Raw genomic sequence first — 57,671 nt, forward strand, 5'->3', positions numbered from 1 at the left:
GGATGGATTGACCGTTCAAAAAATCCGGCATTATATCGACAGATGCTGTTTTCTCCTGTAAGTCACCATGTGAATGCGATTGATGAGATTCTTCATTTTTAGTACCACAAGCGGACAGAATCAATGCCGTAATGATTAATAGGAATAAACTTTTTGTTCGCACTGCTTCACCTCATTGAATTAGTTTTGACTAATATATCATATTCTCTAAATAGAAATAGCGTTATTCTGTAATGTTCAAAAAATCGTTGAAATAAATACAATCCATTCATCCAGCAGCAGGAGGTGTCCAGAAGCTTTTTTAACCTTTTTTATTTGTCATTCATATTAGTAAATGTTAATATGATTGCATATCATATTAGAGAGTACTGATATGAAATTGGAGGGCAATAACATGACACAAACTAATCTCGATGTAAAAGCAAAATTCATACGCGGCTTCAGTGATAAAACGCGGCTTCAGATATTGGAAAGTATTAAAGATAAAGAGAAAACAGTATCACAAATTGTTGAAGAACTAAGTGGAAACCAGTCTAACATCTCTCAGCATCTGGCCTGTTTAAAAGGCTGCGGGATCATTGTGGGAAGACAAGAGGGGAAATTTATTTTTTACAGCCTTCGCAGTGATCAAATTAAGTCGCTCCTTACGCTGATGGACGTTGTGTTTAATGATGTGGAAGAAGAGGTTGCCGCATGCGAGCGAAATGAAAAGTTGGATTGCTGTTCCAATGAAAAGGCGGTAAATAAATCATGAATAAAAAAAACGATGGCGGCCCTTCTAGCGAACCCCCTAAGTTTAAGAAGACTCTAACTATAATAGAAAACTCGAACGATCAAGACACATGCCAAGATGATTGCTGCCGCATTGAAGGCAATGCTAAATCGCCTGAGCTGGACCAACTTAATACGACAGCAGATCGAAAAAGTGAATTTGCAATTCATGGGATGGATTGCAGTTCTTGTGCGTTAACGATTGAAAATCATTTGAAAAATGTAGCATTTGTGAAAAGCGTTAACGTGAATTTTTCTACGGGTACTGCAAAAATAGATCATGAGGGTAATCCGGAGGAAATTATCAAAGAGATTCGTAATGCAGGATTCAAAGCTGCCTTGTTGATGAATAAGAGAAAGGTTCAGGAAACAAAACCAGACAGATCAGAATACAATTTAATCGTATTTTCTGGTGTGTTACTGTTTATGGGATTCCTAGGTTCATTAACAGATGTTTCCCTTTTGGTTTTGAATGTACTTTACGCTGTTACCATTGTGTTCGGCGGTTATAAGCCAGCCAAAAGTGCTTTTTATGCTATTAAGAGCCGATCGCTGGACATGAACGTTTTGATGACTGCAGCCGTTATCGGTGCCGTTTCGATCGGCGAATGGATGGAGGGGGCGACAGTAGTTTGGTTATTCGCGCTGGGGAACGCGCTTCAAAACAGAACCTTAGAGAAGACGCGGAACTCCATTCGTAACCTGYTTGATCTTGCTCCACCTGAAGCGTTGGTAATGGAAGCTAATGAATTAATCAAAAAACCAGTTGAAGACATCGTGATTGACSAAATCATTTATGTCAAACCAGGCGATAAAATCCCGCTGGACGGCGAAGTTATTAAAGGCGAATCAAGCGTTAACCAAGCACCCATTACCGGTGAATCAATCCCCATAGATAAACACATCGGCGATACCGTCTACGCAGGAACGATCAATGAACATGGTTTGCTTGAGATTAAAATCACAAAACTTGTTGAAGATACGACCATTTCTAAAATTATTCACCTTGTTGAAGAAGCACAAGAACAAAAAGCGCCAACACAAGCATTTGTCGACAGATTTGCTCGTGTCTATACGCCGTTGGTTTTTATATTTGCACTTACGGTCATGATTTTCCCTCCACTTCTGGGATTCGGAGAATGGAGAGAATGGTTGTATAAAGGATTGGAACTGTTGGTGGTAGCTTGTCCTTGCGCTCTTGTTATCTCAACTCCCGTGGCTATCGTTTCAGCAATCGGCAACGCAGCCAAAAACGGAATTTTAATTAAAGGAGGTGCTTTTCTTGAGATAGCTGGAGGCGTTACGGCTATCGCATTTGATAAAACAGGTACGTTAACAGAAGGAAAACCTAAGGTTACCCAAGTGATGCCTTTGGAGATTTCCGAAAATGAACTTTTAGCGGTCGCACGTACACTGGAGGAATTTTCAACTCATCCCATCGCAAGAACTATAGTTGAATATGCTAAACAAAATGATGTCGCTTCTTTAAAGGGAGAACATTTCAGAAACATCGTAGGAAAAGGCATAAATGCCACCATCGCTGGCACAGAGTATTTTGCTGGAAATCTAAAATTGTTTCAGGATATCAAATCGCCAATCAGTGACTTAGAAAAGCTCATCTTCTCGTTGCAGCAAGAAGGAAATACGATTATTGTAGTTGGGACCACAGAGCGAGTCATGGGGATCATTGCCGTATCTGACACGGTTCGTGAGAGTGCGGTTAACGCTCTTGAGGAGCTGAAATTAGTTGGAATACATGAAGTGGTTATGCTCACAGGTGACAATAAGGGAACGGCTCATAAGGTTGCGGCACAAGCAGGTGTAACGAGATTCTTTTCGGAACTCTTGCCTGAAGACAAAGTAGAAGCTATTAAGAGGCTTCAGCAAGAAGGAAACATCGTAGCAATGGTCGGTGATGGGATTAATGATGCTCCTGCCTTGGCAACCGCTGACCTTGGTATCGCAATGGGTGGAGCCGGAACAGATACGGCTTTGGAAACAGCTGATATTGTGCTTATGGCTGACAATTTGGAGAAGTTGCCACATACTGCAAAACTCAGCCGAAAAGCCCTTCGAATTATTAAGCAGAATATTTGGTTCTCCATAATCATAAAACTGCTTGCCTTGATATTGATTTTCCCTAACATCTTAACTTTATGGATCGCTGTGCTCAGCGATTCAGGAGCTGCTTTGATTGTAGTATTGAATAGCATGAGATTGTTAAAAATAAAGTAGAAACCATTAGAATATGAATAACAACTTATGGTAAAATAATGAAGGAATTAACTAGTTGGTAATATTCTTATACTTTGGAAAAGTTAAGAGTGCCAAACTTAAAAGGAGGAATAACAATGTCAAAATTAAATATCGGTATTATTTTAGGGAGTACCCGTCAAGGCCGTTTAAGTCCACAAGTAGGAGAATGGGTAAAAAGTGTAGCTGATAAACGGGGTGATGCTAATTATGAAATTGTAGATATCGCTGATTTCAAACTTCCTCTATTAGGTGAAGTTGATGCTACGGAACAAGCAACAGCATGGAATACAAAACTTACTACACTGGATGGTTTCGTTTTTATTGTCCAAGAATATAACCATAGCATATCTGCTTCCTTGAAAAATGCTTTGGATTATGCACGTGACGCATGGAACAATAAAGCTGCGGGCATTGTTAGCTATGGTTCTGTGGGTGGCGCTCGTGCTGCTGAGCATCTAAGAGGAATCCTAGGAGAATTGTCCGTAGCGGACGTTCGTGTACACCCGGCTTTGTCTTTATTCACTGATTTCGAGAATGGGACGGTATTCAAACCAGCTGATTTGCATCTAACGAATGTTAATGGAATGCTTGATCAAGTGTTAGCATGGAGCGGCGCTTTGAAATCTTTACGATAAAATAGCTGTAAAACAAACATAAACACATTTAAGTGATACTTATTGCAATTAAAAAATGGGTATGCTAAAATGCTTTTAATTTAGTGATTGGAGTTGAAAAGAATAATGTAATATTTCTTGCAGATGATATAAAACAATAAAACGACAAAAGCGATATTTTTTTTCGCGTGTTTTATTATTTATATGCAAGAAAGTTACTAAATCTTTTCACTCAAACATATATCCTAATCTAACTCTATACCGAGTTGGATTAACTGTATTTATTTGAGCTACAAGAAAAGTAACTTTCTTGTAGCTTTTATTTTTTTCATACAGGAGGATAATTTCATGTCATTAATAAATGTAACAAACCTGACGTTTGCCTATGACGGCAGTTACGATAACATTTTCGAAAACGTAAGTTTTCAAATCGATACCGATTGGAAATTAGGCTTTACGGGAAGAAACGGTAGGGGAAAGACAACATTTATGAGCTTATTGCTTGGTAAATATGAATACAGCGGAAATATTTCTGCTAATGTCAGCTTTGAATATTTCCCTTTCCATGTCGAGAACAAGGAGAATAATACATTAGATGTGATCAACGAAATATTTCCGGATTATACTCACTGGAAATTATTGCGTGAACTTTCGTTGCTCAAGGTGTCTGAAGATGTTTTATATCGACCCTTTGATTCATTGTCTAACGGAGAGCAAACCAAAGTGCTGCTGGCTACCTTATTTATTAGGGAGAATAGTTTCCTATTAATTGATGAACCAACCAATCATCTTGATATGAATGCAAGAAAGCTTGTCAGTGATTATCTCAATACCAAAAGCGGATTTATTCTGGTGTCTCACGACAGATCTTTTCTTGATAACTGTGTAGACCACATCCTTTCAATCAATAAGACCAACATAGAAATTCAAAAAGGTAATTTTTCTAGTTGGTGGGAAAATAAAATGAGACAAGATAACTTTGAGCTTGCAGAGAATGAAAAACTTAGAAAAGACATTAAACGCTTGTCGGATTCATCTAAGCGAACGGGCAACTGGTCCAACGAGGTGGAAAAAACAAAAAACGGAACAAGAAACTCCGGTTCCAAGGTCGATAAAGGATATATTGGCCACAAGGCTGCTAAAATGATGAAACGCTCAAAAGCTATTGAGCAAAGACAGCAATCTGCGGTAGTTGAAAAGTCTAAGCTCCTTAAAAATATCGAAAGCTCTGACAGCTTAGAGATTTCACAGCTTGCTTTTCACAAAAACCAACTTGCTGCACTTGATAATGTTTCGATTTTTTACAGTGAGAAGATGATTTGTGATGATATAAGTTTTACTATTGAGCAGGGTGAGCGAATTGCGCTTTCTGGTAAGAACGGCTCCGGTAAATCAAGTATCATCAAACTAATTTGCGGTGAGGAAATAAACTATACAGGTACCTTCAGGAAAGACAGCCAGTTAGAAATATCCTACGTATCACAGGACACCTCTCATCTTCAAGGCAATTTATCTGACTTTGCGGCCAGCAACGGGATTGATGAAAGCCTATTTAAATCGATTTTAAGAAAGCTTGATTTTTCCAGAGTTCAATTCGAAAAGGACATTTCAGCATTTAGCGGAGGGCAAAAGAAGAAAGTGCTAATTGCAAAAAGTCTTAGTGAGAAAGTACATTTGCATATTTGGGATGAACCGCTTAATTTTATTGATATCATTTCTAGGATGCAAATTGAAGAATTACTGCTTGAATACTCACCAACCATTCTTTTCGTGGAGCATGATAGGGAATTTTGCAAAAATATTGCTACAAAGATCATTGATCTTTAATTGAAAATTCAATAATATTGTTACAAAAAATGTCCGGCAGATTAAATCTGCCGGACATTTTTTTATAATAAAATCGAAAATTCAAAAAAAACATGAATGAATCACATCATTAGAGGCGTTGCAATGCCTGAAATATATGTATGAATCATGAAACCAATGTTGTCTGCTTTCCGTATCACATTTTAATAGACGCTTTACGCAAGAGAAATTGAATAGTTTACTCAAACACAAAAGGGGAATATCTGCACAGTAAAGTCGTGATTACGAGAAAGACATTCTCCGACTTTAGTGGCATTGCCGATAGAGGCACTGTTAGTGAGAATTTTTCCTAACAGGTCGAGGTCTTTTGGGGTTTGGGGCACTAGAAGCGTATCATTTTAATTTAGGAGGATATAGGATGGATTTCGGAATGTTAATGGAGTATGGCTGGGTGCTGCTTGTATTGATTGCGCTGGAGGGCTTGCTCGCAGCCGACAACGCGCTTGTACTGGCGATTATGGTTAAGCATTTGCCTGAAGCAGAGCGTAAAAAGGCTTTGTTCTACGGTTTGGCAGGAGCATTTGTTTTCCGCTTTGGTTCGTTGTTCGCGATTTCGTTTTTGGTGGATGTTTGGCAGGTTCAAGCCATCGGAGCGCTCTATCTTCTGTTTATTGCACTCAATCACATATTCCGTAAGGTCATCGTGAAGAAAGGCGAAGATTCCGCAGCTCAGAAATCGGGTAAGGAACCTAAGAAAAGCGGATTCTGGATGACCGTTCTCAAAGTTGAAGTGGCGGATATCGCTTTCGCGATAGACTCGATTCTGGCAGCCGTTGCGCTTGCTGTTGCATTGCCGGCAACGAACCTGCCAAAAATCGGGGGTATGGATGGCGGTCACTTTATCGTAATTTTCCTTGGTGGATTTATCGGCCTTATCATCATGCGCTTTGCAGCGAATATGTTCGTTAAGCTTTTAGAGAGCAGACCTGCTCTGGAAGTCGCTGCTTTTTGTATCGTCGGCTGGGTCGGTGTTAAGCTAGCGGTTCATACGCTTGCACATCCATCGCTGCATGTTATTCCTCATGATTTCGCGGAATCGACAGCTTGGAAAGTAACATTCTACGTGGTGCTCCTGCTCATCGCCGTTAGCGGTTGGATTATTTCAGGCAGCAAAGAGAAGCAAGATCAGGTGTCGAAAGCAGCTTAAGCGGACAGAAACAGGTTGCTAGATGCATGAATTAACGAAATGGCCTGATCTAGTTGGCAGTAATTAAATGAAATAATACGGGTTACATGAAACCGAGCGCCTCGTAGCGCTCGGTTTTTTTTATAGGCAATGGAAGGGGAGCGGCTTGATGAGAGGATGTTTGGTGATCAATTCTGATGAGATTGGATTACGAAAAGGCAGGGAAGAATTTTTCCCGACATAGGCCATGTAAGCCCCCATAGAACCATCTATTTCTGTCGGATACTAAATATCTTTGACGAAGAATGTCTCATTTGCACGAGAGGAGTTGACAACTGAAAGCGTATTCAAGTACGATATCTTCGCGAATAGCTGAAAAAATACTTAATCATTACAGTACGAAATGGAGGGGATTATTTACACGTTAATGAAACCGGTTTCACTATTCTTCTACGCGTATATTTGCTCCATAATGTTAAAATATTGGACCATTAACGCCTTTTATGTAACCGGTTACAAAAATATTCGATCAGTTGTTATGTAATTTAAAAAGGAGATGAATTCGTAATGCGAAAGGTTTTGTCGGCTACTCTTATTGGAGCAATCCTTTTCGGAAATGCCTTTGGGAATATTCAACCGGTGAACGCGGCAGATGCAACGAATGTGATCTTGGATGCTAATACTCGCTATCAAACGATTCATAACTTTGGCGCATCTGATGCTTGGTCGATTGATCCGATTGGCAAGGAGTGGAGTGAGGATAATAAAAACCAAATCGCTGATCTATTATTTTCGGTAGATAAGGGGATTGGTCTTTCTGGTTGGCGATTTAATATTGGCGCTGGCAGCAATATTACGGATCAAGATATTGTTCAGACTAAATGGAGAATGTCTGAAGCTTTCAAGCAAACGGAAACCGGCGAGTACGATTGGACCAAGCAAGCCGGACAGCAGTGGTTCCTTGAGGCAGCCAACAAACGAGGCGTTGATCAGTACGTTGCATTTTCGAATAGTCCTCCTGTCTGGATGACAAAGAACGGACATGGACAAGCCGATAATACTGTGGGTTCCACTAATTTGAAAGAAGGATACGAAGATGAGTTTGCAAGCTACTTGACCGATGTTGTGAAACATATACAAGATGATAAAGGAATTGAATTCCAACATATCAGTCCGATCAACGAGCCGACCTGGGACTGGAACCGAAGCAATCAGGAAGGGAATCGGTATAACAATGAGGATGTCAAGCGAGTCGTAAATTCACTTTATGATGAACTGCAGCGGCAGGCTGTTAATTCCCATATTGAGATTCCCGAAGCGGTTGAGTATAAAGCGCTGCTTGATGATGAAACGTATATGGAATATTCGGGCGGGAACACACCTTACATGGCTGGGAGCAACAGTGCCGGTACCGGTAAATACCGTGAATACATCAAGGACTTTATCGGCAATGCGGAAATGAAGGACAAGGTCGGCAATATGGTTGCCGTACATTCCTATTTTTCTGAAGGTAACAATGATTTGACGAACCTGCGCAGCATCGCGCGTGAAAATATGGATCGCTATGGCGGCGGAGAGCTTTGGATGACAGAGTACAGTATCCTTGGTAATTATGGCCCCGGCCGCGATTTGGGTATCGATCCCGCGCTTTATATCAGTAAGGTGATTCATCATGATTTGACGGTAGCAAACGTCTCAGCATGGCAGTGGTGGACCGCTGTATCCAATGTTGATTATAAAGATGGTTTGGTTTATACCGATTATCAGGTACCAGGGGATCAACAGAATGTGCTGGATTCCAAGATGCTATGGGCATTAGGCAACTATAGTAAATTTATCCGGCCTGATTCCGAAAGGATAGCCATGACGGGTTTGCCGAACAATGATCCGAATGGTTTTCTTGGCTCCGCTTATATGGACGAGACCAATAAAAAAGTAATAACAGTTTTTGTTAACAACACTTCCGAAGCCAAAGATATTCGTCTTCAAACAAACAACCTGCCGGCGGGAACGAAAGTGTACCAGTATATCCCTTATGTCACATCGGCTTCCGATGATTTAGCAGAAAAGTCGCCAGTCGCAGCGGGGACTGCGTATACTGTACCGGCAAAATCCATCGTAACGCTAGTTGGCGCATTCCATGACGAAACAGCTGTACCAGCTGAGCCAACTTTGAAGTCCGTTAAAGCGGAGCATCAAGCGATAACCGTCGATTTCGAGCATGTTCCGGGAGCGGAATCGTACACGGTCAAATATGGTACCGCAAGCGGACAATATACGAAAGAAACCGAGACGTTTAATGACAGTACTCATACCATTACAGGATTAACGAATGGAACAACATACTATGTTGCCTTAACAGCAATCAATACCAACGGGCAAAGCAATCCATCGACTGAGAAACAATCAGTGCCAAATCTGTTCCCTCCAGATGATGTGAAAGCAATACCTGGAGATGGCCAAGTTACGATCTCCTTTATGCCTAGATCAGGTGTTTCCGATTATAGGATCCAGGTTCAGCCTGTTGCTCCGGGGGGAGCCGGACAAACAAAGGAAGTTAAAGCCGAACCCGGCACCTTGCACAAGTCAGTGATAACTGGTTTGGTAAATGACGCCGAATACGATGTTTTTGTCGCTTCTGTCAGTGGTTCGGAGGAGAGCACTGCGGTTAACTTGAAAGTGACCCCAGCCTCCATGCCGCCGGCTAAAGTTATTGCCATTCCCGGCGATAAGGAAGTTAAGCTGGAATACAGCCTTGTCCCGGAAACTGTAAGCTATCATGTGCAATATGGGACGGAAAGCGGAAGTTATGAGCAGAAAGCCGAATCCACAGCCGGTACGCATACATTGACCAATCTGACTAATGGTACGCCTTACTATGTTGCAGTCTCGTCCGAAGGCGCCGGAGGTGAAAGCAAACCGTCAGATGAAATTTCGGTAGTACCTTCGGCCGAAAATGTAGTGTTTGAGGATTCCTTCGAAGATGGTACCGTATCGGCATGGTCGCCGTTGATCGGCGCTTGGGGTGAAAGCGATGGTATATTGAAGCACCAATCGGGTAACAGTGCGCAGGGCGCCATTTCCGTCGACGGTCAACGAATAATCGATGGTACCATTACAGCAGTGGCCGTGCATGCAATGCCGGATGCGGATTGGGGAATCTTTTTCCGTGGGACTTACGACAAATCGTATAAATTTCTATTCGAAAACGGAAAGCTTCATTTACGAAGAGGCAATGATTCCATTTCGAAATCGGTCGATTTTAATCCGGAGTTAAATGGAATATATAAATTGACAGTGGTTTTAGCCGGGAAAAATATTAAAGCTTACCTTGATGACCGGTTGATATTTGATGTCAACGATACCAGCTATACAGGCGGGGGATTCGGACTACACAGCTGGGCTGATGCTCAGTTCCGTTATTTTAAAGCAGCAGAAGCTGAAGGAGAACCGGTTTTGATGTCTCCAGAACTTTATGCTGCGCAGCCTTCAGCTGGTTCCATTTTGGTTTCCTTCTCTGAGGTAGTTGGCGCGGATTCCTACCGTGTTCATTATGGTACTGCTAATAACGTCTATTCCAACACGGTTGAAACGGAAGAGCCTCGTCAAATGATTACTGGACTAGAGAACGGCGTCCGTTATTTTGTGGCAGTAAGCGCAATAAAGGGTGATCAGGAAAGCGGAGTGTCAAATGAATTATCCGCATTGCCGCTCATTCCCGCGGATCCGTGGCTCTTGTACTATGTGAAAGCCGGCGACGATGATCCTGGTACGATCAAGGGTTCCCAGATGCTCGGCGTAAAACATAGTGTGAAAGACCAAGCTTACGGAACCGATACGGTTACAGGAAAGGCTTGGGGATATACGACGAACGGAGGGACTTGGTCGCAGAATACGGGGGAAGGTTATTTCGACGGCCTGCGAATCGACGAYGGCGATGCTGCGGGGAAAGGCATTACTTATAAATTCGAGGTGCCGAACGGAAGTTACAAAGTGACACTCGGTTTCAAAGACCCGTGGAACAACAATGCGCGATCACAAATCATTTCACTTGAAAATCAGCTGGATAGTACATCTTTTGTGCCTGGAAACGAGACGGTAAAACAATTTACCGGAGTCGAAGTAAATGACGGTACACTTGATGTAGGCGTATTAAGGGACATTGCCAATACGGGGAAATACGAGGATCCGATGGTTAGTTGGATTAAAGTGGAAATAGACACTACAGGCTTGCTTTATTATGTGGACGCCGGGGATAACAGTCCCCTCGTGCTCGAGTCGGGCGAGAGCTTCGGATCCATGAACCGTAATGAAGAACAGCCATTCGGAGTAGATCCGGTTACTGGCTTGCAATGGGGATATGCCGCCTTTGGAAATTCTACCTGGGCAAGAACGGATGCTTCAGAAGCCGATGATACGATTCGCCAATACGATGGAAACGCGTCCGGACCGGGGAAAGGATTAACTTACAAATTCCAGGTCGAGAAAGACAGCGACAAACAGTATACGGTGACGCTCGGCTTCAAAGATCCTTGGAAAAGCTCGAACCGATACGAGGATGTCATTATAGAAGGCAAGACCGTATTAAGCGAATATAACATTGGCGCCAAGGTTGAGACAAAAGTTTTTGATGGCATAATTGCTGCTGACGGTACGCTTGAAGTAGAAATCACGCGTAATATCAACCATGCCAGCGGCGATAAACCGATGATCAGTTGGATCAAAGTTGAGCAAACTTCTGAGAATATTCCAGATCCCGTATTAAGCGGAATTGAAGCAAATGAAACAGCTGTTCAACTCAAAGCGAAAGATACACATCAAATCACAGTGAAGGCCATATATTCTGACGGAAGCTCCAAAGATCTTTCGGCAGAAACCCAATTCGCATCCGATCATCCCGAGATTGCGAATGTAGATAATAATGGTCTAGTAACAGCTTTAAAGGCCGGAACAACGAATATTGTCATCACGTATCAGGGGATGTCCACCGTTGTTGCGTTAACAGTAACTCCGTCTGTTGAAGGTCTGATCGGACTAAAAGCTGAGGTGGAAGGGACTGAGAATGTTAGAATCGGAGAAACTCTTCAAACTACGGTTATTGCCTACTATCAGGACGGCAGTACTGCAGATGTGACCACGCATGCAAATTATCGCTCTCAGAGTGTAAAAATCGCATCGGTCGACGCAGCTGGGGTGATTACAGGCTACAAAGTCGGAAAAACCGACATTTATGCAGATTTTGCAGGCAAGCAAGCATCTATCACGATCAAAGTGAAACCGTATAAGTGGAAGGAAGATTAGATTGAACATCGTTTTGGCCGCATAATGAAATCTCATTAAACGTACACAAAAGAAACCGCTCATTTGGTTAATGGTTCATTTGTAAAACCATTTCCAAATAGCGGTTTCTTTACGTTTGTTTGATCGTCTCGATTTTCTTTCATATTAAAAAAGCAGTTCGTAGAAGCCTACCATGTATCTCACGATTTTACATAAAATGCATATTAAAAATAACATTAGGGAACATTTTTAAGGACTGAAACGCAGTTTACTTAGGGGCGATAAAAAAATGTCATTTAATAAATTTTACACTGGTTCAAAACAAAAACAGGAAAACTCAACTTTAAGGCAGCAGCCAGAAGATGAACATTCGAAACCGCTTCAATCAAGTCTTCAGGACAACTTGGAATCGTTTAGGATGGCTTTTAACAACAGCCCGGAAATTGTAATCAGAGAGTGGAACTTCGGCGGTAACCATGCCTTCAAATCAGCTTTAATATTCGTATCCGGACTCGTAGACAACCAATTCATCAATCAATTCATAATGGCACCATTGGTGCCGTTCTCGAACATACCGGAAGAACGGTTACTGGATATTTTCAAAGAACACTTATTGCCCATTGGAGGGATTAATGAGACAGACGATTTCGGTTCTCTCCTAACAGGTCTATTATCCGGAGATACCGTTTTCCTTTGCGATCGTTGCGACCGTGGTTTACTCATCGATTCAAAAGGCTGGGAGACGAGAGCTATAGAAGAACCGACCTCCCAGAACGTGATTCGCGGACCAAAAGATGGGTTTACCGAAAACTTGACGACTAATATCGCATTGGTGCGCCGTAGAATTATCAACTCCAAGCTTTGGTCGGAACAATATCGGATTGGTCAGGTCACGAAGACGAAGGTTTCGATTTTATATATTCAGGGCATCGCCTCTAAGAAAATAATAGATGAAGTTCGTGAAAGATTAAAGCAGATAGAGATAGACGGAATTTTAGAGAGCGGATACATAGAGGAAATGATTCAGGACAATAATTTTTCTGTATTTCCTACCGTATTTAACAGTGAAAGACCCGATGTAATCGCCGCAGGACTCCTTGAGGGCCGTGTTGCTATTGTTGTGGATGGTACGCCATTCGTGCTGCTGGTTCCGGCTTTATTTACACACTTTTTTCAAGCTGCCGAAGATTATTATCAGCGTTTTGACATCTCTACCCTCATCCGTTGGCTTCGCTATTTCGCATTTATCATTGCACTGCTCGGACCTTCTTTTTACATCGCTATTACGACTTATCACCATGATATGCTGCCACCGCAATTATTGATTAGCCTGTCAGCACAACGGGAAGGAATACCTTTTCCCGCTTTCATTGAGGCATTGATAATGGAACTGACGTTTGAACTGCTGCGTGAAGCCGGCATACGTTTGCCTAGAGCAGTTGGCCAATCGATTTCAATCGTCGGGGCACTTGTCATCGGTCAGGCTGCAGTACAGGCGGGAATCGTATCGGCAGCCATGGTAATTGTCGTATCCATTACTGCGATTGCAAGTTTCACAATGCCTTCCTATAACTTTGCGATTTCGATCCGGATTTTAAGATTCGGGATGATGGGACTAGCCGCGTGCTTTGGATTATATGGCATTGTGGCGGGGGTCATTATGGTCATCCAACATCTATGCCATTTGCAGTCTTTCGGGGTTTCCTACATGTCACCGCTAACCCCCGTTAATACAGCGATGCAAAGAGATACGTTTCTCCGCGCTCCTTGGCGGCTAATGCGGAAAAATTCGATTATAGCTCAATTAAAGGAAACCATTATTAACAAAAGAGCTTTAGACAACCCCAAAACAAAGAAAGGGGAGTAAATTGAAACCTACAATTATTTTATTTCTGGTTGTGCTATGCAGTTCGTTGATTACAGGATGCTGGAACCGTCGCGAGTTGAATGAATTGGCCGTAGCTGTTGCCGTTGGAGTGGATAAAAAAGATAAAAAAATAATCCTTACCGATCAAGTACTTAATGTTGCCGCAATTTCAGGGCAACATGGCGGTACTTATGCTCCTGTTAATTCATTTCAGGAGACAGGGGAAAGTTTTCAAGAAGCGGCAAGAAAGATGACCACAAAGAGTACAAGGAAAATCTATGTGGGTCAGCTTCAGATATTGGTATTAGGGGAGGCTTTCGCCAAAGAAGGGGTAACGAAAGTTCTCGATCACATATCTAGAGATCATGAGTACCGTAGTGATTTTTATGTTATCGTTGCCCGAAAAACAGAAGCACGGGATATATTAAGAGTGTTCACACCTTTGGAGAAAACACCTGCAACAAAATTAAAAAATTCTCTCGAGGTATCTTCCTCAGTATGGGGACAGACTTCAGCTGTAGAATTCCGAGATTTTACTGCTAACATCATTAGCAAAGGAAGAGAAGCCGTTCTGACAGGAGTCACCGTAGAAGGTTCCACGGAAAAAGGAAATGGCATCAACAATGTAACCAAAATTTTTCCGGGTGCCCGGCTTAAGTATGTCGGACTTGCCGTTTTTAAAAAAGATAAGTTAATTGGCTGGTTAAATGAAAAGGAAAGCATTGGCTACAATTTTACTCAGGGAAAAATTAAAAGCACAGTCTTGGCTCAGCCCTGCCAAGATAGCAGTGGTGAAATAACAGTTGAGTTACTCCATACGAAATCAAGGATGAAAGCTTTTATAGAGAAGGGGAAACCCTCTGTTAATATCTTAGTAGAATCTGAAGGTGTCGTGACTGACGCCCAGTGTTCGCTTGATCTTACAAATCCGTCTACCATAACTCAAATCGAGGAAGCATCTAAAGCTCAAATAAACAATGATATTTCGTCAGTCGTCCGAAAGATGCAGCACCGGTATAATTCCGACATTTTCGGATTTGGCGAGCTATTTGAGCGCAAACATCCTAAGTACTGGGAAAAAGCCAAAAGAGAATGGGATGATGTTTTCCCTACAATAAAAGTTAAAATTCAAACGAAAGTAAACGTAAAGCAGATGTTTAGAACAACAAAATCAATTGATGAACGCATAAAGGAGCAGTGAGTCATGTGGGGAGTAACAGCTGTGTTAGCAGTTGGGATGGTGATTGTCGCCTTTGAAGTACCTGCATTAATCAAACAAGGTTCCTGGCGGGTGCTGGTTGCGTTTTTTGCCTTGTTAACTACTGGATTGACTTTACTGATTTGTATTTCTATCGGAATTGAAATTCCAACACCACTGGAACTGCTCAGAACTATTTACGAACCGACAGGTAAAGCGCTACGAGGAGAATGAAGGAGAAAGATAATGGAAAAAGAAATGATTAAAGCTGCTCAATTTAAAAAAATGGTTTTCCTATATACGGTAGGGACCTCCATTATCCTTATTCCTAGTACGCTTGCTTCCGATGCGAAAAACGATGCTTGGATCTCTGCAATACTCGGAACAGTGGCAGGGTTGATTTTGGTCGGGCTATACCTCGCCTTGGCTAACTTAGTTCCGGGAAGAACGATCGTGGAAATCTGCTTTGTCCTGCTTGGGAAATGGCCTGGCAGGTTGTGTTCACTTCTTTTGTTTCTGTATTCATTTATCTTGACGACTTTGGTCATGCGAAATCTTGGTGATTTTTTGACGGCGTCCATGTTTCCGGAAACGCCAATAAATGCGATCCATCTGGTGTATCTCGTCATTGTTTTAATAGGTGTCCGATATGGGTTGGCTAATATTGCGAGAACAATGGATATTTTTTATCCGTTTATTTGTTTATTGTTTATCCTATTCGCACTATTGCTTACTCCTGAAATTGATTTTAAACAGCTGCAACCTGTATTTGGGAGCGGGGGTTGGCCGATTGTAAATGCAACATATTCCTACATTAGCTTTCCATACCTCGAGTACGTCTTGTTTCTCATGATTTTGCCTAAAGTAGAGGATCCCAAAGAAGGTGGGAAAGCTTTTCTTAAGGGTACGTTACTCGGTGGATTCGTATTGCTAATGATTACAACACTTTGTCTCTTGGTCATGGGGACAGGAATGACTTCAAGTAATCTTTATGCCAGTTTCGAGATGGCCAAAATTATAAAAATTGGAGACTTCATACAAAGGGTTGAGGTCATCATAGCAGTCATTTGGTTTGTTACGATTTTTTGTAAATTAGTCGTTTGTTTTTATATGGCGATCCAATCGTTCTCCCAAAGTTTTAATCTCGGGGATTACCGTCCACTTGTATTTCCTATGGGAATGATTCTATTTGCAATAACCAGCTTTATTGTCCCGGATATGGGTTACTTCATTTCGTTCGACAGATACGTCTGGACGATGTACTCATTCACATTCGGATTCGTATTTCCATTGCTGCTTTTACTGATAGCTATCGTTAGAAGGAATCGAAATGCCCGATAAAAATATAGATCAATTAAAAGTTTTAATGAAAAACGGCATTGAATAATTCTTTACCGATCGTTCYCGATATGCTACCATCTAATTGAAAGGAGGAGTCAATCGAGTGGCCAGAACCAAAGAATTTGATGCGGATGCGGTGTTGCTTAAAGCCATGCGGTTATTCTGGGAACAGGGCTATGAGAAAACATCGATGATGGATTTAGTTTCTCATATGGGAGTTCACAAGAGGAGTTTGTATGACACCTTTGGAGACAAGCATTCCTTGTATATCAAGGCGTTAAAGCGATACAGTGAATTTATAGATCAATTAGTTAAACGTACGATAAATGGCAACCATTCTGCGGAGGAAGCGATCAGGCTTTTGTTAGAAATAGCAATCAGTCAGGTTGAAGGAGAGTTCCCTAAAGGCTGCCTTATGATTAATACCGCAGTGGAGTTGTCCCTGCATGATTCAGAATCCAGATCTTGGGTCAATCAGAACTTGATCGGTTCGGAGGAAATGATTCGTGAGCTTATTGAGGCAGGTCAACAATCGGGTGAACTTGATCCTACGCTAGATGCGAAATTGCTCTCGTATTATTTTAATAATGCGGTTACCGGGCTGCGGGTTATAGCGAAAGCGACAGATGACAGAGAGAAATTAAAACTTATTATTGAAACAACGATGTCAATTTTAAAGAGAAAGTAATATTTTTTTACTGTTTTGAGAATGATCATTCTAAATACTGTGGCTACCAAACCTTTTTCGCATGCGGTACAAAACCTACAGCGGCTTTTCCCGGTATTTTATTGGGGAGAGGCCGCTTATTTTTTTGAAAACGTTGCTTGTTGTAATAATCAATGTAATGGTCGAGCTACAATTAAAGGGGATATAACCAAAGTTCGACAAGAGTTAAGCAAATGTCTTTTGGCAATAGTAAGAGGGATTGAAATAAAGGAGGCTAATTAAAATGGCAACAGTCTTGTATATTACAGCTCACCCTCATGATCAGCAGACCTCTTATAGCTTAGCTGTGGGAAAAGAATTTATTGAAGCTTATCGCGAAGCTAATCAAAATGATGAAGTTGTGCATCTTGATCTTTACCAAATGAACATTCCTCATATTGACGCAGATGTATTTAGCGGTTGGGGGAAATTAAGCACAGGCACCGATTTTGCACAATTAGATGATGAAGAAAAAGCTAAAGTAAGCCGTCTCGGCGAACTGGTGGATCAATTTGTGGCGGCAGATAAGTATGTATTTGTTAACCCCATGTGGAATTTTTCATTTCCTCCAATTATGAAAGCATACATTGATTCCATCTGTGTGGCAGGAAAAACCTTCAAGTATGTCCCAGATGTAGGGCCAGTTGGTTTACTGGATGATAAAAAAGCTATGCATATTCAAGCAAGCGGCAGTGTATATACGCAAGGAGGACCATTGGCAGACTTTGAGATGGGTCATCGTTTTTTGGGCGTCATTATGAAATTTTTGGGTGTTCCTTCGCTTGAAGGTATTTTTATTGAAGGGATGGCTGCAACGCCGGATCAAGCACCTGCCATTAAAGAGAAAGCAATTCAACAAGCGCGAGAATTAGCAAAAACATTTTAACAGCAAGAAACTCATTCATTACTAAGGCAACCACTCATCATGGTTGTCTTTTTTTTTGCCGATAACGTCATTGGTTTACAAAAACATTTTGGGTAACAAAATTTAGTGAAGAAAAAAAAACGTTTGATGTCACACATTTGAGTCGTCCTTCGTTTTAATAGAGTAAAAAAAATTAGGAGGTATACAATTATGACTCAACGCTTAAATTATATGCAGCAATCACCTGAGCTTTTCAAAAGAATGATGGAATTCAGCAATGCCGAGAAGGATAGTTCAATTGAAGAGGAAATCCTTGATCTCGTTCACATTAGAGCGTCGCAAATGAATGGATGCGGCTTCTGTCTGGATATGCACGTCAAGCAAGCCAAAATCAATGGTGAAAAGGAACTTCGCCTTTACCATATCTCGATTTGGCGAGAATCAACGTTGTTTACACTACGTGAACGGGCAGCGCTGGCATGGACCGAGATCCTAACCAAACTACCTGAGCATGGTGTTAGCGACGAGGTTTATGACCGTGTTCGCRGGCAATTGTCTGAAAAAGAAATCTCGGATCTGACATTCTCGGTCATGGCGATTAATGCTTGGAACCGTATAAACGTAGCCTTCAAGACCGTACCGGGTTCGGCTGACGCAGCGTTTGGATTGACAAAAGCGGGTCTGAGCTAATCATTATCAGTTACAAGCATAAGGCATTTATGAACATAGTCAGGTCCTTTGGAAATAGAAAGTGAAATTAAAATAATGGAGGCAATCTAAAATGGCAACAGTCTTGTATATTACAGCTCACCCTCATGATCAGCAATCCTCATATAGCTTATCTGTAGGGAATGAATTTATTGAAGCCTATCGCGAAGCTAATCAAAATGATGAAGTTTTGCACCTTGATCTTTACCAAATGAACATTCCTCATATTGACGCTGATGTTTTTAGCGGTTGGGGAAAATTAAGTACAGGAACAGAATTTGCGCAATTAGAAGAGTCAGAAAAAGCTAAAGTAAGCCGTCTCGGCGAACTGGTAGATCAATTTGTGGCGGCAGATAAGTATGTATTTGTTAACCCCATGTGGAATTTTTCATTTCCTCCTATTATGAAAGCATACATTGACTCCGTATGCGTGGCTGGAAAAACGTTCAAATTTATTCCGGGAACAGGGCCTATTGGTTTGCTTGGAGATAAAAAAGCGATGCATATCCAAGCAAGCGGCAGTGTATATACGCAAGGAGGTCCATTGGCAGACTTTGAGATGGGTCATCGTTTTTTGGGCGTCATTATGAAATTTTTAGGTGTTCCTTCGCTTGAAGGCATTTTCATTGAAGGGATGGCCGCAACACCGGATCAAGCACCTGCCATTAAAGAGAAGGCTATTCAACAAGCGCGAGAATTAGCAAAAACATTTTAACAGCAAGAAACTCATTCATTACTAAGGCAACCACTCTTCGTGGTTGTCTTTTTTTTTGCCGATAAGCGTTAAGCCGTTAGGGCGGCATTCCAATCCACTACTTTCCATTTAAGAATAATTAATGTACCTAAAGGAACAATATATATGTTTCGTAATTATTGGTTAGGTTGGGTGAAGGCTATGGATAAGGCAATCGGTAAAATCAGTTTTTTACAAGTTTGCATGATTTTTATGCTTATGAATGGGCTTATGACTCATGTAATCATCAACCCGTTGCTCCTCGAAGCATCTGGAAGGGATGCCTGGATTTCTGTTTTATTAGTTGGTTTGTTATATCTTCCTTGGTGTGCTCTCCTTGTTTTGTTTATGAAGAGATCGGGCCAGCAGAAGCTGCAGCCTTGGTTAGCTAGCAAGACCAATAACATAATATCTTGGATGATTGTAATTCCGATCTGCTTGCAGTTGTTCCTGATCGGATTGTCTACTGTCCTGTATACCGCTATCTGGACTAATATTGATTATATGCCAGGTACACCCAAATTTGCATTGGTCATTGTTTTAGCCTTAGTATGTCACTTTTACGCTACATCAGGCATACGGATGATAGCTATCAGTGCGGGTATCTTGCTTCCCATTGTGATTGCCCTTGGGTATTTTGTGGCTTTCTCGAACACCACGCAGAAAGATTTTACGCTTTTAAAGCCGATTCTGGAGCATGGATGGCAGCCCGTCATACATGGCATGCTTTATGCCGGTGGCGGATTTATTGAACTGCTGATGATCATGGCAATCCAACATCGTCTGAAGTCGGGAGTTCGGGTGTGGAAAATCGCCATTTTTGCAGTGCTTATGGTGTACATCTCGGTTGGCCCCATTATTGGAGCTGTGACCGAATTCGGTCCTGTTGAAGCTGCTAAACAGTCTGAATCTCCGTATGAACAATGGCGCTTGGTCAAATTGGGCAGTAATATCGAACATGTCGATTTTTTATCCGTATTCCAGTGGATGTCTGGCGCGATAATTCGAGTCGGCTTCGCACAATTATTACTGGCGGAAATGATGCCTTTTACAAATTTGAGACAACGCAATCGGTTTATCCTTTTCATTACAATCAGTTATATAGTAATATCAATGTTTCCCTTTGAGAAATATACGATTTATTTATGGATGTATCGATTTTATTTTCCAATTTCCTTAGGGGTGGCTTTGTTCGTATCGATCGTTTGCATATCAATCTCGTTATTTTCCAAGAAGTTCAAGGAGGAGACCGCATGATTGGAACTAAACTTGAATCGGTAAATGGTTGGAATAAGCAGAAATTCAAAAAGCAATTTCTTCACTCTGCGGACGTTGAAATACAGGAATATCGATTTGAAGAAGGCACTGCCGAAGTTATTCTCATCTATAGCGGAGGATTGTGYGATTCCTCACAGATTGCAAAAGTCATTCTTCCAGAGCTTGTTAGCTTGCACCGGCAGCAAAAGTTATCTAACCTGCAATTGGATACTATTTCTGTCCCGCTGCCATTAACAGCGGTAGAGGGCAATCCCTCTCAGGAACAACTTTCCGAATGGATCTTTCAAGGCGATCTCCTTCTGCTATTCTCACAGACGAACCTTTTATTTAAAATGGACATCGCCCGTCGTCCAGATCGTACACCAGAGGAATCAAGCACGGAGATTTCTATCAATGGACCAAAAGATGGATTTGTGGAAGATATCGTTGTTAATGTGGCCTTAGTTCGAAAACGTATTCGCAGCCAATCCCTCTGTTATGAAACTTTTACGCTCGGAAGAAGAACAAGAACAAAGGTAGGCTTGTTATATTTTAAGGATATTATTTCTCCCGACGTGCTAAACGAAGTTAGAAAAAGACTGAATAAGATTGATGTAGACGGACTTCAAAGCATCAATCAACTCGAGCAGAAGATTGCCGATAAGCCGTACACCCTGATGCCCTTATTTGATTATACCGGACGGCCGGACAAGGCAGTCACCAGTTTGCTGAACGGAAGATTTGTCATCATCGTGGACGGTAACCCAATGGTTCTAATTGGGCCGGGGACCTTTTTACTTTTACTAAAATCACCTGAAGATATCTATTTCAATTTCCAATATATTTCGTTTGCACGTTTGATTCGTATAATCAGTTTTCTCTTATCCGTCCTATTGCCGGGCGCTTGGGTAGCCCTCACTTCATTTCACCCGGATCAGATTCCTTTTCGATTGATGGCAACCATTGCCACGGCACGCTTTGGTCTGCCGTTCTCTGGACAAATTGAAATGTTGATATTACTGATGCTGTTGGAGATTTTTAGAGAAGCAGGCCTTCGCCTCCCAAGTGCCTTTGGCCAGACATTGACCGTTGTAGGCGGGTTAATTATTGGGGATGCAGCCATTCGAGCCGGGTTCGTTTCCCCAAGTGTTATCATTGTTGGGGCCATTGTATCAGTGACGGGCGCAACTTTAGTCAGCCAAAATTTAAACGGCGCCGTTAGCATACTCCGATTCGCGTTTTTTTTCGTTTCTGCCGTTTTAGGGATGTTTGGGTTAATCATTAGTGTTGTGCTGTTTATTGGATATATGTGCAAACTGAGCTCCTTCGGAGTTCCTTACATGTCCCCTCTGTCGCCTCCGGTGTTTAAAGAGATGGCAAGATCTATTTTTCGGCTTCCTTGGAGAGAATATAGAAGAAGACCTGCCGACCTAAACACCTTAGATTCCGATAAGCAAGGGGAAGAGCCGCATGAAAGTAATCCTTAAATTGTCTATCGTTCTGGCTGTGCTATTATCGGCGTCAGGATGTTGGGATTCCAAAACCATTCAAAATATGGCTTATGTTACGGCTCTTGGGCTTGATTATAAGGATGGACGTTTTATAGCGTATGTACAGATCCTTAATTTTTTGAACGTGGCAAGGAGCGATAAATTCGAGATAGGCAAAAATGTGCCGACATGGATTGGCAGGGGAGAGGGGAAGACGGCTAATGAAGCGTTAACCTCGCTTTATGCGACATCACAAATAAAATTATACTGGGGGCATATCAAAGCGATCGTCTGTTCGGAAGCTATATTGAAAGACAAAAATGCGCTCAGACAAGCCTATGATGCGATAAATCGCTATCATGAAGTCCGATACAATATTTTGCTGTTTGGTACGAAAGAAAGCTTCTCCAAAATTTTATCACAAAAATCGCTGCTTTATATATCTCCCCTGGATACAATCATGGATACGCCCGAGGAAACCTATGAGCAGAGATCCTCTATTAAGCCTCAGTATGGTTACAAGAACATTGCAGAATTAAATGAAAAGGGCAGAACGATAATTCTTCCAACGCTCTCCATCACGAAACAAGAATGGCAGGAAGATCAAAAGAAAATAACCATGTTTAAAATAGACGGTGCATTCGCCATGCACGAACATCAATTGAAGGGCTGGTTTTCTGAAGACGATCTCAAAGGTGTGAGATGGTTTAAAAAAAGTTCGAAACGCGTATTCATTAATATTCCCGATAATGAAAAACCGGCAGGAGCGTTAGTATTAACTAAACCTCGCCATAGGGTACAGCCGTTAATTGAACAAGATAAAGCCCGTTTTAACATATACATAGAGGTTCGTGCAGCCGTTGAAGAAATGTCGGAGAATGTTTCCATAAAGACGATGGAAGAACAAGCCGCACAAGTGGTTCAAGCTGAAATCCTATCGACGTATCGGAAAGGGCTTTCCAAACAGACGGACCTGTTGAATTTGTTTGGAGAAATTTATAGAAACAACCCCAAAGAATGGCATCGCTTAGACGACGGAGACCATTTGGTATTAAAAGAGGATACCTTAAATAAGATTGATGTCAAAGTGAAACTTACTCAAACTGGAAAATATAAAGGGAGAGTGCTTCCTGAATAGTTGTTTCCTCTAATTTAATAGCAATAAAAAGGTGGAGAAAAATAAAAAACGTTTGATGTCACACATCAGAGTCGACAATCGTTTTATTAGTGTAAAAAAAATTAGGAGGTACACAATTATGACTCAACGTATAAATTATATGCAGCAATCACCAGAACTCTTCAAGAAAATGATGGAATTCAGCAATGCAGAGAAGGCAAGCGCAGTGGAAGAGAAGATACTTGATCTCGTTCACATTAGAGCGTCGCAAATGAATGGATGCGGATTCTGTCTGGACATGCACGTCAAGCAGGCTAAGATCAATGGCGAGAGCGAGCTTCGCCTCTACCACATCTCGATATGGCGGGAATCAACATTGTTTACTCCACGTGAGCGGGCAGCGCTGGCATGGACCGAAATCTTAACCAAAATACCTGAGCATGGTGTTACGGACGAGGTTTATGACCGTGTTCGCGGGCAATTGTCTGAAAAAGAAATCTCGGATCTGACTTTCTCGGTCATGGCGATTAATGCTTGGAACCGTATAAACGTAGCCTTTAAGACCGTACCGGGTTCAGCTGACGCAGCGTTTGGATTATCGAAAGCGGGCTTGAGCTAATCACTTACAAAAACACTGCAAAGCTCAGAGAAGAGCAAAATAGCTTGTGAAAGAAAAGGAGAACCGATTATTTACGGTTCTCTTTTTATTGGTTTCATTATTCGTAGCATTTATGAACTTTATCCAATCCTGAGACAAGAACAGCCTTGTGGACGAACTTCTCACTTTTCACCAGCTTTCAAATAGCTTATAATTATCTGATAATAGTAGATATATTAATCTATAAATAATTGTAAATCACTATGGTAGGGTTATGATTAAAACAGAAAAGGTGTGTGACAAGTTCGCACCTTGGCTTGGTGTGACACCTAAGCAGGAGCGCCTACATCCTTTCTGTAAATTTTAGGGTATAAGGATGGTAATAATGAGCAACGGAGAAACTAAAACAGACGTCATCTTAATCGGTGCCGGAATCATGAGTGCGACTTTAGGTACACTTCTGAAAGAATTAGTACCGGAATGGGAAATTAAAGTTTTTGAGAAACTTGAAAATGCAGGTGAGGAAAGCTCTAACGAATGGAATAATGCAGGAACAGGTCATGCAGCACTTTGCGAGCTTAACTACACAGACGTAAAACCAGACGGATCTATCGATATTAGCAAAGCTATCAAAATTAATGAACAGTTCCAGCTCTCAATGCAGTTTTGGTCCTATCTTGTAAACAGTAAGCTAATAAGTAATCCGCAGGACTTTATCATGCCATTGCCTCATATGAGTATGGTACTAGGGGAACAAAATGTATCTTTTTTAAAGAAACGATTTGAAGCGATGTCAAATAATCCTCTGTTTCAAGGGATGGAATTTTCCAATGACCCTGCAAAACTGATGGAATGGATCCCGCTTATCATAGAAGGTCGTCAATCGAATGAACCTATTGCAGCAACTAAAATTGACACTGGAACTGATGTCAATTTTGGTGCTTTAACGCGCATTTTGTTTGACCACTTAAAGAGTAAAAACACCGAAATTAAATACAAACACAGCGTTGATAATATTAAACGTACTAACGACGGCTCGTGGGAATTGAAAATACGGAACGACAGCGGTAACGTCGAACGCCATAACGCAAAATTCGTCTTTATCGGAGGCGGGGGAGGAAGCCTACATTTATTGCAAAAATCCGGTATTCCTGAAGGTAAACATATTGGAGGATTCCCGGTGAGCGGGATCTTTATGGTGTGTAATAACCCGGATGTCGTAGCGCAGCATCATGCGAAAGTGTATGGCAAAGCTAAGGTTGGAGCTCCTCCAATGTCTGTTCCGCATCTTGATACAAGATTTATCGACAATAAAAAATCATTGCTATTTGGACCTTTTGCCGGCTTCTCGCCGAAGTTTCTAAAAACCGGTTCCATGTTTGATTTGGTAACTTCCGTAAAACCGGATAATCTCGTAACGATGTTATCGGCAGGCGCAAAAAACATGTCTTTGACGAAATATTTGATTGAGCAAGTCATGTTATCGAAAGAAAAGCGCATGGAAGAATTACGAGAGTTTATTCCGAACGCCAAAAGCGAGGATTGGGGCTTAGTAGTAGCAGGCCAGCGTGTGCAAGTGATCAAAGATACTGAAGCTGGCGGCAAAGGCACGCTTCAATTCGGTACGGAAGTTATTAGTGCCGCTGATGGATCCATTGCAGCATTACTAGGTGCATCTCCAGGTGCTTCTACTGCTGTTCATGTTATGATTGCGGTAATTAAAAAATGCTTCCCACAAAAAATGAAAGAGTGGGAACCGAAAATTAAAGAAATGATTCCTTCTTATGGTGTGTCACTAATGGAAAATCCGGAGCTTCTGCAAGAAATTCATACATCAACAGCAGAAACGCTTAGTCTACGCGAAAAAGAGCTAGCCTATAATTAATTTTTTCGGATGTAAAGCCGTTGACTTATAATCAACGGCTTTTGCTGTATCTTCATGGATTAACATATCGAGCAATTTATTAGGGGGTTCATTATGCTAAATCGCATTGATAGATACTGCAGAAGAATATGGTAAAGGAGGAGCTGAAAAAATTGTCGGCCAAGCGATCCAAGATTTAAGAAACAATGTATTCCTTGTAACAAAGGTTTCTGCAAAAAATTGTTCTTACGAAGGTGTTTTAAGAGCGGCTGAGGCAAGTTTAGAACGTTTAAAAACAAATTACATCGATCTGTATTTACAGCATTGGCCAAGCCAAGAGCATAATGTCTCGGAAACGATGGAAGCCATGGTTGAATTGGTAAAAAAAGGATTAATAAAGTATGTTGGGGTAAGTAACTTTACAACCCAGTTAATGCGGGAAGCACAACGCTGTTTAGGCGATATCCCACTAGTTTGTAATCAAGTAGCATATCACTTGAATGATCGAAGAGTTGAGAATGAGATTTTCCCTTATTGTAAAGAAAATGGGATAACTGTTATGGGGTATTCGCCATTCGGCTTTGCTCCACAAGTGTTTGGCATGAATGGTTTTCCCGAGGTCGGAACAAATGAACGAAATGTATTAGATGCAATTGGAGCTAAATATGGAAAGACAGCGTATCAAGTGGCTTTAAACTGGTTATTAAGGAAGGAAGGATTGGTAACTATCCCTAAAGCCGCGAACAAGGAACATATCGTTGATAATCTATATGCTCTAGGTTGGGATTTACAACCAGAAGATCTTGATCATATTGAGTCAAACTTCCCGACCGACAATAATGGATCAAACTAACAAGGAACCGCAATCATCAAAAAGCCCCTAACCCACAAAGGTCAGGAGCTTTCGCATCTCAAGAATAATGTGAGTTTAGGATGACTTTCGTTTTATATGGGTGGGCTTAGACGCCAAAGCATCTAATACTTGAATATGCAATGATTTGGGATAGCTATCATGTCGAGCTTCCAACATTTCTAGCTCATTAAAAGAGCTCTCAATGACTTCACCGTGTAAAAATAATTTCTTTAACTTCCTCGACTTCTTTTTCATGTCGTATTTTTAACCTCCTAGAAAAATGGTTTACCAAAATGTATTGTATGTCATGAAATTAGTCATGACAGGGTATTTGCCTTTGTTAATAAAAAATATGGGCTGCTTAGAGGTAAAATAATAGCAGCTGTCCCATCAACAAGGCAGGATACCCAATCACAATCATAACTAATGAATATGTAAGCAGCTAAAGGAGGCCTATATGTATGAAGTCTCATACCTCTGACCGTATTAAAATCCCGCCAGGATTTTGGGCAGGATTATGTCAATTAGGGATTGCCGCCCACGATGTAGCTCGCAAAGCACGACTGCCGCTCACCATTATTACTGAACCAGTAGTCACCACTGCCCAATATTTCGCGATCTGGCAGGCTTATTCCGATCTCATTGGTGATACTGCCGAAGGAATCATCAAGCTAGTGACCGTCTTTGAAACAGTGAAGTACCCACCGACTGTCTTAGCTACTTACCACGCTCGTGACTATCGCGACGCTCTAAACCGAATGGCTCGCTACAAACAACTGTGCCCCCCCGAAGGCTTACATATCACCGAGGAGGGCGATCACTGTACAATCGAACTGGAATGGCTGCATACCGAGCAACCCGGTCCGCAGATGCTGGCTGGTATCACGCTGGCATTTCTCTTGGAGCTCGGGCGGCGGGGAACAGGTCAACCTCTGACGGCGCGGCTCGTCGAATTTACGCACTCAATGGGCGATGTACAGGCCCTTGAATCTTACTTCGGCTGCCGTATCCTGACTGGTGCAAAATGTAATCGGTTGACGCTGCATCGAAGAGATCTGGATTGCCCTTTTGTCTCATACAACGAAGAGTTGCTGGAGATCCTGACTCCCGTTCTGGACCGTTCGTTGGATGAACAGCAGCGCAGCCGCTCAATTACCGAGATGGTCAAATGGATCATGAAACGCAGCTTCACTGGAGGGCGCCCTGACATGCAGGCTGTTGCAAAGGAGTTGGGGATGAGCGATCGTACCTTACAGCGCCGGCTTACTGACGAAAACACGAGCTTCAAGCAGCTCTTGACACAAGCTAGACATGAGCAGGCACGAGAGTACTTGGCAGACCCCTCACTCGAGATTAAAGAAGTGGCTTTCTTGATTGGATATGAAGACCAGAACTCGTTCTACCGCGCTTTCCGGCTTTGGRAAGGTGATACTCCTTCAAATTGGCGTGCTGTACATTTAGGTGCGAACTCGATATCAGATGCACGCCTAGGAATGCTGACTGTTCGTTAATGGAATTCCCAACCTAACCAATTCTACAGAGAGCCAATATTTACTGATTTTATCACTTGGCGTGTAAAGCAAGAACTTTGGCGCAGTATGCTAGTTACTGAACAATCCAAACAAGGTATTATAATCACTATCCGGAGCACAAGACTGTTTTAAAAATGACGACTAATCAGCTTGCCGTGTATGAAATGGAGAAATGTATGATGGATATGGGATTAAACAATAAAACAGCTTTAGTTACAGGATCAACGAAAGGTATTGGAAAAGCAATTGCCATTGAGCTTGCCAAAGAAGGGGTTAACGTACTAATTAATGGACGAAATTATGAAGAGGTAGAACGAACTGTAAATGAAATTAAGGCAGGATTCCCGGCAACCTTTCCTCAAAATGCTACAGCCGATATTGTGGATATTGGGCAAAGAGAAGCTTTATTTGAAAGACATCCGTATATTGATATTTTAGTAAACAACATGGGTATTTATGAAATGATGCAATATGAGGACGTTGATGATGAAATATGGGAAAATTACTTCCGTACTAATGTTCTTGCTGCAAATGGATTATCTAAATTTTATTTACCTAAAATGTTGAAAAATGATTACGGCCGCATTATCTTTATTGCAAGTGAAGAAGCAATTATGCCTTCAGGACAAATGCCTCAGTATTGTATGACAAAATCAATGTTATTATCATTGTCAAAAAGTTTATCTAAATTAACTATAGGAACAGAAGTTACAGTCAATTCGATCTTGCCAGGACCAACACTCTCTGAAAATGTCCATCAAATAATTGAGGGTATTTACCCTAATGAAGATATGACTTTTTCAGAAAAAGAGAAAGAATTTATGACTACAAACTTACCTCAATCTGAAATTCAACGATTTATCAAGCCTATTGAAATAGGTAGACTAACTACTTTTGTATGCAGTCCTTATGCATCCGCATTTAAAGGTTCTCCAATCCGTATGGATGGGGGAATGATACCTACGATTTTTTAAATTTAATTGGATAAGATTAAAGGAGAAAGGGGCAATTTATAAACGCAACTACAGCGGATGGGTTTCATCTAAATCCTGCTTCATCTAGAAGAGCTAATACCCAAAGTTGACAGGTTACCTATTGAAAGGTAGAATTGCATCATGAACAAAAACAAGAATACAGCAGAAATTATATTGGATACTGCTCAGTCGATCGTTCAGGAATTTGGGTTTAACGGATTCAGCTATGCACACATTGCAGAAAAAGTAGGGATACGTACTGCAAGCATTCATTACTATTTCCCTAACAAGGAGGATCTAGGAGAAGCGTTGATTGCGAGGTATCACAGAAATTTCATTTCTGCAATAACTCAAATTGATGCCGAGACACAGAACAATTTAGAAAAACTGCGCAAATTCATTTTGCTCTACAGTGGCCCTGTTCAAAATTATTGTACTTGTATGGGTGTAATGCTTTCAACTGACCTGGCTACTTTATCGAATAATACACGAGAAGGGCTCGCTCAGTTATTCACCGCCAATTTAACATGGTTGGAACGAGTATTGGAACAGGGGCGGAGTGAAGAGCAACTAAACTTCGATGGTGCCGCGAATGTGCTGGCTCATCAATTTCTTGCATCACTTCAGGGTGCACAATTACTTGCAAGAAGTTTTCGGGATTTAAATAGGTTTGATATGATTGCTGAAGGATTAATATCCGCTTTATCTTAGAGAGGCGGATATTTTTCAAACCACATTCTATCTTTTGATAGGTAGGCAAAACGCAAGAAGGTAAATAAACTTTTACATTCGGGGTTGACAATCTATCTACTAAAAGGTAGAATTTCAACATGAACCAGAACACAACAGTTACTTCTTAGTCGTCGAGTATGCATGAATTCGGTTTAAATGGATTCTGCTATTCAGAGAAGAAGACAGGATTTCAATATGATAAATCTATCTTTTAATAGGTAGATACAGGAGGACGAAGAAATGAGTTTTCAAGGTAAAGTGGCAGTAATTACAGGTGGAAGCAGCGGTATTGGAAAAGCAGTGGCAATTGAACTGGTGAAACGCGGTGCCAATGTAGTCATTAATGGCCGCCGTGAACAAGCGCTGGTAGAAGCGGCAAGAGAAGTCGATCCGACAGGAGCGCATGTCGCTTACATTGCCGGCGACATTTCAGATCCCCAAATAGCTGAACGTTTAATCGGCGAAGCACTTTCGCGCTTTGGACGTATTGACACACTGGTGAACAATGCCGGCATTTTTATAGCGAAACCATTCACAGACTTCACTGAATCAGAGTTTGAATCGATAATGTCCATCAATGTGGCAGGATTTTTCAGAGTTACTCAGCGCGCGGTGACCGAGATGCTGAAGACGGGTTCCGGCCACATCGTCAACATCACGGCAAGCGGAGTCGTAGAGCAGCCACTTAAAGCCGTGCCATCCGTATTTGCCGCACTGACCAAAGGAGGCTTAAACGCGGCAACGAAATCATTGGCGATTGAGTATGCGGACAAAGGTATTCGCGTGAACGCTGTGGCGCCAGGGATCACTAAGACGCCGATGCATGCGGTTGAGACACATGAATATTTATCTAAACTTCATCCAGTGGGCCGAATGGGCGAGGTTCAGGATATTGTTGACGCAATTGTGTATCTCGAATCAGCACAATTCGTGACTGGAGAGATTCTACATGTCGATGGCGGTCAAAACGCCGGCCAATGGTAATCCGGATATTAACTTTTGAATGGGGAAAATATAGAATTTAAATAAAGGAGGACGGCCTTTATGTTGTACGAACTGAGGATTTACCAAGTGGTTCCCGGCCGCATGCAGGCGATACTGAACCGGTTTCGGGATGATACGATAAGGATTTTTGCAAAGCATGAAATGAAAGTAACGAATTTTTGGGTGGACGCAGACGAAACGAGGGATCGCTTGTATTACGTGCTTGAGCATCGGGACGCGGCATCGCGTGAACGAAATTTCCAAGCCTTTCTGGAGGATCAAGAATGGCTGGAGCTTAAAGAAAGAACTGAACCAAACGGTCCGCTGCATGAGAATATTGAAATCGTTTATATGAATGAAGCGTCTTTTTTCCAAAAGGTATAAATAGAACCATTTTTCTAAATGGAGGAGGGAAGAGATGTTGTATGAGCTGCGAATTTATGATGTAAATCCAGGTAAGATGAAGGTTATTCAGGATAGATTCAAAGATCATGTTATTCAATTATTTATGAATCATGGCATGAAAGTGACGCATTTTTGGGAAGATGCGGATGAAGCAAACAACCGCCTTTATTATGTTGTTGAGCATGCCAATATGGAGATGCGTAACCTTAACTACAATCGGTTCCGCAACGATCCTGAATGGATTGAAGTAAAACGAATCTCAGAACTCAATGGTCCACTAGTTAACAAACAAGAAAGTGTATTTATGAAAAATACAGTATTTTTCGAAAATAAATAAAAATGATACAGGTAACTGTTTTTAAATTAAAAAAATATTATATGAAACGGAGCAACTAAAATGAAAACATTAGTAATCGTTACTCACCCGAACATCGAAGCATCCAACTGGAATAAATCATGGGTGGAAGAATTGAAAAAGCATGATGATATCACGATTCATGAATTATATAAAGAATATCCAGACGAAAATATTGATGTTTCTAGAGAGCAGCAGTTAATTGAGGCGCATGACCGGATTATTTTTCAATATCCGCTTTATTGGTACAGCACGCCGCCATTACTAAAAAAATGGTTTGATTCCGTATTGTTGTATGGCTGGGCCTATGGACCGGAAGGCACTAAAACAGCAGGGAAAGAAATCGGTGTTGCGATCTCGACTTATGGTACGAAGGAATCGTATCAAGCAACGGGATCCAATCGTCTCACGCTGGAAGAAATATTGAATCCAATACAAGCGCTTGCTCGTTTCATTAGTGCCACTTACCTGCCTCATTTTTCACTAAACGATACTTCTGATGTAACGGAGGAACGTCTGGCACAGAGCAGCATCGATTACGTTCAATACATTAAAACGGTAAAGCCAGTAGTGGTTAAATAATGAAGAAAAACTTGACCATTGACGTTTACATGGATACGATTTGCCCCTGGTGTCGTATGGGAACGACCAGTCTGCGATCCGCTTTGAAACAATTGCAAGAAGGAACGAAGGCAACCGTCCGTTGGCATGCTTATCAGCTTAACCCCGGTATTCGCCTTGAAGGAGAAGATTATCGGCAGGTTATGATTGGCAGGTTAGGCGGTAATGCACAATTCGAAGCAAGAATGAAGCAGTATAACGAAACCGGTGCTCATTTCGGCCTTACATTTAATATGGATATTGTGAAATATACACCGAATACGACGTTATCCCATCAGTTAATCGCGATTACGCCAGAGGACTTGCAAGAGCAATTGATTGAGAAGATCTATACGGCTTATTTTGAAAAAGGTATTAATATCGGTGATGTGGATAAACTTGTGGAAATAGCAAGAACAAGCGGGGTCACTGAAGATGCAGCTGAACTCAAAATGCGGCTTACTCAAGGCGAAGGACTTGAAAAAGTTGAATTAGGACAACGCAACGCGCAAAAGCTGGGAATCAGAGGAGTCCCTTACTTTGTAATTAATGAGGAGATCAGCCTAAATGGCCTACAATCTCCTAGTGAATTTATAAACGTTTTTGAAAACAGTTAAGCTGCTGCGATGAATTACAGAACGATATCAAAGCCAACTTTCTGGTCATTTGTCCGCATCCGCGGGCGGATATGGTCTCGGCACTCAGCAAATATTAAAAAAAGTTTGGAGCGATACTAATGGGCATAATTCAAAAGCTATTTAAAAAGGAGAGTACACAAATGTCAGAAAATGTTAATTTGGCCGTCATCTACTACAGCTCGAATGGAACGAACTTCCAATTGGCACAATGGGCAGCGGAAGGTGGTCGTCAAGCCGGGGCAGAAGTGAAAGTATTAAAAGTCGCAGAAACTGCGCCGCAATCCGTAATTGACAGCAGTCCATCATGGAAAGCGCATCTTGAAGAAACCCAAAATATCGCAACTGTGTCAGTAGCTGATCTGGAATGGGCGGATGCGATCATTTTTAGCATGCCAACTCGATTCGGTAATTTACCAGCTCAATTGAAACAGTTCTTAGATACGACAGGCGGTCTTTGGGCTCAAGGCAAAACAGTGAATAAAGTCGTTAGTGCCATGACTTCTGCTCAAAATGCAAATGCCGGACAGGAACAAACGATCCTTCAGCTATATACGTCAATGTACCACTGGGGTGCGATTGTGGTAGCTCCCGGATTTACTGATCCATCCGTTTTTGTTGCCGGAGGGAACCCATACGGGACAAGCGTGACAGTGGATCAAAATGGAAAGATGAAGGAAGACGTGCGCGCTGCAGCTGAACATCAAGCAAAACGCACCGTAACGGTTGCTAAGGCATTGAAAAACGGTTTAGGACAATAATTGGGAAAAGGAGAATGAACAAATGAGTATTCGGGGAAAAGTATTCGTAATAACCGGTGGAAGCAGCGGACTGGGGAAAGCTATGGCGGTTGAGATGGTGAATCGAGGAGCGAATGTCGTTATCAATGGACGCCGAGAACAAGAGTTGGCTGAGGCTGCAAAAGAAATCGATCCTACTGGAAAACAAGTGCGATTTGTTGCCGGTAATGTTGCAGATCCTAAGATTGCGCAGCGCTTAATCGACGAAAGTTTGGCTCACTTCGGACGCGTCGATACGCTGGTTAATAATGCAGGTATCTTCATGTCCAAGCCATTTACGGAGTATTCAGAAGAGGACTTTGCAACGTATATATCGACTAATGTCGTTGGCTTCTTCCATGTTACCCAACGTGCGGTAGCTGAGATGCTGAAACAAGGAACGGGACACATCGTTACGATCACGACGAGTCTGGTTGACCAACCATCGGCTTCCGTTCCTTCCGTACTCGCCTCATTGACAAAGGGCGGTCTAAAATCTGCGACGAAATCACTAGCCATTGAGTATGCTACCCGAGGTATCCGTGTAAATGCAGTCTCGCCGGGTGTCATTAAAACACCAATGCACCCTGTTGAATCACACGATGCGCTAGCTAAACTTCATCCAATGGGACGCATGGGCGAATCGCATGAAATCGTTGAAGCTGTCTTATATCTGGATTCAGCCAACTTCGTAACGGGTGAAACCCTTTATGTTGATGGTGGACAAAATGCTGGCCACTAATCAAATGCAGCAGCAGAACAAAACAGCCAAACTAAACATTTCCGATTTAAATGGGGGAGAATATCTATGCCGATCGTTACGATTCAAGTGACTCGCGAGGGCACAGCACCAGATCGTCAGTCTGTCACTGCGGAAGAAAAAGCGGCGCTCATTAAAGGGGTCAGCGATCTTCTGCTCAACGTTCTGAACAAGCCGTTAGAATCTACCTTCGTCGTTATCGAAGAGGTTGATACCGATAATTGGGGTTGGGGCGGACTACCTGCGTTGGAGTATCGCCGGAAGCTTGCCGCTATGAAGACGGATTTGTAATCATTTCGTATTTGCTTCAACTAGTCAATCATCATAAAAACAGCAGTTCGAAGGTAACTTTGGACTGCTGTTTTTGTGTGCGCAGCATTCTTCGGAGTGAAGATTTATTACTAGTAAGTATTCAATTTGTTTTGCTACAGTTTCGAAAACTCATTATCATTTCATAGAAACTGATCGTTATAGTGTAGATCATTTACGCTGGAAAAGTAATAAACTTAAGCAAAGAAAGGAGGTTGTTGCCATGTTGGTGGAACAGGTTTTCGCTGGAAGTGTGTTTATCGCAGGATTGCTTTCTTTTTTCTCGCCATGCATTTTACCTATATTGCCTGTATATGTTGCCCATCTCGGTGGCGTAACCCAGGGAAGTAACACGAACACGGTCAAATGGGGAAGGCTGCGGATTCATCCTCAGCTGATCGGCAACACTTTGTTTTTTATGCTCGGAATATCTTTCGTCTTTGTATTACTCGGATTCGGAGCAGGGGCTTTGGGGAGCATTATTAATACCTCCTGGTTTATCGTCATATGTGGTGCCATTGTGATCGTATTCGGGATCTTTCAAACAGGCGTGGTCAAGCTGCTCTTCATGCAACGCGAGAAAAAACTGACTCTAGCTACGAATGGGAAAAAGGGATTTGCTGCGGCCTTTTTACTTGGATTTACGTTCAGCTTCGGCTGGTCGCCATGTATCGGCCCGATTTTAGCCGCAGTTCTTAGTCTTTCCGCTAGTGAAGGCTCGTCGCTGCAGGGCGGGGGATATATGCTTATTTATGCGCTTGGTTTGGCTATTCCGTTCCTGGTTCTTTCAATCTTCTCGGATTTGTTGATAGGACGTCTGAGAGCGCTTAACAAGCATACGCCTAAAATAAAAGTCATTTCCGGTATTCTGCTCATTATGATGGGAGTACTGCTTACGACGAATCAATTAAATGCGATTGTGAATTTATTCTAATAAATGGGAGGGAATTATATCATGATCAGTGGCAAATGGTTGATGTCTATCATTATCTTACTCTCGCTGTCGGTACTCGCGGCTTGCGGGAATAAGGACACCGTGCAGCAAGGTCAATCTGTGTTGAATAAAGGACAGGCTGCCCCCATGTTTGAGTTAAAAGATTTGGATGGGAACATGGTCGATTTGGCCAGTCTTGCCGGTGATAAAGTGTATGTGAAGTATTGGGCTTCTTGGTGCTCGATCTGTTTGGCTGGACTGGATGAAATAAATGAATTGGCCTTGCAGGACAATGGTTTCAAGGTAATCACGATTGTAAGTCCGAATTATAGAGGGGAGCAATCAAGCAAAGATTTTACCAAGTGGTTTAAGGGACTTCAGTCCGATCAAACGGGCACTAACATAATAGTATTGCTGGATGAAGACGGAAAGTGGGCTCAGAAGTTTGGAGTAAGAGGATATCCTACCTCGTTTTACATCGGTTCTGATGGCGTTCTCGTCAAATCCATGCCAGGTCACAATTCTAACGATGTGATAAAAAATAATTTTATTGGCATTTCTTAAATTACCGCTAAGATAATAGGGAGGGAATAACATGAAAAGATTTCTGTTAATCAGTTCTTTACTGCTGTTATTGTTTGTTACAGCTTGCTCTAATCAAAATTTGTTTTCGGGCTTCGCAGGTTCTTCTAATGCCACAACGGTTAAGGCAGGAACTACGACTACGAGCTCGGAAAACCCGAATGACAAGATTGATTACTCGAAAAGCAAACTGCAAACCATCTATTTGGCGGGTGGCTGCTTCTGGGGCGTGGAAGCCTACATGTCGCGAATTCCTGGTGTTCAGGATGTAACCTCGGGGTATGCTAATGGTATAGGGGAAAATCCATCATATAGGGATGTAGTTCGGGAAGACCGCAAGTTCGCTGAGGCGGTTGAGGTTAAATACGATCCGGCACGGATCGAATTGTCCGATCTGTTGAACCGTTTCTTTAAAATCATCGACCCAACAAGCGTGAACAAGCAGGGGAACGATGTTGGGATCAGTTATCGTTCGGGCATTTATTATGTAAATGACAACGAAGAAGCTGTTATTAAGGAAGTCATTGCTAATCAGCAGAAAAAATATGATAAAAAGATCGTTACGGAAGTGTTGCCTTTAACGAACTATTACTTGGCCGAGGAAGAGCATCAGGATTATTTGGTAAAAAATCCGGAAGGATATTGCCACGTGGATCTCACCATTCTGGATGAGCCGATTAAAGTAGACCCTGCTTTGTACACACGCCCAAGCAACGAGGAACTGAAATCGAAATTAACGGATCTCCAATATAACGTAACGGTGCTCGGGGGCGAGGAAAGAGCTTTCTCCAATGAATATTGGGATTCGTATGATGCTGGCATTTACGTCGATATAACAACGGGTGAGCCCCTTTTCTCCAGCCGCGATAAGTATGATTCAGGCTGCGGGTGGCCTAGCTTCACAAGACCGATTGAACCTGATGTAGTGATTTATGAGAAGGACACCAGCTACAACATGGTTCGTACGGCTCTTAAGAGCCGCGTAGGAGGCATTCATCTGGGTCATGTGTTCGATGATGGACCTGTCGAATCTACAGGTAAAAGGTATTGCATCGAAAGCGCATCTATCCGATTTGTTCCACTGGACAACATGCAGCAGGAAGGCTACGGTTATTTACGTGCAGCCGTTGAATAAATTTTGAGGGGTATGAATCGATGTATAAGTTGCTCCTTATCGAGGATGAAGAGCTGGTCAGGAAAGGAATCAAACGGTTTGTGCCGTTCGAGAAGTTTAACATCACGGAAATCCTAGAAGCTGGTAACGGTGAGGAAGGGCTTAGACTCTTCCTTGCTCATCTTCCCGACATCGTGCTGTTGGATATTAATATACCGAAGATGAATGGGTTGGATTTTGCGAGAAAAGCCAAGGAATTAAAGCCTAATGTCAAGATTGCCGTTATCACTGGATATGACTATTATGATTATGCTGTTACCTCTTTAAAAATTGGCATCGATGATTATGTTCTAAAACCGGTTTCAAAAGAAGATGTGTACGAAGTTCTGCGTAAATTAGTGGAAAAACTACAAAGCGAGCATCAGCAATTTGAGCTGCAGAGCCTTATTAGTGATTATAAAACGATACTGCCATTAACAGATGAATCCGACAACAAAGCAACTATAGCCCAAATCATCGAGGATAACATAGCTAATCCGGATTTCTCTTTGGCTATTCTGGCGGATCAGAAAGGGTTTAGCGCAGGGTATATGAGCGTCCTGTTCAAAAGATTATTCAATATCTCATTTCAGGATTATTTGATGGTCGTTCGATTGGAGCGTTCAAAAATACAACTACTGATGTCCGATTTGAAAATATATGAAATCTCATCTGCCGTAGGCTTTGATAACCCAAATTATTTCAGCGCCACCTTCAAGAAAAAATTCGGGGTTTCTCCTCAGCAATACCGGGAAAGGATCAAACAATCGTGAAGCGATTTCCCCGCTCTCTGCAATCTAGAATTTCATTAGTTTATATGTTGATCAGCATTGCGACGATAGGCATTATTGGCGCTGTTTTGTATGTCGGAGTTTCGCGAGTGGTGCTGAATGAATCCATTCAATCTTCAAATATGGCGGTTTCAAAGAGCGGCAATTTAGTTGGAATGTATATTGATCGTCTAAATGTATTGTCTACGCTGCTTGCAAATAATCCCCAGACGATCAAGACCCTTTCCTCGCCAACGAAAGACGGAGCCAACGACGAGCTGCAATTCATCAATACTGTGTTGATGTCCGATTCATACATTAAATCCGTAGTTGTCATCGGCAAAGATGGATACGTACTGTCGAATGAAAAAAAACTGAATATGCAGCGTTCTTCTGATATGATGACTGAGCCTTGGTATGTCGAAGCGATAAACAGTACGAACCCGGCGCTCACTTCTGCCAGGATGCAGAAATTTTCGATGGACAAGGATAAATGGGTCATCTCGATGAGTCAGGAAGTAAAAGATGAGAACAACCGAAACCTAGGTGTTGTTTTGCTGGATATCGAATATAAAGGCATCGAGGATTACTTAAACGATTTGGATCTGGGGAGCAAAGGCTTTGCGTACATCATTAATAGCAAAGGCGGAATTGTTTATCATAAAGATCCCGCTTATTTCAGTGATCCGGTCAAGCAGGCGCAACTAAGAAAGATCAGCATGTCTATGGAAGGCTTCGATCAGTCGCTAAATTTGTTTGTGAATAAAACGCAACTGAAAAATTCCGATTGGACGCTGGTCGGTGTCAGTTCTCTGGATGGCTTGGAGCAAATACGCAATCAGCTGCTTCGATCGTTCGCAATTGTTGGCGTTGGACTGCTGCTGCTTATTATAACGGTATCCCCCTTCATTGCCAAAAGCATTACACGGCCGATTCGTCGATTAGAGCAAGCGATGGAGAAGGTGAAGGCAGGTACGATGGAAGTGACCGTCCCGGAATCCGGAGTAACGGAGGTGCAAGGGCTCGCTCAGCATTTCAATACGATGGTTTCGGAGATGAGCCGATTGATGCAGGATATCGAAACGAAGGAAAAAACGCTGCATGCCTATGAAATGAGCGTGCTGCATAGCCAAATTAATCCTCACTTTTTGTATAATACATTGGATACCATTGTCTGGATGGCTGAATTTAACGAAAGTGAACGCGTCATATCGACGACAAAGGCATTGGCCAAATTTTTTCAATTGTCGTTAAGCGGCGGAAGTGAAATGACAACGATTGAAAATGAAATGAACCATGTCACCCAATATTTATTTATTCAAAAGGAGCGGTATGGAGAAAAGCTTCATTATCAGATACGTTTTGATACGGCTCTGTCCGTCAATGTAATTCCGAAGCTCATTTTGCAGCCAATCGTTGAAAATGCGATTTATCACGGCATTCGGGAAAAAGATGGTTCCGGCTTGCTTGAGATTTCATGCGACTATACGGATGATGGAAACATAATGTTCGTAGTTAAGGATGATGGCGTCGGCTTCGATCCGAATTTGCGCAGGTTGGCTAGTGGCATCGAACAGCCATCATCCCTGCCCAGATTGGGCGGTGTCGGCATCAACAACGTAGATGAACGCATTAAGCTCTACTTCGGCAAGGAATATGGCGTCTCCATACAATCCATTCCGGGAGTTGGAACGACTGTAACGATTGTGATACCAGAACCTTGAAGTCAGCTTGCAACTTCATACTCCAAATCTTAAGAAGGAGATGAAGCCGTGAAGGCAGGGAGCATTGGAGAACGAATCGTCAATCGTCAGAGTGAAAAAAAAACAAGTGCTTGTAGAAGCCAAGAAGCTCATATTTGGGCTCCTTGGCTTCTTGTGTTTTTCCAAACGTTTGATCGGGGCAAAAGTTAGGAATTCCAAAGTGGATATTGGAGACAGATTTGGTATGAGCTCTTATTATAGCTGTTTATACTTCTTTTGCATGTTGACAAACAGATACTCTAGTATTATATTAAATATTATTAGATTAAATAATTATAGGATATAAATCTGGAGCTATAATTACATTCCCTCAGCAAACTGATAGGGGATAAATGCAAATACTTGAACCGGAACACACAAAGAGAAAAGGAGTTGTTCAAAATGAACATCCAAATATTAGGGCCTGAACATCAAGGTAAAGAAGAATTCGACGGCGGCAAAATAAGTGCGCAGAAACCTCTAGGTTTCTCGGGGCAAGGGGCAGTTACGGTTAGGCTTGGACCGCTATTTTACTGGGCTTGGGGGCATGCAGAGTCGGAAGGAGGAATCGGGTTTCATCCTCACCAAGGGTTTGAGATCATTTCTTATGGAATTAACGGCCAAGGCCTTCACAAAGACACGCTAGGCACCGAAAGCATCCTTGGAACAGGTGATATTCAAGTCATGCAAGCGGGATCGGGTATTCAACATGCCGAAAGCGTAGATGCGGGCTTTGAGAGTTTTCAAATCTGGCTTGAGCCTTACTTGAATGAAGCTGTTAGGCGAGTGCCAACCTATTCTCTGTTCAAGCACGAGCAGTTCCCTCAGATTCGCCAGGATGGAGTGAATATTAAAACGATATTGGGAGAAGGCTCCCCCGTCCTCCAACTAGTCGCAGATGCGCGGATGTTAGACGTCGAGATTCAACCAGGTTCGTCGTACGTCCATCAACTTTTGCCGAACCGGACGCTTGCCGGATTGGCGATTAGAGGCACTGGCGGCTCCTTCTGGACTTCGGGACAAGATGCCGTTTCATTTAAGAACAAAGACTTTGCAATTGTTCAATCTGAACAAGAGGGAGTAATCAACATCCGTGCTGAAGGAGAGAAGCTTCGAATCTTTCTAATTGAAGTGCCTACAAATGTCGAGTATCCTTTATATAATAAAGCCAAATAAGGTGGTTAAAAATGACTGAACGCGATGCTGAGGGAAAGGCACTTGATTTAAGGCTAATACGCGTAATAAAAAACATGGTGAATGAGCTGTACGGGAGCTTAGAACGTGATATTGACAGCTTTGGACTCAGTATGGAAACCTTCCAAATTCTTGAGTTTCTATACAATAAAGGTCCGCAGCCCATCCAGAAAATAAGCGATACCTTCTCGATTCCAAGCGGGAGTATCACCTATGTGGTAGATAAGCTGGAGAAGAAAGGGTTCGTTGAACGCCTTCCAATTCCGGGTGATCGACGCAAAACAAATGTGACATTGACTGAGGAAGGAAGAAGCTACTTTGATAATATCTTCCCCAAACATGTTCAGACGATCTCTGACAATCTTTCATTTGCTACAGATAAGGAGAAGCTCGAGCTGATTGCAATACTTAAGAAAATCGGGTATGGTATCAAAAGTCATCAAGAGAATGCAAATGAAGATAGATCTAGTCCTTTCTGATTTTATTGATTTCATAAACCTCCGCAACCTCAAAGGGATAGGATAACTTCCCTGTGACTTGGTTGCGGAGGTTTTTTTTGTGCATAATGAACTTTTATAACCTCTGCGAACTCTTATCTATGAAAAGGGGTGAGAACATGAATGTAAGTCGTCTTGTCAAAGAAGCAAAAAAAGGTAACAAGGAAGCTTTATTACAACTAATCATAGCCGAACAGGACACTTATTATCGTCTTGCCTACAGCTACATGAGAAATGAGCATGACACGATGGATGCCATGGAAGACATGATTGTTACGCTTTATGAAAAGCTGGATCAATTGCAAAAAGACGAAGCCTTCTACAGCTGGAGCAAAACCATTCTCGTCAATCGTTGCAAAACAATACTCCGTAAAAATGAACGATTTCTTCCACTGGAAGACGAGCGAGAACCATCACTTGCTGCATTAACTGACGAAAATCCATATCGCTATACAGAGTCTGAGATGGACTTGCAGGTGCTGCTCTCTCATCTGAATGCGCGGCAGCGGGAAGCGATCGAACTTCGTTACGTACATGATCTTCCGTATCAGACGATTGCTGACATGTCCGGTGCACCGGTGGGCACAATCAAATCAAGAATTTCGCAAGGCATACAAAAACTAAAAGCCATGATCGGAGGTGATCGTTATGAAAACGATCGAGGAGAGATTACAGGAGCACAAACAGAACTTGAATATCATAAAGGCTCCGACAGAACTTGAGGCCAGACTACGAAATGCACTTGAGCATGTCCCAACAAAGAAAAGAAATACGAATAGAGCGATGACATGGGCTGTATCATCAGCTGCAGCACTCCTTCTGATTGTCGGAACTTATCAATATCCTGCTTTTGCTTATTACGGAGGTAAGCTGTTAAATAAAATTGAGCTGACATCGCTAAGCTTTTCTGAAGTGGCGGAGCAAGGATACGGACAAAAGGTCAACAAAAGCAAAACGCTTGATGACGGCACTGTCATTACTATTAATGGGGTTATTGCGGACGATAACGCATTGTTAATGTACTACACCATTGATCGAACCGCAGGCTCCGTATTTACTGACAATAGTTCAATTCGTTACAACGTAGGTAAAATGCAAGGGTTCTTAACTGATTCAGATCCGAAAGAAGGTAGCGGCAATTATAGCAAAGACGAGACCCAGTACGAGGGAGTATATAAATTCGAACCCGTTAGTCCATTCTCCAGAACATTAACCGTTACATTCAGTGAGTGGCTAGATAATGGGGAAAGGGCATCCTATCCAATCTCCTTCAAATTTGAAGCGAATAAAGCGATGAACAGTATGCTAGAAGAGGACATTTCAAAATCCGTTCCTGTCGATCAGGGGACTGTTCACTATGACTCCATTACGGCATCACCAACTTCAACCATCGTGAAGGGATATTTTGAAATGGCTGATGAGGGATACCCGATATTTCCAGGTAAAACAAAGCTTTATGTGAATGGAACAGAAGTAAAAGCATGGGGAATGCGGTCGGATCGTTTTGCTGAAAAGGGCATCCCGGGATTTGAACTTGAATTTGATGTGCTTCCAACAGACAAGTTGGAGACCATTGATCTTGTACTCGAAAATTTCGCGGGATATCAGAGAGTAGAAGAACCCATCTCCCTAGCCACACCATCAGATCAATCCATTAAAATTGGCAATGAAAAGGTATGGATTCGAAGCGTCACAAAAACCGAGACAGGCTATGATATCGTTATCGCCAGAAAACAATTTACAATCTTGGAAACGGAAAATTTATCCGTACAGGCTGGTGGTATCGTAGTTCCCGTATCATCAATCTCCATATCACGCCCGTGGGATCTGAAAAACGGTAATATCCTGTGGGAGCAGACGTATTCTTTTATCACAACGGAGGAACCGACAAGCCTGCTGCTGGACGGGTTTCACTATATTAAAACCTACGACAAGACAATATCGATTCCTGTAGATAGCAAATAATAAAATTATACGCTTGTTACAACCGCTCCATATATTCAGACAAGAAGGTACAGTCGTTCCATATCATCCAAGGCATGACTTTTGGCATAGAGCGTGAGATTGATCATGCTTTAGCGACCAAATGTTCTGCCTTTTTCTTTGTAAATACATGACTTTCCACAGACTTTCTTCGGTGAGCCGCCTAGCTCAGAAGCCGTAATGCGGATTCCTTAACAAAATGGATATGGCCCTTATGCCGAAATATTGACTCAACACTTACTGCGGAATCATTTGCAGTTACATGGTTAAAATATATAAAATCCAAAATATAAGGGGATTGTAAAAATGAGAACAGATTTCGTTTTCCACCTTTATAATGTTGAACATGCAATGCTGCAAATTCTGCAACAAAAATAATAAGTAATATTAAAACAGCAGTTCAAATGATGATATTCTCCCAATGAACTAGAAGGATGGGTTAAACACAATGAACACGAGCTTTAAAGAGCATCGAATCGACCGCGGACAGGGCAGCATCTATGCGCGAGATTACACAGGTACCGGACCTGCCTTTGTGCTAATGCACGGCTTTCCAGACAATTTGCATATTTACGATGATTTGGTCCCCCACCTAGTTGCAGGAGGCAGAAGAGTCGTCGTATTCGATTTCCTCGGTTTTGGCGCTTCCGACAAGCCAACTGGGGCAAGATATAGCTTCGAGCAGCAATTGGGCGATCTCCATGCGGTAGTCGAGAGCTTGGAGCTCGGTAAAATCGTTCCGGTGGGGCATGATTCATCCGGTCCCGCGGCTGTCAACTATGCGATCGAGCATCCGGAGCATGTCGATTCCGTCTGCCTTCTCAATGCCTTCTATGCAGAATCACCAACGGCAAAATACCCGGAGTTGATCGAACTATTCGCGACCACGAATTTGAAGTCACTCACGCAAGCCATTCTGCGAAGCCCGGAACAATTCGCTTGGGTGCTTAATTTTCAACGGAACAAATTCCAAGAGCATCTGACAGAAGACCAAAAGGCATATTATTCGGAATTTTTGGGCCCGATTATCGATGGCAATTTCAGAAATCAACCGAGCTCCGGTCCGGCGTTCGCGCAAATGACGTCTCAGTTATTCGAAGAACTAGCCAAAAATACGAAGCGCGTTAACAAGATGTGGGCGCTCGATATCCCGGTCAAACTGATCTGGGGTGAAACCGATCCCTATCTCAACTACGGCATTGCGAAGCATCTCCAATTGCTCTTGAAACGTACTTCCTTGCACGTTCTACCGGCCGGTCATTGGTTGCAAATCGATATTCCGGATCAAGTCGCTGCGGTTATGTTAGGAAATGCGTAAGCATATTCAGACCTTATAAAGTTGGAGCGGCAATTCGAATTGCCGCTCCTGCTATTAATGAAGGTTGCGGTATGGTTGGACTCCAATGAAATGGAGTGGGTGAGAATTCTGCTCCGATAGGCTTGACACTTATCTACTAGTAAGTTATATTTCAGTTATGGAAAATCGGAAAACACAAATATTAGACCTGGCGCTAAAACTTATTCGTGAAAAAGGTTATGTCGCCATAAGTTATGATGATTTGTCCAAACAATTGGGCGTAACCAAGGCAAGCATTCATTACCATTTTGAAAAAAAGGAGGATTTAGGAGTTGCCGTTACTGAACGGATACAAATAAATTTAGAGAATTTTTTAATATTTATTAATAATTCTACGATGACAGTAGAAGAGAAGCTTATGCATTTCATTACTAGACAAAATGAAATGTGCGGGGAAGGGATATGTCCAATATCGTCTCTACAATCTGATTTTGTTTCCTTACCAGATACTGTTAGGCAAAAAGTACAGCAGGTAAGCCAGTTTGAAGTAAAGGTTTTAATAAGTATTCTTACAGAAGGGCATAATGAAGATATTGTTCAACAATCAGATGATGTTGAAGCACTAGCTTATACCATTCTGTCATGTATTAAAGGTGCCCAGCAATATAAACGAACATTGGGAAAGGATGTATTATCCCAAGTTCTGAATCAGATAATCCGTCTTATTAAAAGTTAAAAGACGGTTTATTTTCGACCTAAACTTATCAACTAGTAAGTAAAATAACATGCGAAAAGGAAACTACTATAATGAAAAGAATGCTTTGGGTTGTTCTTATGATGTCCTGCGGAGCTACGTTTATTTCCTCATTATTCCCTTTATATGGGGAGCATTATCGGCTAAGCAGTTTGGAAATCACCATTTTATTTGCGGTTTATGCGGCTGTCCTGCTGCCGACCTTGCTTGTCGTGGGAGCCAGAGGGAACGCCTGGGGATTGAAAAGAGTTCTTCGCTTCAGTATATGGATTTCCATTGCGTCGACATTGCTCTTTCTAGGAAGTCTCAACGTCTGGATGCTTTATGCGGCAAGGATTTTGGAAGGCATCGCCTATGGCGCTTTTACAGGTGCTGCCAGCGCTTTTTTATTAAAACAAACCTCTCACGATAAAGTGAGTAAGGCAATCAAGTTATCAGGAGTAACGGTAAACATTGGTTTTGGCCTGGGCCCAGCCATTTCAGGTTTAATCGTGCAATATGTACATTTTCAGCCACTTCGTTTGCCGTTTTGGTTTCTGCTCGTCATGTTATTGAGCTCCTTGATATTTCTAGAAATGTTACCAAAGCACGAAGATTCACAAGCGCAGAAACCGGCTAAAACTAAGATTTCGCTCGGTGTTCCCGACAATATTCGTTCCCATTTTTGGTTTTTTATCGGACTTCCGATCTTTACTCTTTTCACGCTAGGGGGAATTGTATTTTCTCTTATTCCTACTTTTGCTAAGAACGTTATTCACACCGACAATCTCTCTATTTCAGGGTTGTTAATTCTGGTGCTTCTAGGCGGGGGAGCCTTAATGCAGTTCTTTCCTTGGCCGCATAATCCCGTTACACGGATGCGTATAGGAATCCTGTTGCTTATCATTGGATCGTGGGTTATTGTTTTTTCTGGTCAGACAGCAAGTTTATTTTTACTCTGGGCAGGCATATGTATTCAAGCAATTGGCGCCGGATGGACGTTTCAAGTTTCTTTAAGGTTTGCCAGCCAATTGCCGAAGCCGGAAGAACGTCCGCGAGTCATTTCGGCATTTTACTTATGCGCATACTCCGGATTCATTGTTCCCCCTGTGGGAGTCGGAGTACTGACTCGATTTTTTAGTTTGAACTTTTCGTTGATTCTTCTAAATTCGTTTGCTGCGATAATCGTTATCTATGTGTTAATTTATTCAGTCAAATTTAATCGTTTCTATTCTAAAGGTACATCACAATAATCACCATCTTATTAAGCAAAGGAAGCTGAGGATTTGAATGTCAAACACGAATCCCCGCAAATGATTTACATCAAGGATAAAGCCAAATACTGGGCTGCCTCCTACTGGTCGGTTACGAAAGCGCATTTGACAGCAGTGCTAGATTAATTTAGGAGAGTCTGTCTCAAACTAACCTTAGAGCGTTAAGTTAACGGGTAATGTTAGTTGAATAGCACAGAACGATGAGCAGGCGCTGCAGCGGCCTGCTCATTTTTTTATGCTAACGAGCAGGATAACGCAACTAAAATCAGATTTTTTTACGCCGGGTGAAAATCGTCTAGATGATGGGGAAGGGCACGGCAGCCTCGCTGCGCTAAATGACAGTTCTCTGGAATCCACTTTATATAATAAAAATTGATTATAAAGAAACTCCACCTTGTTAACTTGATATAATATCCTGGAAAATAAGTTAGAAGAAATACAAACACTAAAACAAAGGTGTGAAGCATGTAAATGGAACAAAAGTGGCCTCTATTTGTCGTTACGGGTTCAAGCGGATCGGGTAAAACCTATGTATTGGATGAGCTTAGGAAAATCATGCCGGGATTCGTGGCTTTTGATCTAGACAACTTGCGGGGATTCATTGATTATGAAGATTGGCAGAAAGCATTAAATGTATATGTTCGTTTTGCACGTGATATTGCAGAGAGCGGTGTTATGACTATCTTGTGTGGGACCGTCATGACTTGGGACATGGAGAAATGTGCCGACTTTAATTACTTCAGTCACGTCTATTATCTGAACCTACATTGTGAAGATGATGCGAGAGAACAACGGCTGCGCGCTAGGAATTGGCCCGAAAATATGATTCAGGACTATAAGAGCTTTGCTAAATGGCTGATCGAAAATGCAGATACCGCCTATACTCCACCTATGCCTATTGTAGATACAACAAGCACCAATGTAACCGAGGTTGCTTCCCAGATTAAAGATTGGGTGCTTCAGTACGCTTAGCCGGACAGCTTTACTTTGTAGTGAGTTAAAATATGATAGTGAAGCTCCTGAAATAGGTATCGCCATACTTCCTGATTTTAGACAAAAGGGAATAGGGGCGAATCTACTGAAAGAGATCATACAACAAGCTAGATTCGATGGTTACAACTCACTTTCTTTGAGCGTGGACCCAGATAATTATTTGGCGGTTAGTCTATATACAAAACTTGGATTTGAGTATTTTGGAATGTCGGGAACTTCGTGGACTATGAAGTTAAACCTATAAGCTAATTTTTCGAACTAACGGTTAACTCTAGTTCAATAAAGTCAAGGCTGCCGCATGGCAGCCTTTTCTCTTTTAACTGGCGGGTTAGTTAATGAAGTTCGTGTATAGATGAAAACTTTATCTTAACGTGGAAAACAATTGTTAGTGTAGAACTTGAAAAGTTAAATACATCAATAGTTGACACATATAGCTGACTGACAGTATTCATGTGGATTATAAAATCGCTATTGACACGACACCAAATGGTGACCTATGATTAAAGCGACACTAAATGGTGTCAACTAAGGAGTTCTCGCCTCGTGGGCGCTACGTCAGAAGTGCCGCATACTTTAAGGAGGTTGTGACATTAATGGCTGTCCCTAGGTAATAATATTTAGGAGAGGGTGTTGTGAGCGAGAACAACCAGTTGCGGGATGTGTTTGACGCGATTGCAGATCCAACCAGGCGTCGATTGATCGGTCTGTTGGCGGAAGCGCAAGAGGTGCCGCTTCATGAGTTAACGGCACAGTTTCCAATGGGCCGTACAGCGGTATCCAAGCATTTGACAATCCTTAAAGAGGCCGGACTGGTACTTGACCGAAAAGTCGGCAGAGAAACGCGATTTAGGTTAAATGCCTCTCCACTTAGAGAAATTCAAGATTGGGTGGCTTCCTACAGCAAGTTTTGGAGTACGAATATGCTGCGCTTGAGCCAATTATTAGAGGAGGAAGAAGAATGAGTTTAAAATTAGAATTGGATTTTCAGTACACGACATCGATTGAGAAGCTTTGGTCCGCCTTAACCGATTCAAGCAAGCTTGCCAAGTGGGTCTTGGAAAATGATTTCAAGCCTGTTGTAGGTCACCGTTTTCAATTTCGCGCTCAGCCGAACGAATATTGGGATGGAATTATTGACGGCGAAGTGCTTATCGTGGATCCACCAACTGGGTTATCCTATACATGGGCCGTTGGAGAGGAGAAGCACACGGTCAACTGGACGCTGCAGGATTTAGGGGATGGAAAGGTTAACCTCCATCTTGACCAAACCGGATTCTCGAATGTTCAAGGACTCGAAGGCGCTAGGTATGGCTGGAGTAATTGGAGCGGCGAGYTTGAAAAGTTGTTGGCACAATAACCGCATTCGGGTCTCAAACATCACCTTCACCAATGCTAAACGAAAGGGTACGATGGTTGAACCCTGCTTGACCCAAATCAACATAAACCGGCTGCATGGAGTTTGCAGCCGGTTTTAGACAATCTGACAAGTTCTTGTCGTTTGGGGTCAAGTTCGCATGTGAATATAAGTAGGAACTAACACTATCGGAAGGATGTTAATCATGAGCGAATCTAATCAGGAGTATATCGTGATCTCAGGTGCGAGGGAAAACAATCTCAAGAACGTATCCTTGCGCATTCCGAAGCGGAAGATATCAATCTTCACCGGGGTATCCGGATCCGGAAAGTCATCGATCGTCTTTGATACGATCGCCGCAGAATCCACGCGATTGCTGAATGAGAACTTCAGCATGTTCGTACGCAGCTTCCTCCCCCGCGTTCCGCAGCCGGATACGGACGCGATCGAGAACCTGAGCATGGCTGTTATTGTGGATCAGAAGCGGCTGGGCGGCGGTTCGCATTCCACGATGGGCACGATTACCGATATCTCTCCCATTCTCCGACTTCTCTTCTCCCGAGTGGGTCAGCCGTATGTTGGACAAGCGCACATGTTCTCGTTTAACGATCCGCAAGGCATGTGTACCGAGTGCAACGGAATCGGTCGCAGGCTGGGCGTCGACATGAGCAAGGCGCTGGACATGTCAAAGTCGTTGAATGAAGGGGCAATAATGCTGCCGGACTATTCGGTGAACGGCTGGGAATGGAACTTGCTCGTGCAATCGGGGGACTTTGATCTCGACAAGAAGCTGAGCGATTATTCAGATGAGGAACTGGAGCAACTGCTGTACGCCAAGGCAAGGAAAGTTAAGATGGATTTCGCCGGTAAGGCAACGAATATTACAGTGGAAGGCGTTATTGAGAAGTTCTCCAACAAATACATCAAGCAGGATGTGAAGACGAAGTCCGAGCGTACACAAAAAGCTGTTGTGCCGTACATTTCCGAGGGTCCATGCTCCAGCTGCCGCGGTGCGAGACTCAGTCAGGCCGCGCTAAGCTGCAGGATCAATGGACTCAACATTGCGGAAATGTCCTCCATGGAGGTCGGACAACTTATCCGCGTCATTCGGGAGATTGACAATCCTGTTGCCGCGCCGGTCGTCAAATCGCTGTCGGAGCGGCTGCAGCATCTGGTGGATATCGGACTTGACTACTTGACGCTTGACCGTGAGACGGATACACTGTCTGGCGGCGAGTCGCAGCGTGTCAAGATGGTAAAGCATCTGAGCGGCAGTCTGGTGGATGTCACTTACATCTTCGATGAGCCCAGCGTTGGCTTGCACTCCCGTGATGTTCACAGGTTAAATGAACTGCTTGAGAAGCTCCGCGACAAGGGCAATACCGTGATTGTCGTCGAGCATGATCCCGATGTGATCAAATTAGCGGATCATATCGTCGACGTCGGGCCGCACGCCGGCAGCCGCGGCGGAACCATCGTGTATGAAGGAAGCTTCCAAGGTCTGCTGGAGGCAGGTACGCTGACAGGCACCCATTTGAAACGGCCGCTCCAGCTGAAACACGATTGCAGGCAGCCGTCAGGCAAGCTTTCCATCAAGGATGCTACACTGCACAACCTACGGAACGTGAGTGTAGATATTCCAACCGGAGTGCTGACAGTCGTTACGGGTGTTGCCGGCTCGGGCAAGAGTACGTTGATTAACGAAGTATTTCTCAGTAAGCATCCGGATGCGATCGTCATCGATCAATCTGCGGTAGGAGTGTCAACACGCTCGAATCCAGCGACCTACACGGGCATAATGGATGATGTGCGCAAGGCGTTTGCTTCCGCGAACAAGGTTAACCAAGGCTTGTTCAGCTTCAACTCCAAGGGGGCTTGCGAGAACTGCCAAGGGCTGGGTGTTGTGTATACAGACCTTGCATTCCTCGAGAGCGTGAAGCTGCCATGCGAAGTATGCGGAGGTAGACGGTTCAAGGAAGAGGTGCTCGCGTACAAGCTGAACGGCAAGTCAATTGCAGAAGTGCTGGAGATGACTGTGGAGCAGGCATTGGATTATTTTCAGCTAAAAGAGGTTGTGCGCAAGCTCCAGGCGATGAGTGATGTGGGTCTGAACTATATTACACTCGGCCAGCCGCTCAGCACGCTCTCGGGCGGGGAATGCCAGCGCATCAAACTGGCAAGCGAGCTGCATAAGAAGGGCAGCATCTACGTGTTGGACGAGCCGACGACCGGCCTACATATGTCAGATATCGGTCACCTGCTAGAGATCATGAACCGACTCGTGGATGCCGGCAATACGGTGATCGTCGTCGAGCACAACCTCGATGTGATCAGCCAAGCGGATTGGATCATCGATATGGGACCGGACGGAGGGAGCAAGGGCGGCCAAGTGGTATTCGAGGGCACACCTCCGCAGATCATCCATGCGGAGCAGTCGATCACGGGAAGATACTTGATGTAGCCGGCAGAATCGTCAGCCTCGATCCTGTTGTAAAGATAACATATATGCAGTAAAGCCGTTAATCTAAATATTCCGTAAAAGTTAAGAAATGGCCTTTGTAAATAAGGAGCGTCTCTGTATAATGGGTTTGTTCAAGGGTGCGAAACCCAACACCATTAATGAGGCGCTCTTACTCTTTTCAAATCGCATTTAGGTGATCAAAAGGCTGAGATTATCGCGGGTATGTGCATGCACGATAATTCTGATTGCAGCCACATTGAGGGTAATAACACAGTCTAAGCCTACGTAGCTTCTCGGCTTGCAGATTATATCAAGATGGAGTGATAATACAAATGAAAATCACATTACAAACCACTTTGTGTGAACAATTCCAAATTCGTTATCCGCTCTTTCTCGCTGGAATGGCAGGTGGGCCCTCCACGCCCGAACTAACGGCAGCAGTATCCGAGGGGGGCGGGCTTGGAACATTAGGGGCGGCATATATGGAGCCAGAAGCAATCCGTGTGGCTATTCGTCGGATTAGAGAACTCACCGCAGCGCCTTTTGCAGTCAATTTATTTGTTACTCGAGATGGTGATGACAACACGCGAATTCAAGAGGTTCAGAGCGAATTGAACAAGATGCGTAATCAACTTAGCATTCCAATCGCATCGGAAAACGAAGTGCATACTCCAAATTGGTTCGAGAAGCAGTTTGCAGTGCTGCTAGAAGAGAGTGTACCCGTCATCAGTACTGCTTTCGGTGTATTACCGGCTCATTTAATGAAAGCTGCAAAGTCGTCTGGACTTAAGGTAATCACAATGGTGACGACTGTCCGAGAAGCTCTGCTTGCGCAAGAATCAGGCTGCGATGCAATAGTCGCTCAGGGTAGCGAAGCTGGAGGCCATCGCGGTACTTTTGCAATTGATATTCACCCGATGGGAGCGAATGTAGGTACAATGGCTCTTATTCCACAAATTGTGGATAGGGTAACGATTCCAGTTATCGCAGCCGGCGGAATTATGGATGGCCGTGGTTTTGCCGCCGCGTTGATACTAGGTGCCCAAGGTGTGCAGATGGGTACACGTTTTTTGACTGCCATAGAATCCGGAACGAATGCCGCATATAGAAATGCCCTACTTGCGAGTAATGAAGAAAGTACTGTGCTTACCAAGGCATTCTCGGGAAGACCAGCTCGTGGAATAAAAAACACCTTTATTCAGAAATGGGAAGAAAGCGGAGTAGCCCCCCTCGCGTTTCCAACACAAAATACAATAACTCGTGATATCCGAAATGCCGCGGGAAAGCAGCAACAGGCGGAATATTTATCATTGTGGTCAGGTCAGGGAACTCGTATGTTGACAGCAGATTATTCAGCCAAGCAAATTGTAGACGAAATCATTACGCAGGCTAGGGTATTAATTGATTAATCAAGACGAATCGAGATATACCGGATTAAAATGACGCCTCTGGTCCATAAATGGACAGAAGGCGTCTTTATTTTTACATGGACTTATGAATATCATCGAAATCGTATTTATCCGGATAGTTTTTCTCTATTTGGAAAAAATAACATCATCGAATTTGTCAATCTGGAGGTGCTTTCATGAGAAGAATTAATAGTGGTAAATTTAAGAAATACGAAAAAATTATGAAAAGCACTAATCAGGAGAACGACAATAACAAAGAGTTTACATCGGATATTGAGCAAAACGAAAAGATTTTAAAAGAAACATTTCAAGATTGTTCTGACTTGGAATACCGAAAGATAGAAAGTAACCATAACCTTCAATGGCTCATTGTTTACATAGATAACTTGATTGATACAAAAATGCTTGATGAGCTTGTAATTAAACCAATACTAACAAGCTTAACAAGGGATATTCCTATGGATGGAGGAGATCTTAAAATTGAGATGTTCTCCATTGGTACCACGAACAGTTCTACAAAAGTATCAGATACCGTTCGTAACGTATTAGAGGGTTATGCCGCCATTCTAATGACAGGCAGCAGCAATGTGATGACGGTTTCAATTCCAGGTTCATCCAAAAGAAGTATTGATGAACCGTTATCCGAGCCGGTTATACGCGGCCCAAGGGACGGCTTCATCGAGCATATTTCAACAAACATAAGTCTGATACGTGCCAGACTCAAGACTTCAAAGTTAAAGGTAGAATATATTACCCTAGGAGAGCTTTCCCAGACCCGAATAGCCATTACATACCTAAAGGGTATTGTACAGGAAACATTACTTGACGAAGTTAGAACAAGATTGAATTCCATACAATTGGACGGTGTACTCGATTCAGGGTATATCGAAGAATTTATTGAGGATCAGCCTTATTCACCATTTCCCCAAGTCCATAGCACAGAACGTCCGGATGTGGTGGCAGCTGAATTGCTCGAAGGAAAGGCAGCCGTTCTTGTTGATAATAGTCCATTTGCCCTTATTGTTCCGACGACGTTCTGGGCAGGTCTTCAAGCAAGTGAAGATTACTATATTCGTTGGCCAATTGCTACTTTTGTTCGATGGATTCGATTCCTCTTTGTCAATTTAGCGATATTTGCTCCTCCGATGTATGTAGCTATTACGACCTACCATCAGGAAATGATACCCACTAATCTTGTGCTGAGTATTGTTGGTTCGAGGGAACCGGTTCCCTTTCCTGCGATGATTGAAGCATTACTAATGGAAATCATATTTGAAGCGCTGCGGGAAGCCGGAAATCGTCTGCCTAAACAGATAGGCCCAACCATAGGTATCGTTGGAGGTTTAGTCATTGGCCAGGCAGCGGTCCAAGCGGGATTAATATCTGCTCCAGTAGTCATTATCGTGTCCATCACTGGAATTTCGGCGTTTACGATTCCTCGATATAGTTTTGGAAATGGGATCCGATTACTTCGTTTTCCAATGTTATTCTTAGCGGGGGTACTGGGCCTCTATGGTATTGTTCTAGGATATCTAGGCATCATTTTACACGTGACCTCCCTTCGTTCCTTCGGAGTACTTTATTTTTCACCAATCTCTCCGTTTAAGTTGACCGCCTTGAAAGATGTTTTTATAAGGATACCCATTTGGATGAAATTTCGCCATTCCACAAAAACCAAATCAAGATGGGGACGGAATTAGCAGCTCTTGAAAGTTAAGGTGGAGGCGTATAGAAGAAGGATTGGGGATTAGAGATGAGAACACTAAAATGTATTATACTTCTCGTATCATTCGTCATCATTTGCGGGTGTTGGGATCGTATGGAAATGAATGATCTTGCATTTGTAACGGGGACTGCCTTAGACCTATCGGACGACGGCAACATTCTATGTTCCCTTCAAATCGCAACGCCATCTACTGAAGGAGGAACGAGCAGCGGAGGGAGAGACAAATTTTTCATTATATCCGCTGAGGGAAAGAGTGGAAATGAAATTCATCAAAAACTACAAAAGAAAAGCTCACGCCATTTGTTCTACTCTCATCGCAGCGTTGTGTTTATTAGTGAACGTTTAGCTAAGCATGGAATTCAAGGTGCATTGGATATCTTTATTCATGATCCAAGAAATCGCTTAAGGACCTATCTCATGGTTGTTAAAGGGGAAGAAGGACAGAATATTTTGCAAATGAATTATCCTTTAAAGCAAGTACCCATCGAAGCGGTGAGGGAAATGGAAATTTCGGGAGATGATCTGGCAGTAACATTACGGGATTTTTTTATTTCATCTAACAGTGAGGGTGTTCATCCCGTAGTAGGGGTAATTGAAACCGATAACCACTCAAAAGATCCACATAAGCAATTATTTAGTTTTGCGGGCGCCGGCGTTTTTAAAGATTTAAAACTATCCGGGTTATTAGACATAAAAGAAACATTGGGGCTGATGTGGGTGACGGACAAGCTGAAGTACGGTCGAATCACTGCAAATTTACCAGAAGGTAATGGGGAAGTTGGGATGATAATAACTCATGCTGACCGCAAAATCATTACGCAGACTGGGCATGATTCTGTACAATTTAAGATTCAATTGAAAGGTCTAGGAAGTTTGGTCGAGAATAATTCAGGTTTGGATATCAACGAACCAAAGAATTTGAAGCTAATAACAAAAGCACTGGAAGATCAAGCCAAGAAACAAGTCCAAGATGTTATATTTAAAATCCAAAAGAAATATAAAGTGGATAGCGTGGGCTTTGGCCAAGAAATTTATAAGCAAAACCCAAAAAAGTGGACAATTTTGAAAAATCAATGGGATACTCGGTTTCCAGAGGCAGATATATCGGTTGAAATTAGCCTGACGATAAATGGAGCCGGAATGGTACATTCTTCTTTCGAATCGCGAGATAAGGAGATCGAAAAATGATCGTACAAATAGTAACTTTTGATATGTTATTGTTAGGTTGGGCTTTCTATAAAATTCAGATGTATATGAATGAAAAACAGCTTAAAGCGGCTGTATTATACAGTTGTTCGATGGGATTATGTATGATTCTAGGCTCTTTATTATTTGCCCATGTTCAAATACCAAGCACAACAGTTCCTGTGAGATTCATTTTTGAGCCTATCGGAAAAGCGATTTTAAAACAATGAAATCTAAACCACTGACTTCCTCCAGCGTCGCTTTATCGTATCAATCATTAGTAGTGTAAGGGGTAAAATGGATTGTGTAAAAAATGCGTAACTCGGAAAAGAATATTTAAGATAAGTATTTAATTCAGTGGAATAAAATGTGAAAATCGTAACCGATCCGATCACTGACAAAATTGTTAAAGGGAATACAAAGTCCTTGTAATTTTTAATGTTAAAAAGTTGGCTTACGCTTAGACATAGAAGAAAGAAAATGAGAGATATTTTTACAAAGCATCCCATAACCCATATAGCCACCCCTAAAGCTTCCAAGCGCTCAAAGCTTCCTATTATACCTACATACCGAACTACGTCTATCACTGGAAAACTCAATTTTTCCGCTAACGGCCCAAAGATCATAATCAGAGGTATAATAGTAATGCAGAGAAGACCAGAGATAAGCGACAATGCGATGAACGAAGCTTTGGTTGCTTTCTTCGGTTGATTCAAATAAGGAAGTAGCCATCCTAAAATAATAACTTGACCAAAGTAAGCGACTGGGAATACGGTCCCCTGAAGGACTGGGACCAATCCTTGACTCAACACAGGACGGAGCCGCTCCGGATCAGATGCTGTTAGCATGAGCAACAAGAGTGGAATCAATAAAGCAAAGATGAGTAAGGAAATATACTCATTACTTCTTGCGATAGATTCGATACCCATATAGGCTGCTATGCCGCATAAGAGTGCCAACGTTAGACTGACAATGATAGCAGGACTTCTCATGAGCAGAAAGGTATTTATAAACTGTATGTGTTGATTAAGAGCGATGAAATCAAAATTAATCCAGTAATAAATAAAATAACATCCTAAGCACTTTGCAGGCCATTTGCCTATGATTTGAGAGCTGTACTGTATAATCGTCAGACCCGGGTAGCGATTCGACAATATGATCATCGCCCAAATCGTTAATGACCCGATCAAGAAAGCAGGAAAAACCGTCATCCATGCATCTTGCTTGGAGATTTTTGACAGCACACCCGGCATGACAAGAATGAGGGTAGGAGCTATAAAGGAAAAAAGTAACAAACATAATTGAGTTCCCGATATTTTTTCAGCGGACTTCATTCGCGTTCTCCTTCAGAACAGATATACACCAATTATTACCTTTCATAACACCTCGTATACTGCATCAAATACCCCTACTGAGTTTACTAAATAGATTGTTTGTATAATAATTGCTGTCGTGGTTACAATACTGGGCGAAACATGTGTTCATTAAAGAAATGTTGTATACTTTATACAATAAACCTACTAAAAATAATTTTTTATTGGAGGAAATATGAAACTTGGCGCGTTCTCTGTAAGTTTAAGTGTAAAAGACATTTACGAATCAAAATTATTTTACGAAAATCTGGGATTTCAAGACTTTGGAGGCGATATTACCCAAAATTGGCTCATTATGAAGAATGAAAGTTGCATAATTGGTCTATTCCAAGGAATGTTTGAAAAGAATATTCTGACCTTTAATCCAGGATGGAATGAAAATGCCGAAAATCTTAATTCGTTTACTGACATTCGAGATATTCAAAAACAGCTTAAA

Annotated in this window: 56 protein-coding genes (1 of these 56 running past the window's edge); 54 read left to right on the forward strand and 2 right to left on the reverse strand. The window is 42.4% G+C overall.

Going from position 1 to position 57,671, the window contains the following annotated elements:
• A partial coding sequence (locus AC1DLI_RS28285) for a PCYCGC motif-containing (lipo)protein (RefSeq protein WP_477608237.1) occupies positions 1 to 163 on the reverse strand: 163 nt, incomplete at its 3' end.
• A gap of 231 nt (positions 164 to 394) precedes the next feature.
• Here AC1DLI_RS28285 and AC1DLI_RS28290 point away from each other — a divergent pair.
• The 53 genes from AC1DLI_RS28290 to AC1DLI_RS28550 all read left to right on the forward strand — a co-directional run bounded on the left by AC1DLI_RS28290 (position 395) and on the right by AC1DLI_RS28550 (position 56,092).
• Positions 395 to 754, forward strand: a complete 360-nt coding sequence (locus AC1DLI_RS28290; protein WP_477608103.1) for an ArsR/SmtB family transcription factor — start codon at positions 395 to 397, stop codon at positions 752 to 754.
• Positions 751 to 3,006 carry a heavy metal translocating P-type ATPase gene (locus tag AC1DLI_RS28295; RefSeq protein WP_477608105.1) on the forward strand — a complete coding sequence of 752 codons (2,256 nt, stop codon included), beginning with the start codon at positions 751 to 753 and terminating at the stop codon, positions 3,004 to 3,006. The genes AC1DLI_RS28290 and AC1DLI_RS28295 overlap by 4 nt, the downstream gene beginning before the upstream one ends.
• A 116-nt stretch (positions 3,007 to 3,122) precedes the next feature.
• Positions 3,123 to 3,662: an NADPH-dependent FMN reductase gene (locus AC1DLI_RS28300; RefSeq protein WP_477608107.1), complete on the forward strand. Its 540-nt coding sequence runs from the start codon at positions 3,123 to 3,125 to the stop codon at positions 3,660 to 3,662.
• A gap of 327 nt (positions 3,663 to 3,989) precedes the next feature.
• Positions 3,990 to 5,468, forward strand: coding sequence for an Lsa family ABC-F type ribosomal protection protein (locus tag AC1DLI_RS28305; RefSeq protein WP_477608109.1), 1,479 nt, complete (start codon positions 3,990 to 3,992; stop codon positions 5,466 to 5,468).
• Positions 5,469 to 5,865: 397 nt separating this feature from the next.
• Positions 5,866 to 6,654, forward strand: coding sequence for a TerC family protein (locus AC1DLI_RS28310; RefSeq protein WP_477608111.1), 789 nt, complete (start codon positions 5,866 to 5,868; stop codon positions 6,652 to 6,654).
• Positions 6,655 to 7,200: 546 nt separating this feature from the next.
• Positions 7,201 to 11,934: a glycoside hydrolase gene (locus AC1DLI_RS28315; protein WP_477608113.1), complete on the forward strand. Its 4,734-nt coding sequence runs from the start codon at positions 7,201 to 7,203 to the stop codon at positions 11,932 to 11,934.
• Between the two features lie 268 nt (positions 11,935 to 12,202).
• Positions 12,203 to 13,780: a spore germination protein gene (locus AC1DLI_RS28320; RefSeq protein WP_477608115.1), complete on the forward strand. Its 1,578-nt coding sequence runs from the start codon at positions 12,203 to 12,205 to the stop codon at positions 13,778 to 13,780.
• 1 nt (position 13,781) lies between these two features.
• Entirely contained in the window at positions 13,782 to 14,981 is a 1,200-nt protein-coding gene (locus AC1DLI_RS28325; protein WP_477608117.1) for a Ger(x)C family spore germination protein, read from the forward strand.
• Positions 14,982 to 14,984: 3 nt separating this feature from the next.
• Positions 14,985 to 15,212, forward strand: coding sequence for a hypothetical protein (locus tag AC1DLI_RS28330; protein WP_477608119.1), 228 nt, complete (start codon positions 14,985 to 14,987; stop codon positions 15,210 to 15,212).
• Positions 15,213 to 15,224: 12 nt separating this feature from the next.
• A complete protein-coding gene (locus AC1DLI_RS28335) occupies positions 15,225 to 16,319 on the forward strand; it encodes a GerAB/ArcD/ProY family transporter (RefSeq protein WP_477608121.1) in 1,095 nt (364 codons plus the stop codon).
• Positions 16,320 to 16,422: 103 nt separating this feature from the next.
• Complete coding sequence (locus AC1DLI_RS28340) at positions 16,423 to 17,007, forward strand: TetR/AcrR family transcriptional regulator (protein WP_477608123.1); 585 nt, start codon at positions 16,423 to 16,425, stop codon at positions 17,005 to 17,007.
• A gap of 262 nt (positions 17,008 to 17,269) precedes the next feature.
• Positions 17,270 to 17,911, forward strand: a complete 642-nt coding sequence (locus tag AC1DLI_RS28345) for an FMN-dependent NADH-azoreductase (protein ID WP_477608125.1) — start codon at positions 17,270 to 17,272, stop codon at positions 17,909 to 17,911.
• A gap of 189 nt (positions 17,912 to 18,100) precedes the next feature.
• On the forward strand, positions 18,101 to 18,580 hold the full coding sequence (locus AC1DLI_RS28350) for a carboxymuconolactone decarboxylase family protein (RefSeq protein WP_477608127.1): 480 nt from the start codon (positions 18,101 to 18,103) through the stop codon (positions 18,578 to 18,580).
• Between the two features lie 91 nt (positions 18,581 to 18,671).
• Positions 18,672 to 19,313 (forward strand): FMN-dependent NADH-azoreductase, encoded by a 642-nt coding sequence (locus AC1DLI_RS28355; RefSeq protein ID WP_477608129.1) that lies wholly within the window; start codon positions 18,672 to 18,674, stop codon positions 19,311 to 19,313.
• 144 nt (positions 19,314 to 19,457) lie between these two features.
• Complete coding sequence (locus tag AC1DLI_RS28360) at positions 19,458 to 20,588, forward strand: endospore germination permease (RefSeq protein WP_477608131.1); 1,131 nt, start codon at positions 19,458 to 19,460, stop codon at positions 20,586 to 20,588.
• On the forward strand, positions 20,585 to 22,075 hold the full coding sequence (locus AC1DLI_RS28365; RefSeq protein ID WP_477608133.1) for a spore germination protein: 1,491 nt from the start codon (positions 20,585 to 20,587) through the stop codon (positions 22,073 to 22,075). The genes AC1DLI_RS28360 and AC1DLI_RS28365 overlap by 4 nt, the downstream gene beginning before the upstream one ends.
• On the forward strand, positions 22,059 to 23,216 hold the full coding sequence (locus tag AC1DLI_RS28370; protein ID WP_477608135.1) for a Ger(x)C family spore germination protein: 1,158 nt from the start codon (positions 22,059 to 22,061) through the stop codon (positions 23,214 to 23,216). The genes AC1DLI_RS28365 and AC1DLI_RS28370 overlap by 17 nt, the downstream gene beginning before the upstream one ends.
• A 118-nt stretch (positions 23,217 to 23,334) precedes the next feature.
• A complete protein-coding gene (locus AC1DLI_RS28375) occupies positions 23,335 to 23,814 on the forward strand; it encodes a carboxymuconolactone decarboxylase family protein (protein WP_477608137.1) in 480 nt (159 codons plus the stop codon).
• Positions 23,815 to 24,178: 364 nt separating this feature from the next.
• Entirely contained in the window at positions 24,179 to 25,678 is a 1,500-nt protein-coding gene (locus AC1DLI_RS28380) for a malate:quinone oxidoreductase (RefSeq protein WP_477608139.1), read from the forward strand.
• Between the two features lie 106 nt (positions 25,679 to 25,784).
• Positions 25,785 to 26,510 carry an aldo/keto reductase gene (locus AC1DLI_RS28385; protein ID WP_477608141.1) on the forward strand — a complete coding sequence of 242 codons (726 nt, stop codon included), beginning with the start codon at positions 25,785 to 25,787 and terminating at the stop codon, positions 26,508 to 26,510.
• Between the two features lie 461 nt (positions 26,511 to 26,971).
• The gene (locus AC1DLI_RS28390; protein WP_477608143.1) at positions 26,972 to 28,021 is read left to right on the forward strand and encodes a helix-turn-helix transcriptional regulator; all 1,050 of its coding nucleotides are present in this window, start codon (positions 26,972 to 26,974) and stop codon (positions 28,019 to 28,021) included.
• Positions 28,022 to 28,221: 200 nt separating this feature from the next.
• Positions 28,222 to 29,016 (forward strand): SDR family NAD(P)-dependent oxidoreductase, encoded by a 795-nt coding sequence (locus tag AC1DLI_RS28395; RefSeq protein WP_477608145.1) that lies wholly within the window; start codon positions 28,222 to 28,224, stop codon positions 29,014 to 29,016.
• 141 nt (positions 29,017 to 29,157) lie between these two features.
• Positions 29,158 to 29,727, forward strand: a complete 570-nt coding sequence (locus AC1DLI_RS28400) for a TetR/AcrR family transcriptional regulator (protein WP_477608147.1) — start codon at positions 29,158 to 29,160, stop codon at positions 29,725 to 29,727.
• A 261-nt stretch (positions 29,728 to 29,988) separates the two neighbouring features.
• Positions 29,989 to 30,732, forward strand: a complete 744-nt coding sequence (locus tag AC1DLI_RS28405) for an SDR family NAD(P)-dependent oxidoreductase (protein ID WP_477608149.1) — start codon at positions 29,989 to 29,991, stop codon at positions 30,730 to 30,732.
• Between the two features lie 60 nt (positions 30,733 to 30,792).
• Entirely contained in the window at positions 30,793 to 31,116 is a 324-nt protein-coding gene (locus tag AC1DLI_RS28410) for an NIPSNAP family protein (protein WP_477608151.1), read from the forward strand.
• Between the two features lie 34 nt (positions 31,117 to 31,150).
• Entirely contained in the window at positions 31,151 to 31,474 is a 324-nt protein-coding gene (locus tag AC1DLI_RS28415) for an NIPSNAP family protein (RefSeq protein ID WP_477608153.1), read from the forward strand.
• Positions 31,475 to 31,534: 60 nt separating this feature from the next.
• Entirely contained in the window at positions 31,535 to 32,074 is a 540-nt protein-coding gene (locus AC1DLI_RS28420) for an NAD(P)H-dependent oxidoreductase (protein WP_477608155.1), read from the forward strand.
• Positions 32,074 to 32,709: a DsbA family oxidoreductase gene (locus AC1DLI_RS28425; RefSeq protein ID WP_477608157.1), complete on the forward strand. Its 636-nt coding sequence runs from the start codon at positions 32,074 to 32,076 to the stop codon at positions 32,707 to 32,709. Before AC1DLI_RS28420 ends, AC1DLI_RS28425 begins: the two co-directional genes overlap by 1 nt.
• Positions 32,710 to 32,828: 119 nt before the next feature.
• Positions 32,829 to 33,488, forward strand: coding sequence for an NAD(P)H:quinone oxidoreductase (gene wrbA, locus AC1DLI_RS28430; protein ID WP_477608159.1), 660 nt, complete (start codon positions 32,829 to 32,831; stop codon positions 33,486 to 33,488).
• 22 nt (positions 33,489 to 33,510) lie between these two features.
• A complete protein-coding gene (locus AC1DLI_RS28435) occupies positions 33,511 to 34,248 on the forward strand; it encodes an SDR family NAD(P)-dependent oxidoreductase (protein ID WP_477608161.1) in 738 nt (245 codons plus the stop codon).
• 66 nt (positions 34,249 to 34,314) lie between these two features.
• Complete coding sequence (locus tag AC1DLI_RS28440; RefSeq protein WP_477608163.1) at positions 34,315 to 34,557, forward strand: tautomerase family protein; 243 nt, start codon at positions 34,315 to 34,317, stop codon at positions 34,555 to 34,557.
• A 241-nt stretch (positions 34,558 to 34,798) separates the two neighbouring features.
• On the forward strand, positions 34,799 to 35,509 hold the full coding sequence (locus AC1DLI_RS28445; RefSeq protein WP_477608165.1) for a cytochrome c biogenesis CcdA family protein: 711 nt from the start codon (positions 34,799 to 34,801) through the stop codon (positions 35,507 to 35,509).
• A 21-nt stretch (positions 35,510 to 35,530) separates the two neighbouring features.
• A complete protein-coding gene (locus AC1DLI_RS28450; protein WP_477608167.1) occupies positions 35,531 to 36,073 on the forward strand; it encodes a redoxin family protein in 543 nt (180 codons plus the stop codon).
• Positions 36,074 to 36,104: 31 nt separating this feature from the next.
• Positions 36,105 to 37,226 carry a peptide-methionine (R)-S-oxide reductase MsrB gene (msrB, locus tag AC1DLI_RS28455; protein ID WP_477608169.1) on the forward strand — a complete coding sequence of 374 codons (1,122 nt, stop codon included), beginning with the start codon at positions 36,105 to 36,107 and terminating at the stop codon, positions 37,224 to 37,226.
• Between the two features lie 20 nt (positions 37,227 to 37,246).
• Positions 37,247 to 38,017, forward strand: a complete 771-nt coding sequence (locus tag AC1DLI_RS28460; RefSeq protein ID WP_477608171.1) for a response regulator transcription factor — start codon at positions 37,247 to 37,249, stop codon at positions 38,015 to 38,017.
• The gene (locus tag AC1DLI_RS28465) at positions 38,014 to 39,738 is read left to right on the forward strand and encodes a sensor histidine kinase (RefSeq protein ID WP_477608173.1); all 1,725 of its coding nucleotides are present in this window, start codon (positions 38,014 to 38,016) and stop codon (positions 39,736 to 39,738) included. The genes AC1DLI_RS28460 and AC1DLI_RS28465 overlap by 4 nt, the downstream gene beginning before the upstream one ends.
• Positions 39,739 to 40,158: 420 nt before the next feature.
• Entirely contained in the window at positions 40,159 to 40,932 is a 774-nt protein-coding gene (locus AC1DLI_RS28470) for a pirin family protein (RefSeq protein WP_477608175.1), read from the forward strand.
• An 11-nt stretch (positions 40,933 to 40,943) separates the two neighbouring features.
• A complete protein-coding gene (locus AC1DLI_RS28475; protein ID WP_477608177.1) occupies positions 40,944 to 41,429 on the forward strand; it encodes a MarR family winged helix-turn-helix transcriptional regulator in 486 nt (161 codons plus the stop codon).
• A gap of 137 nt (positions 41,430 to 41,566) precedes the next feature.
• The gene (locus tag AC1DLI_RS28480; RefSeq protein ID WP_477608179.1) at positions 41,567 to 42,169 is read left to right on the forward strand and encodes an RNA polymerase sigma factor; all 603 of its coding nucleotides are present in this window, start codon (positions 41,567 to 41,569) and stop codon (positions 42,167 to 42,169) included.
• A complete protein-coding gene (locus AC1DLI_RS28485; RefSeq protein ID WP_477608181.1) occupies positions 42,096 to 43,412 on the forward strand; it encodes a DUF4179 domain-containing protein in 1,317 nt (438 codons plus the stop codon). Before AC1DLI_RS28480 ends, AC1DLI_RS28485 begins: the two co-directional genes overlap by 74 nt.
• A 466-nt stretch (positions 43,413 to 43,878) precedes the next feature.
• On the forward strand, positions 43,879 to 44,748 hold the full coding sequence (locus AC1DLI_RS28490) for an alpha/beta fold hydrolase (RefSeq protein WP_477608183.1): 870 nt from the start codon (positions 43,879 to 43,881) through the stop codon (positions 44,746 to 44,748).
• 157 nt (positions 44,749 to 44,905) lie between these two features.
• Positions 44,906 to 45,463: a TetR/AcrR family transcriptional regulator gene (locus tag AC1DLI_RS28495; RefSeq protein ID WP_477608185.1), complete on the forward strand. Its 558-nt coding sequence runs from the start codon at positions 44,906 to 44,908 to the stop codon at positions 45,461 to 45,463.
• A 71-nt stretch (positions 45,464 to 45,534) separates the two neighbouring features.
• A complete protein-coding gene (locus tag AC1DLI_RS28500) occupies positions 45,535 to 46,713 on the forward strand; it encodes an MFS transporter (RefSeq protein WP_477608187.1) in 1,179 nt (392 codons plus the stop codon).
• A gap of 33 nt (positions 46,714 to 46,746) precedes the next feature.
• Entirely contained in the window at positions 46,747 to 46,860 is a 114-nt protein-coding gene (locus tag AC1DLI_RS28505; RefSeq protein ID WP_477608189.1) for a monothiol bacilliredoxin BrxC family protein, read from the forward strand.
• Positions 46,861 to 47,205: 345 nt separating this feature from the next.
• On the forward strand, positions 47,206 to 47,706 hold the full coding sequence (locus tag AC1DLI_RS28510; RefSeq protein ID WP_477608191.1) for an AAA family ATPase: 501 nt from the start codon (positions 47,206 to 47,208) through the stop codon (positions 47,704 to 47,706).
• The gene (locus AC1DLI_RS28515) at positions 47,666 to 47,971 is read left to right on the forward strand and encodes a GNAT family N-acetyltransferase (protein ID WP_477608193.1); all 306 of its coding nucleotides are present in this window, start codon (positions 47,666 to 47,668) and stop codon (positions 47,969 to 47,971) included. The genes AC1DLI_RS28510 and AC1DLI_RS28515 overlap by 41 nt, the downstream gene beginning before the upstream one ends.
• 388 nt (positions 47,972 to 48,359) lie before the next feature.
• Positions 48,360 to 48,689 carry an ArsR/SmtB family transcription factor gene (locus AC1DLI_RS28520; protein ID WP_477608195.1) on the forward strand — a complete coding sequence of 110 codons (330 nt, stop codon included), beginning with the start codon at positions 48,360 to 48,362 and terminating at the stop codon, positions 48,687 to 48,689.
• On the forward strand, positions 48,686 to 49,084 hold the full coding sequence (locus AC1DLI_RS28525) for an SRPBCC family protein (protein WP_477608197.1): 399 nt from the start codon (positions 48,686 to 48,688) through the stop codon (positions 49,082 to 49,084). Before AC1DLI_RS28520 ends, AC1DLI_RS28525 begins: the two co-directional genes overlap by 4 nt.
• A 202-nt stretch (positions 49,085 to 49,286) precedes the next feature.
• Positions 49,287 to 51,542: an ATP-binding cassette domain-containing protein gene (locus tag AC1DLI_RS28530; protein WP_477608199.1), complete on the forward strand. Its 2,256-nt coding sequence runs from the start codon at positions 49,287 to 49,289 to the stop codon at positions 51,540 to 51,542.
• 332 nt (positions 51,543 to 51,874) lie between these two features.
• The gene (locus AC1DLI_RS28535; protein ID WP_477608201.1) at positions 51,875 to 52,951 is read left to right on the forward strand and encodes an NAD(P)H-dependent flavin oxidoreductase; all 1,077 of its coding nucleotides are present in this window, start codon (positions 51,875 to 51,877) and stop codon (positions 52,949 to 52,951) included.
• Between the two features lie 176 nt (positions 52,952 to 53,127).
• Positions 53,128 to 54,651, forward strand: a complete 1,524-nt coding sequence (locus tag AC1DLI_RS28540; RefSeq protein WP_477608203.1) for a spore germination protein — start codon at positions 53,128 to 53,130, stop codon at positions 54,649 to 54,651.
• A gap of 53 nt (positions 54,652 to 54,704) precedes the next feature.
• Entirely contained in the window at positions 54,705 to 55,865 is a 1,161-nt protein-coding gene (locus AC1DLI_RS28545; RefSeq protein ID WP_477608205.1) for a Ger(x)C family spore germination protein, read from the forward strand.
• Complete coding sequence (locus AC1DLI_RS28550) at positions 55,862 to 56,092, forward strand: hypothetical protein (RefSeq protein WP_477608207.1); 231 nt, start codon at positions 55,862 to 55,864, stop codon at positions 56,090 to 56,092. Before AC1DLI_RS28545 ends, AC1DLI_RS28550 begins: the two co-directional genes overlap by 4 nt.
• 3 nt (positions 56,093 to 56,095) lie before the next feature.
• Here the strand turns inward: AC1DLI_RS28550 and AC1DLI_RS28555 are convergent, their stop codons facing one another.
• Positions 56,096 to 57,196 carry a GerAB/ArcD/ProY family transporter gene (locus tag AC1DLI_RS28555; protein ID WP_477608209.1) on the reverse strand — a complete coding sequence of 367 codons (1,101 nt, stop codon included), beginning with the start codon at positions 57,194 to 57,196 and terminating at the stop codon, positions 56,096 to 56,098.
• Positions 57,197 to 57,410: 214 nt separating this feature from the next.
• On the opposite strand from AC1DLI_RS28555, the gene AC1DLI_RS28560 reads away from it, so the two are divergent.
• Positions 57,411 to 57,671: the 5' portion of a VOC family protein gene (locus tag AC1DLI_RS28560; protein ID WP_477608211.1), read on the forward strand. The gene runs 111 nt beyond the window's last position; the window shows 261 of its 372 coding nt (coding positions 1-261); its start codon is at positions 57,411 to 57,413; the stop codon falls past the right edge of the window.

Source organism: Paenibacillus sp. 01T443 (assembly GCF_056398325.1).

Bases quoted from the DNA above. Each gene is read 5' to 3' on its own strand.
- AC1DLI_RS28290 (WP_477608103.1), top strand. From the start codon at position 395: ATGACACAAACTAATCTCGATGTAAAAGCAAAATTCATACGCGGCTTC.
- AC1DLI_RS28300 (WP_477608107.1), top strand. From the start codon at position 3,123: ATGTCAAAATTAAATATCGGTATTATTTTAGGGAGTACCCGTCAAGGC.
- AC1DLI_RS28305 (WP_477608109.1), top strand. From the start codon at position 3,990: ATGTCATTAATAAATGTAACAAACCTGACGTTTGCCTATGACGGCAGT.
- AC1DLI_RS28310 (WP_477608111.1), top strand. From the start codon at position 5,866: ATGGATTTCGGAATGTTAATGGAGTATGGCTGGGTGCTGCTTGTATTG.
- AC1DLI_RS28320 (WP_477608115.1), top strand. From the start codon at position 12,203: ATGTCATTTAATAAATTTTACACTGGTTCAAAACAAAAACAGGAAAAC.
- AC1DLI_RS28330 (WP_477608119.1), top strand. From the start codon at position 14,985: ATGTGGGGAGTAACAGCTGTGTTAGCAGTTGGGATGGTGATTGTCGCC.
- AC1DLI_RS28335 (WP_477608121.1), top strand. From the start codon at position 15,225: ATGGAAAAAGAAATGATTAAAGCTGCTCAATTTAAAAAAATGGTTTTC.
- AC1DLI_RS28345 (WP_477608125.1), top strand. From the start codon at position 17,270: ATGGCAACAGTCTTGTATATTACAGCTCACCCTCATGATCAGCAGACC.
- AC1DLI_RS28355 (WP_477608129.1), top strand. From the start codon at position 18,672: ATGGCAACAGTCTTGTATATTACAGCTCACCCTCATGATCAGCAATCC.
- AC1DLI_RS28360 (WP_477608131.1), top strand. From the start codon at position 19,458: ATGTTTCGTAATTATTGGTTAGGTTGGGTGAAGGCTATGGATAAGGCA.
- AC1DLI_RS28370 (WP_477608135.1), top strand. From the start codon at position 22,059: ATGAAAGTAATCCTTAAATTGTCTATCGTTCTGGCTGTGCTATTATCG.
- AC1DLI_RS28375 (WP_477608137.1), top strand. From the start codon at position 23,335: ATGACTCAACGTATAAATTATATGCAGCAATCACCAGAACTCTTCAAG.
- AC1DLI_RS28380 (WP_477608139.1), top strand. From the start codon at position 24,179: ATGAGCAACGGAGAAACTAAAACAGACGTCATCTTAATCGGTGCCGGA.
- AC1DLI_RS28395 (WP_477608145.1), top strand. From the start codon at position 28,222: ATGGATATGGGATTAAACAATAAAACAGCTTTAGTTACAGGATCAACG.
- AC1DLI_RS28400 (WP_477608147.1), top strand. From the start codon at position 29,158: ATGAACAAAAACAAGAATACAGCAGAAATTATATTGGATACTGCTCAG.
- AC1DLI_RS28405 (WP_477608149.1), top strand. From the start codon at position 29,989: ATGAGTTTTCAAGGTAAAGTGGCAGTAATTACAGGTGGAAGCAGCGGT.
- AC1DLI_RS28410 (WP_477608151.1), top strand. From the start codon at position 30,793: ATGTTGTACGAACTGAGGATTTACCAAGTGGTTCCCGGCCGCATGCAG.
- AC1DLI_RS28415 (WP_477608153.1), top strand. From the start codon at position 31,151: ATGTTGTATGAGCTGCGAATTTATGATGTAAATCCAGGTAAGATGAAG.
- AC1DLI_RS28420 (WP_477608155.1), top strand. From the start codon at position 31,535: ATGAAAACATTAGTAATCGTTACTCACCCGAACATCGAAGCATCCAAC.
- AC1DLI_RS28425 (WP_477608157.1), top strand. From the start codon at position 32,074: ATGAAGAAAAACTTGACCATTGACGTTTACATGGATACGATTTGCCCC.
- wrbA (WP_477608159.1), top strand. From the start codon at position 32,829: ATGGGCATAATTCAAAAGCTATTTAAAAAGGAGAGTACACAAATGTCA.
- AC1DLI_RS28435 (WP_477608161.1), top strand. From the start codon at position 33,511: ATGAGTATTCGGGGAAAAGTATTCGTAATAACCGGTGGAAGCAGCGGA.
- AC1DLI_RS28440 (WP_477608163.1), top strand. From the start codon at position 34,315: ATGCCGATCGTTACGATTCAAGTGACTCGCGAGGGCACAGCACCAGAT.
- AC1DLI_RS28445 (WP_477608165.1), top strand. From the start codon at position 34,799: ATGTTGGTGGAACAGGTTTTCGCTGGAAGTGTGTTTATCGCAGGATTG.
- AC1DLI_RS28450 (WP_477608167.1), top strand. From the start codon at position 35,531: ATGATCAGTGGCAAATGGTTGATGTCTATCATTATCTTACTCTCGCTG.
- msrB (WP_477608169.1), top strand. From the start codon at position 36,105: ATGAAAAGATTTCTGTTAATCAGTTCTTTACTGCTGTTATTGTTTGTT.
- AC1DLI_RS28460 (WP_477608171.1), top strand. From the start codon at position 37,247: ATGTATAAGTTGCTCCTTATCGAGGATGAAGAGCTGGTCAGGAAAGGA.
- AC1DLI_RS28470 (WP_477608175.1), top strand. From the start codon at position 40,159: ATGAACATCCAAATATTAGGGCCTGAACATCAAGGTAAAGAAGAATTC.
- AC1DLI_RS28475 (WP_477608177.1), top strand. From the start codon at position 40,944: ATGACTGAACGCGATGCTGAGGGAAAGGCACTTGATTTAAGGCTAATA.
- AC1DLI_RS28480 (WP_477608179.1), top strand. From the start codon at position 41,567: ATGAATGTAAGTCGTCTTGTCAAAGAAGCAAAAAAAGGTAACAAGGAA.
- AC1DLI_RS28485 (WP_477608181.1), top strand. From the start codon at position 42,096: ATGAAAACGATCGAGGAGAGATTACAGGAGCACAAACAGAACTTGAAT.
- AC1DLI_RS28490 (WP_477608183.1), top strand. From the start codon at position 43,879: ATGAACACGAGCTTTAAAGAGCATCGAATCGACCGCGGACAGGGCAGC.
- AC1DLI_RS28495 (WP_477608185.1), top strand. From the start codon at position 44,906: ATGGAAAATCGGAAAACACAAATATTAGACCTGGCGCTAAAACTTATT.
- AC1DLI_RS28500 (WP_477608187.1), top strand. From the start codon at position 45,535: ATGAAAAGAATGCTTTGGGTTGTTCTTATGATGTCCTGCGGAGCTACG.
- AC1DLI_RS28510 (WP_477608191.1), top strand. From the start codon at position 47,206: ATGGAACAAAAGTGGCCTCTATTTGTCGTTACGGGTTCAAGCGGATCG.
- AC1DLI_RS28530 (WP_477608199.1), top strand. From the start codon at position 49,287: ATGAGCGAATCTAATCAGGAGTATATCGTGATCTCAGGTGCGAGGGAA.
- AC1DLI_RS28535 (WP_477608201.1), top strand. From the start codon at position 51,875: ATGAAAATCACATTACAAACCACTTTGTGTGAACAATTCCAAATTCGT.
- AC1DLI_RS28540 (WP_477608203.1), top strand. From the start codon at position 53,128: ATGAGAAGAATTAATAGTGGTAAATTTAAGAAATACGAAAAAATTATG.
- AC1DLI_RS28545 (WP_477608205.1), top strand. From the start codon at position 54,705: ATGAGAACACTAAAATGTATTATACTTCTCGTATCATTCGTCATCATT.
- AC1DLI_RS28550 (WP_477608207.1), top strand. From the start codon at position 55,862: ATGATCGTACAAATAGTAACTTTTGATATGTTATTGTTAGGTTGGGCT.
- AC1DLI_RS28555 (WP_477608209.1), bottom strand. From the start codon at position 57,196: ATGAAGTCCGCTGAAAAAATATCGGGAACTCAATTATGTTTGTTACTT.